Origin of the sequence: Actinoplanes sp. NPDC051343 (genome assembly GCF_044455125.1) — a bacterium.
Lineage (GTDB): Bacteria > Actinomycetota > Actinomycetes > Mycobacteriales > Micromonosporaceae > Actinoplanes.
Map to the genome: position 1 here is coordinate 688,096 of NZ_JBITEL010000001.1, position 56,325 is coordinate 744,420.

The 56,325-nt window shown below is 71.2% G+C and carries 52 protein-coding genes and 1 pseudogene (2 of these 53 cut by a window edge); 23 read left to right on the forward strand and 30 right to left on the reverse strand.

Annotated elements, in window-relative coordinates; translation table 11 throughout:
* Positions 1–176: the 3' portion of a hypothetical protein gene (locus ACIA5C_RS02940; protein WP_396050582.1), read on the forward strand. Its footprint begins 28 nt before the window's first position; 176 of the gene's 204 nt are visible here — the last part of the coding sequence; its start codon lies beyond the left edge, outside the window; the stop codon is at positions 174–176.
* Here the strand turns inward: ACIA5C_RS02940 and ACIA5C_RS02945 are convergent.
* Both ACIA5C_RS02945 and ACIA5C_RS02950 read right to left on the reverse strand, forming a co-directional pair.
* A complete protein-coding gene (locus ACIA5C_RS02945; RefSeq protein ID WP_396050583.1) occupies positions 163–1,221 on the reverse strand; it encodes a chitinase in 1,059 nt (352 codons plus the stop codon). The two genes, ACIA5C_RS02940 and ACIA5C_RS02945, sit on opposite strands and share 14 nt — an antisense overlap.
* A gap of 73 nt (positions 1,222–1,294) precedes the next feature.
* Positions 1,295–3,991, reverse strand: coding sequence for a hypothetical protein (locus ACIA5C_RS02950; RefSeq protein ID WP_396050585.1), 2,697 nt, complete (start codon positions 3,989–3,991; stop codon positions 1,295–1,297).
* 140 nt (positions 3,992–4,131) lie between these two features.
* Here ACIA5C_RS02950 and ACIA5C_RS02955 point away from each other — a divergent pair, with 140 nt between their 5' ends.
* From ACIA5C_RS02955 to ACIA5C_RS02980, 6 genes are all read left to right on the forward strand, one after another.
* Positions 4,132–5,388, forward strand: a complete 1,257-nt coding sequence (locus tag ACIA5C_RS02955; protein WP_396050587.1) for a glycoside hydrolase family 6 protein — start codon at positions 4,132–4,134, stop codon at positions 5,386–5,388.
* 47 nt (positions 5,389–5,435) lie between these two features.
* Entirely contained in the window at positions 5,436–6,581 is a 1,146-nt protein-coding gene (locus ACIA5C_RS02960) for a glutamate--cysteine ligase (protein WP_396050589.1), read from the forward strand.
* Between the two features lie 77 nt (positions 6,582–6,658).
* Positions 6,659–6,982 carry a trypco2 family protein gene (locus ACIA5C_RS02965; protein WP_396050591.1) on the forward strand — a complete coding sequence of 108 codons (324 nt, stop codon included), beginning with the start codon at positions 6,659–6,661 and terminating at the stop codon, positions 6,980–6,982.
* Positions 6,983–7,013: 31 nt separating this feature from the next.
* Entirely contained in the window at positions 7,014–10,646 is a 3,633-nt protein-coding gene (locus ACIA5C_RS02970; protein WP_396050593.1) for a hypothetical protein, read from the forward strand.
* 13 nt (positions 10,647–10,659) lie between these two features.
* Positions 10,660–12,045, forward strand: coding sequence for a hypothetical protein (locus ACIA5C_RS02975; protein ID WP_396050595.1), 1,386 nt, complete (start codon positions 10,660–10,662; stop codon positions 12,043–12,045).
* Between the two features lie 75 nt (positions 12,046–12,120).
* Positions 12,121–12,969: a DedA family protein gene (locus ACIA5C_RS02980; protein WP_396050597.1), complete on the forward strand. Its 849-nt coding sequence runs from the start codon at positions 12,121–12,123 to the stop codon at positions 12,967–12,969.
* A 344-nt stretch (positions 12,970–13,313) separates the two neighbouring features.
* Here ACIA5C_RS02980 and ACIA5C_RS02985 read toward each other — a convergent pair.
* From ACIA5C_RS02985 to ACIA5C_RS02995, 3 genes and pseudogenes are all read right to left on the reverse strand, one after another.
* Positions 13,314–13,925 (reverse strand): annotated as a pseudogene (locus ACIA5C_RS02985) (mannosyltransferase family protein); the annotation flags it as partial.
* Entirely contained in the window at positions 13,925–14,869 is a 945-nt protein-coding gene (locus tag ACIA5C_RS02990; RefSeq protein ID WP_396050599.1) for a glycosyltransferase family 2 protein, read from the reverse strand. The gene ACIA5C_RS02990 and the pseudogene ACIA5C_RS02985, both read right to left, overlap by 1 nt.
* 181 nt (positions 14,870–15,050) lie before the next feature.
* Positions 15,051–16,166, reverse strand: a complete 1,116-nt coding sequence (locus ACIA5C_RS02995) for an SGNH/GDSL hydrolase family protein (RefSeq protein WP_396050601.1) — start codon at positions 16,164–16,166, stop codon at positions 15,051–15,053.
* A 491-nt stretch (positions 16,167–16,657) separates the two neighbouring features.
* Here ACIA5C_RS02995 and fxsA point away from each other — a divergent pair, with 491 nt between their 5' ends.
* The 6 genes from fxsA (at position 16,658) to ACIA5C_RS03025 (ending at position 25,860) form a co-directional block, all read left to right on the forward strand.
* The gene (gene fxsA, locus ACIA5C_RS03000; RefSeq protein WP_396050603.1) at positions 16,658–16,831 is read left to right on the forward strand and encodes an FxSxx-COOH cyclophane-containing RiPP peptide; all 174 of its coding nucleotides are present in this window, start codon (positions 16,658–16,660) and stop codon (positions 16,829–16,831) included.
* Positions 16,831–19,131 (forward strand): FxsB family cyclophane-forming radical SAM/SPASM peptide maturase, encoded by a 2,301-nt coding sequence (locus ACIA5C_RS03005; RefSeq protein WP_396050606.1) that lies wholly within the window; start codon positions 16,831–16,833, stop codon positions 19,129–19,131. Before fxsA ends, ACIA5C_RS03005 begins: the two co-directional genes overlap by 1 nt.
* Entirely contained in the window at positions 19,119–19,916 is a 798-nt protein-coding gene (locus ACIA5C_RS03010; protein ID WP_396050608.1) for an aminoglycoside N(3)-acetyltransferase, read from the forward strand. Before ACIA5C_RS03005 ends, ACIA5C_RS03010 begins: the two co-directional genes overlap by 13 nt.
* Positions 19,917–20,097: 181 nt before the next feature.
* Positions 20,098–21,108, forward strand: a complete 1,011-nt coding sequence (locus tag ACIA5C_RS03015) for a hypothetical protein (RefSeq protein WP_396050609.1) — start codon at positions 20,098–20,100, stop codon at positions 21,106–21,108.
* A gap of 12 nt (positions 21,109–21,120) precedes the next feature.
* Positions 21,121–25,017, forward strand: coding sequence for an FxSxx-COOH system tetratricopeptide repeat protein (gene fxsT / locus ACIA5C_RS03020; protein ID WP_396050611.1), 3,897 nt, complete (start codon positions 21,121–21,123; stop codon positions 25,015–25,017).
* A 9-nt stretch (positions 25,018–25,026) separates the two neighbouring features.
* Positions 25,027–25,860, forward strand: a complete 834-nt coding sequence (locus ACIA5C_RS03025) for a hypothetical protein (RefSeq protein WP_396050614.1) — start codon at positions 25,027–25,029, stop codon at positions 25,858–25,860.
* Here ACIA5C_RS03025 and ACIA5C_RS03030 read toward each other — a convergent pair.
* Both ACIA5C_RS03030 and ACIA5C_RS03035 read right to left on the reverse strand, forming a co-directional pair.
* Complete coding sequence (locus tag ACIA5C_RS03030) at positions 25,850–26,716, reverse strand: alpha/beta fold hydrolase (protein WP_396050615.1); 867 nt, start codon at positions 26,714–26,716, stop codon at positions 25,850–25,852. The two genes, ACIA5C_RS03025 and ACIA5C_RS03030, sit on opposite strands and share 11 nt — an antisense overlap.
* Before the next feature lie 48 nt (positions 26,717–26,764).
* The gene (locus ACIA5C_RS03035) at positions 26,765–28,348 is read right to left on the reverse strand and encodes a protein kinase (RefSeq protein ID WP_396050616.1); all 1,584 of its coding nucleotides are present in this window, start codon (positions 28,346–28,348) and stop codon (positions 26,765–26,767) included.
* 554 nt (positions 28,349–28,902) lie between these two features.
* On the opposite strand from ACIA5C_RS03035, the gene ACIA5C_RS03040 reads away from it, so the two are divergent.
* A complete protein-coding gene (locus tag ACIA5C_RS03040; RefSeq protein WP_396050618.1) occupies positions 28,903–29,436 on the forward strand; it encodes a hypothetical protein in 534 nt (177 codons plus the stop codon).
* A gap of 8 nt (positions 29,437–29,444) precedes the next feature.
* On the opposite strand, the gene ACIA5C_RS03045 is transcribed toward ACIA5C_RS03040, so the two are convergent.
* Together ACIA5C_RS03045 and ACIA5C_RS03050 are read right to left on the reverse strand one after the other, a co-directional pair.
* Entirely contained in the window at positions 29,445–29,963 is a 519-nt protein-coding gene (locus ACIA5C_RS03045) for a gamma carbonic anhydrase family protein (RefSeq protein WP_396050620.1), read from the reverse strand.
* A gap of 5 nt (positions 29,964–29,968) precedes the next feature.
* Positions 29,969–31,039 (reverse strand): saccharopine dehydrogenase NADP-binding domain-containing protein, encoded by a 1,071-nt coding sequence (locus ACIA5C_RS03050; protein WP_396050622.1) that lies wholly within the window; start codon positions 31,037–31,039, stop codon positions 29,969–29,971.
* Between the two features lie 79 nt (positions 31,040–31,118).
* Here ACIA5C_RS03050 and ACIA5C_RS03055 point away from each other — a divergent pair, with 79 nt between their 5' ends.
* Entirely contained in the window at positions 31,119–31,682 is a 564-nt protein-coding gene (locus tag ACIA5C_RS03055; protein ID WP_396050624.1) for a TetR/AcrR family transcriptional regulator, read from the forward strand.
* A 19-nt stretch (positions 31,683–31,701) separates the two neighbouring features.
* Here ACIA5C_RS03055 and ACIA5C_RS03060 read toward each other — a convergent pair whose 3' ends face one another.
* A complete protein-coding gene (locus ACIA5C_RS03060) occupies positions 31,702–32,142 on the reverse strand; it encodes a nitroreductase family deazaflavin-dependent oxidoreductase (protein WP_396050626.1) in 441 nt (146 codons plus the stop codon).
* Positions 32,143–32,288: 146 nt separating this feature from the next.
* On the opposite strand from ACIA5C_RS03060, the gene ACIA5C_RS03065 reads away from it, so the two are divergent.
* Positions 32,289–33,617, forward strand: a complete 1,329-nt coding sequence (locus ACIA5C_RS03065; protein WP_396050628.1) for an MFS transporter — start codon at positions 32,289–32,291, stop codon at positions 33,615–33,617.
* A gap of 199 nt (positions 33,618–33,816) precedes the next feature.
* Here ACIA5C_RS03065 and ACIA5C_RS03070 read toward each other — a convergent pair whose 3' ends face one another.
* From ACIA5C_RS03070 to ACIA5C_RS03095, 6 genes are read right to left on the reverse strand one after another with little or no spacing between them, the layout of a single operon-like run.
* Positions 33,817–34,761 carry a class I mannose-6-phosphate isomerase gene (locus tag ACIA5C_RS03070; protein ID WP_396050630.1) on the reverse strand — a complete coding sequence of 315 codons (945 nt, stop codon included), beginning with the start codon at positions 34,759–34,761 and terminating at the stop codon, positions 33,817–33,819.
* A 12-nt stretch (positions 34,762–34,773) separates the two neighbouring features.
* A complete protein-coding gene (locus tag ACIA5C_RS03075) occupies positions 34,774–36,000 on the reverse strand; it encodes an ADP-dependent glucokinase/phosphofructokinase (RefSeq protein ID WP_396050633.1) in 1,227 nt (408 codons plus the stop codon).
* A gap of 1 nt (position 36,001) precedes the next feature.
* A complete protein-coding gene (locus ACIA5C_RS03080) occupies positions 36,002–36,865 on the reverse strand; it encodes a ketose-bisphosphate aldolase (protein WP_396050635.1) in 864 nt (287 codons plus the stop codon).
* A gap of 33 nt (positions 36,866–36,898) precedes the next feature.
* Positions 36,899–37,753, reverse strand: coding sequence for a carbohydrate ABC transporter permease (locus tag ACIA5C_RS03085; RefSeq protein ID WP_396050638.1), 855 nt, complete (start codon positions 37,751–37,753; stop codon positions 36,899–36,901).
* 5 nt (positions 37,754–37,758) lie between these two features.
* Positions 37,759–38,697 carry a carbohydrate ABC transporter permease gene (locus ACIA5C_RS03090; protein ID WP_396050640.1) on the reverse strand — a complete coding sequence of 313 codons (939 nt, stop codon included), beginning with the start codon at positions 38,695–38,697 and terminating at the stop codon, positions 37,759–37,761.
* A 53-nt stretch (positions 38,698–38,750) separates the two neighbouring features.
* Positions 38,751–40,019 carry an ABC transporter substrate-binding protein gene (locus ACIA5C_RS03095; RefSeq protein WP_396050641.1) on the reverse strand — a complete coding sequence of 423 codons (1,269 nt, stop codon included), beginning with the start codon at positions 40,017–40,019 and terminating at the stop codon, positions 38,751–38,753.
* Between the two features lie 262 nt (positions 40,020–40,281).
* Here ACIA5C_RS03095 and ACIA5C_RS03100 point away from each other — a divergent pair, with 262 nt between their 5' ends.
* Positions 40,282–41,106, forward strand: a complete 825-nt coding sequence (locus ACIA5C_RS03100) for a DeoR/GlpR family DNA-binding transcription regulator (RefSeq protein ID WP_396050643.1) — start codon at positions 40,282–40,284, stop codon at positions 41,104–41,106.
* 22 nt (positions 41,107–41,128) lie between these two features.
* Here ACIA5C_RS03100 and ACIA5C_RS03105 read toward each other — a convergent pair whose 3' ends face one another.
* Positions 41,129–41,998 carry an oxidoreductase gene (locus ACIA5C_RS03105; RefSeq protein ID WP_396050644.1) on the reverse strand — a complete coding sequence of 290 codons (870 nt, stop codon included), beginning with the start codon at positions 41,996–41,998 and terminating at the stop codon, positions 41,129–41,131.
* A gap of 101 nt (positions 41,999–42,099) precedes the next feature.
* Between ACIA5C_RS03105 and ACIA5C_RS03110 the strand changes: the two genes are divergently transcribed.
* Entirely contained in the window at positions 42,100–42,978 is an 879-nt protein-coding gene (locus tag ACIA5C_RS03110) for a helix-turn-helix transcriptional regulator (RefSeq protein WP_396050645.1), read from the forward strand.
* On the opposite strand, the gene ACIA5C_RS03115 is transcribed toward ACIA5C_RS03110, so the two are convergent.
* The gene (locus tag ACIA5C_RS03115; protein WP_396050647.1) at positions 42,885–43,250 is read right to left on the reverse strand and encodes a hypothetical protein; all 366 of its coding nucleotides are present in this window, start codon (positions 43,248–43,250) and stop codon (positions 42,885–42,887) included. The genes ACIA5C_RS03110 and ACIA5C_RS03115 overlap by 94 nt on opposite strands.
* A gap of 178 nt (positions 43,251–43,428) precedes the next feature.
* Between ACIA5C_RS03115 and ACIA5C_RS03120 the strand changes: the two genes are divergently transcribed.
* Positions 43,429–43,911, forward strand: a complete 483-nt coding sequence (locus ACIA5C_RS03120; RefSeq protein ID WP_396050648.1) for a molybdenum cofactor biosysynthesis protein — start codon at positions 43,429–43,431, stop codon at positions 43,909–43,911.
* A gap of 125 nt (positions 43,912–44,036) precedes the next feature.
* A complete protein-coding gene (locus ACIA5C_RS03125) occupies positions 44,037–44,474 on the forward strand; it encodes an acyl-CoA thioesterase (RefSeq protein ID WP_396050651.1) in 438 nt (145 codons plus the stop codon).
* A gap of 8 nt (positions 44,475–44,482) precedes the next feature.
* On the opposite strand, the gene ACIA5C_RS03130 is transcribed toward ACIA5C_RS03125, so the two are convergent.
* Positions 44,483–44,941 (reverse strand): hypothetical protein, encoded by a 459-nt coding sequence (locus ACIA5C_RS03130; RefSeq protein ID WP_396050653.1) that lies wholly within the window; start codon positions 44,939–44,941, stop codon positions 44,483–44,485.
* 178 nt (positions 44,942–45,119) lie between these two features.
* On the opposite strand from ACIA5C_RS03130, the gene ACIA5C_RS03135 reads away from it, so the two are divergent.
* On the forward strand, positions 45,120–45,458 hold the full coding sequence (locus ACIA5C_RS03135; protein ID WP_396050655.1) for an ArsR/SmtB family transcription factor: 339 nt from the start codon (positions 45,120–45,122) through the stop codon (positions 45,456–45,458).
* On the opposite strand, the gene ACIA5C_RS03140 is transcribed toward ACIA5C_RS03135, so the two are convergent.
* From ACIA5C_RS03140 to ACIA5C_RS03160, 5 genes are all read right to left on the reverse strand, one after another.
* Positions 45,446–46,066, reverse strand: a complete 621-nt coding sequence (locus ACIA5C_RS03140; RefSeq protein ID WP_396050658.1) for a TMEM175 family protein — start codon at positions 46,064–46,066, stop codon at positions 45,446–45,448. The two genes, ACIA5C_RS03135 and ACIA5C_RS03140, sit on opposite strands and share 13 nt — an antisense overlap.
* 104 nt (positions 46,067–46,170) lie before the next feature.
* Positions 46,171–47,205: a hypothetical protein gene (locus tag ACIA5C_RS03145; RefSeq protein ID WP_396050659.1), complete on the reverse strand. Its 1,035-nt coding sequence runs from the start codon at positions 47,203–47,205 to the stop codon at positions 46,171–46,173.
* A gap of 93 nt (positions 47,206–47,298) precedes the next feature.
* A complete protein-coding gene (locus tag ACIA5C_RS03150) occupies positions 47,299–47,889 on the reverse strand; it encodes a TetR/AcrR family transcriptional regulator (RefSeq protein WP_396050662.1) in 591 nt (196 codons plus the stop codon).
* A gap of 21 nt (positions 47,890–47,910) precedes the next feature.
* Positions 47,911–48,627, reverse strand: a complete 717-nt coding sequence (locus ACIA5C_RS03155) for a GNAT family N-acetyltransferase (protein WP_396050664.1) — start codon at positions 48,625–48,627, stop codon at positions 47,911–47,913.
* Positions 48,624–49,598, reverse strand: a complete 975-nt coding sequence (locus ACIA5C_RS03160) for a DMT family transporter (protein WP_396050666.1) — start codon at positions 49,596–49,598, stop codon at positions 48,624–48,626. Before ACIA5C_RS03160 ends, ACIA5C_RS03155 begins: the two co-directional genes overlap by 4 nt.
* Positions 49,599–49,682: 84 nt before the next feature.
* Here ACIA5C_RS03160 and ACIA5C_RS03165 point away from each other — a divergent pair, with 84 nt between their 5' ends.
* A complete protein-coding gene (locus ACIA5C_RS03165; RefSeq protein WP_396050668.1) occupies positions 49,683–50,198 on the forward strand; it encodes a CGNR zinc finger domain-containing protein in 516 nt (171 codons plus the stop codon).
* A gap of 9 nt (positions 50,199–50,207) precedes the next feature.
* Here ACIA5C_RS03165 and ACIA5C_RS03170 read toward each other — a convergent pair whose 3' ends face one another.
* The 6 genes from ACIA5C_RS03170 to ACIA5C_RS03195 all read right to left on the reverse strand — a co-directional run bounded on the left by ACIA5C_RS03170 (position 50,208) and on the right by ACIA5C_RS03195 (position 56,173).
* A complete protein-coding gene (locus tag ACIA5C_RS03170) occupies positions 50,208–52,019 on the reverse strand; it encodes a glycoside hydrolase family 15 protein (RefSeq protein WP_396050670.1) in 1,812 nt (603 codons plus the stop codon).
* Between the two features lie 11 nt (positions 52,020–52,030).
* Entirely contained in the window at positions 52,031–53,083 is a 1,053-nt protein-coding gene (locus ACIA5C_RS03175) for a glucose 1-dehydrogenase (RefSeq protein WP_396050671.1), read from the reverse strand.
* A 28-nt stretch (positions 53,084–53,111) separates the two neighbouring features.
* Positions 53,112–53,510 (reverse strand): rhodanese-like domain-containing protein, encoded by a 399-nt coding sequence (locus ACIA5C_RS03180; RefSeq protein WP_396050674.1) that lies wholly within the window; start codon positions 53,508–53,510, stop codon positions 53,112–53,114.
* A gap of 27 nt (positions 53,511–53,537) precedes the next feature.
* Entirely contained in the window at positions 53,538–55,181 is a 1,644-nt protein-coding gene (locus ACIA5C_RS03185; protein ID WP_396050677.1) for an MDR family MFS transporter, read from the reverse strand.
* Positions 55,178–55,633 (reverse strand): MarR family winged helix-turn-helix transcriptional regulator, encoded by a 456-nt coding sequence (locus ACIA5C_RS03190; protein WP_396050680.1) that lies wholly within the window; start codon positions 55,631–55,633, stop codon positions 55,178–55,180. Before ACIA5C_RS03190 ends, ACIA5C_RS03185 begins: the two co-directional genes overlap by 4 nt.
* A gap of 150 nt (positions 55,634–55,783) precedes the next feature.
* Positions 55,784–56,173 carry a cupin domain-containing protein gene (locus tag ACIA5C_RS03195; RefSeq protein WP_396050682.1) on the reverse strand — a complete coding sequence of 130 codons (390 nt, stop codon included), beginning with the start codon at positions 56,171–56,173 and terminating at the stop codon, positions 55,784–55,786.
* A gap of 62 nt (positions 56,174–56,235) precedes the next feature.
* Between ACIA5C_RS03195 and ACIA5C_RS03200 the strand changes: the two genes are divergently transcribed.
* On the forward strand, positions 56,236–56,325 hold the 5' end (the start) of the coding sequence (locus tag ACIA5C_RS03200; RefSeq protein WP_396050685.1) for an enoyl-CoA hydratase/isomerase family protein. Its footprint extends 678 nt past the window's final position; the window shows 90 of its 768 coding nt (coding positions 1–90); its start codon is at positions 56,236–56,238; the stop codon falls past the right edge of the window.

Sequence of the window (56,325 nt, forward strand, 5' to 3'; positions counted from 1 at the left end):
ACGCCCGCGCGCTCCGCGACGACGTCTCGGGCATGGACGTCATCCTCATGATGTGCGCGCCGCACTACGTCACCACGTACGTACCGGAAGCGGCGCCCGACCTCTGGCGCCGCTACCTCGGCATCATTCTCGACGGGCTGCGCCCGGAGGGCGCACGCCCCCTCAGCGCCGGGTGAACGGCGCCATGATGTGGGTGAACTGGTAGGGGCCCTGCGCGACGCCCGAGCAGTCGTCGGAGCCGGGCGTTCCCGGGCAGCCCCCGTTGTCACGGCCGACCGCCCAGAAGGACAGCTCGGCGATGTGGTGCCGGGTCGCCCAGTCGGTGACCGCGTGGGCGTCGGCGATCGTGAACACCTCGAGCGGGCCGGTCTCGCCGCCGGTGCCGTAGTCGTCGATGCCGACCATCTCGGTGATCCCGACCATGTTCCACAGCTGGGACTGCGACCGGTGCGGGTAGAGCGTGTGCAGCGTGCCGAGCAGGCCCGCCGCGGCGGTCTTCGTGGTGGCCGCCATCTCGTGCGCCTGGTCGTCGTAGTAGTCGAAGGTCATGATGTTGACGATGTCGACCCGGGCGCCGTACTTGATGGCGCTGGCCAGCACGTCGATCGCGTTCTGCTCGAGGCCGGTCGGCGCGGTCGGCAGGGTGTAGACGATCTGCAACGGCCGGTGCCGGCGCTCGGCCCACCGCTGGACGAGGTGGATGGCCTGGCTGCGCCGGTCGATCGCGGCCGTGTTGTCCAGCGAGATGTCCTCGATGTCCATGTCGAGCCGGGTCACGTCGTAGGTGGTGACGACCTTCTCGTACGCCGCGGCGATCTTGTCGACGTCGGTGCAGCTGTCGGCGATCTCGGTGGCCGTGCTGTCGGCGCCGTACCCGCCGAACGACGGCACCACGTCGCCGCCGGCCGCTCTGATCTTGGCGATCTGCGGCCCGTACCGGGAGTGCGCGACCGGCGTGGCCGGGTCCCCGTTCCAGAGGATGTCGCAGGAACCGGTCGTCTGGGTCTGCAGGAACGCCATGGTGAGGTAGTGCGCGCCGGAGGCGCGGCTCACCGCGGCCGGGTCGGTGCCGTTGTAGGACTGGAAATAGGGCGCGAAGACGTGATCGGGCAGAGTGGGCTGGTGCCTTCCGCCGGCCGAGGCCGGCGCGGCGCCGGCGACGGTCGCGGCGAATACGGTTGCGGCACCGAGCAGGCCGCGTACGAGGAGAGAACGGGTCATGGGCATGGCGGCCGACCTCAATAGTTAAGCTGTTTGACGATCCGACCGTAGGATCGACCGCCGCCCATGTCAATCAGTCAGTGACTGTTCCGTCGATCAGCGCGACCGGAATGACCTCACCGAAGTCGGCCGGATAGACCGCGGCCTGGAACCGCACGTGCTCGGCTCCCTCGGGCACGCCGTCGGCCACGGTCGGCACCGTGAACTCCGCCGACGTGGTGCCCGGCTCGATGTCGAGGAACGGCTCGAGGCCGGTCGTGGACAGCGGCCGGGACGGCACCGGATCCTCGAACGAATTCTCGATGAACCAGTCCGGGTCGACGTCGGTCGACGACAACTCCGGCCCGGTCGCCGGCGCCTGAGGCAGGAACACCATGTAGAGATCGGTGTCGGCCGCCTCCGAGAGGTGCACCGTGAAGGTGAGCGGCGAACCCTCGGCTGCGGTAGCGGTGGCCGGGCTGACCGTGATCTTGGGCATCGGGTCGTCCTCGCGGACCCGGACGCCGCCGTCGTAGGCACCGACGACCACGTTGCGCACCGCCTTGGCGGCCAGCGTGTACGACCGGTCGCCGCCGTACGTCGTGTTGCCGGCGACCGAGATCGGCACCTCGACCCGGGTCGCCCCCGGCGCGATGTCGGCCACCCACGACTTCGCGTCCTCCCCGCGGGGATCGCTCAGGAACAGGCGGACCTGGGCCGCGCGGTGGCCACGCACGTTCACCGGCACCGAATAGGTTTTGGTGCCCGAGTCGCCCTCGTCGACGGTCAGCCGGCCGACGTCGACCCGGTCGATCGCGGACGGCCGCGGCGCGGGAGTGCCCGGGCGCCAGCCCCAGGCGTCGAGCAGCCACGCCGGCCCGTCGCTGCCGGGCGTGATGTCGAGCCGCGCCACCGTACGCACGGTCCGCGGCAGCGGCACCCGCACCTCCTGGGCCCAATACGACATCGTCGAGTCGCTGCCCGGCACCCCGGTGACCGTGGCCGCGCCCAGTTCGGTGCGCCGCCCGTGGTCGTCGGTGACCGCGACGCGGAACGAGGTGGCCGGCGCGTTCGGCGGCACGATCAGACGCATCGCGAGCGCTCGAGCCCCGGCCACCGGCATCGCCGAGGCCGCACCGATCGTCGCCGTCGCGGTGCCGTTGAGGGCGACCGCGTAACGACCCGGTTCGGGATAGGCGAACGGAACGAAGTTCGGTGAGCCGGCGAACGTCTCGGGGTCCAGGCAGGCCTTGTCCGCGTCGCTCGAGGCCTGCTCGCAGATCTTGGCATTGTGAACGGCGGTCGCCGCGCCCGGAATGATCGCGGCGCTCCGGTTCGCGCCGAGCGCGCCGCTCAGCACCCGGGCCGGGTCGGCCGACGGTGCACGCACGCCGGAACCGTCCAGCAGCGGACGGGCGCGGTCGTCCCCACCGACGAACAGCCGGGCCGCGGTCGCGATGTACGTGGCTCCGACCGTCTGCTCCTGCTGCGGGGTGAGCCGCGTCGGGGCGACCCCGGGCGTGCAGATCGGATCGGGATTGTCGCTGTCGCTGAAGAAGTCGTCGGAAGCCGGCGCGACCGCCTGCCCCGGAGTCCACTCGGTGTTGAAGAAGTTGTGGTTGGCTCCGATCACGTAGAGCGCACTGTGCAGCGCCCGGCCCGAGCTGACGCCGCGGGTGGCGTCCACGTACATCTGCCCTTCGAGGTCGGAGACGTCGCCGTCGCACCCGGGCAGGATCGTCGCCGACGGCACGTCCGGCTGCGGGTCCTGGCCGAACGCGGTCGGCCCGATCAGCAGCAGCCCGCGGATGGTCCAGCGCACCGGCCCGCGGTAGTCGTCCTGGGCCGCCGGCGGCGGCGTGATGCTGTCCAGGGCGGCCCGGCTGACGCCCTCGCCGCCGCGCGAGTGTCCCATCAGGAACACCTTCGACAGGTCCGCGCGGGGTGCCGCCCGGACCACGGCCGGCGCCTTGCCGCGCCCCCGCCCCGACCAGTCGGCCCAGTCGGCGAGGTGCATGCGGACCAGCGACGACCGGGCCTGCGCGCCACCGTCGTCGTCGGCGTTGTCCTGCGCGTTGATGCCGTTGGCCGAGATCGACACGGTGACGTAGCCCTGCGAGGCCAGCAGTTGCTGCGCCTGCAGGTAGCCGCGGTAGCTGGGAATCGGCTGGGATCCGGCGGGGCACGGCCACTCGAGGCTGACGTCCTCGTCGCCGCTGCCGGAGAAGCAGGTCCCGTGGCGGCCGTGCAGGAACAGCGCCAGCGGTCGCTTGCCCGGCGCGCCCTTCGGTGCGACCACGACGGCCTGCATCTCGACCGGCGACGGGTAGGCGGACAGGTGAACCGGGGGCAGCGAGTATTCGCCGGTCGTCGTCGCGTACGGTCCCTTGACGCCGGGATCGGAAGCGTTCGCCGGCAATGCCGGCCCGGCGGCCGGTGTGTTCTTCGCCAGCCGCCGCTGAGGCTTCGGTGCCGCCGCGTCGACCCGCTTGCCGCCGACCCGCACCTGCAGGTCGGTCAGCGGGATCGGGCGGCTCTCCCGCAGCGTGAACGTGTGCAGGTCGGAAGTGCCGGCGGCCCGGCCGAGCAGCCGGTCACCGGACCAGAACTCGACCGCCGCGTCACCGGGCGGGAGCGCTCGATCGCTGGTCCAGGTCAGGGTCTGCTTGTCGAGGGACCAGCCGGATGGGAGTGCGCTCGCCGCGGGCCTCGGCGGATCGGCCGAGGCCGGCGCCGACACTCCCCACAGCACGGTGGTGGCCGCCACCGCGGCCACGATGATTCTTCGCATGTGGCCCGTTCTAGTCGATCAGTGCAAATACATCGATAACCCCGGCACCCGGTTGACAAGCTCCGATCGGACGCGCAGGTTCGACGGTGAATTGGGAACGCTCCCATTCCCTCTCATCGACTACGACGAGGAGCGACAGCGTGCCTCTGCTTCATGCCGGCCGCCGCGCCGCCACCGGCGCAACCGCGGTCGTGGCCGCCTGTGCCACGGCATTCGCGCTGGCCACACCGGCGCAGGCCCACATCGACGACCATGACCGCTTCTACACGCCGGCGCCCGACCCCGGCGCGGTCCAGCAGATCCAGCAGCTCACCGCGGCCGGGCAGACCCGGCTGGCCCACCAGATCCGCACGATGGTGAACACGCCGCAGGCCATCTGGCTGACCAGCGGATCCGGCCCGACCTTCACCCGGACGGTCGCCACCGACGTCCGCCGGGCGGCCGCCCGGCACACCGTGCCGATCCTGGTCGCCTACAACATCCCGTACCGGGACTGCGCCCAGTACTCGGCCGGCGGCGCCACCAGCATCGCCTCCTACGAGGCCTGGATCGACGCGCTCGCCGCCGGCATCGGCCGCCACGAGGCCGCCGTCATGCTGGAGCCGGACAGCCTGGGCATCATCCCGTGGTACACGAGCAACACCGGCGCCCAGGAGTGGTGCCAGCCGGCCGACGCGGACCCGGCGACCGCCGCCGCCGACCGGTTCACCATGCTCACGTACGCCGTGAAGCGCCTCAAGTCGCTGCCCCGCACCAGCGTCTACCTCGACGGCACGCACAGCGCCTGGCTGGGCGTCGGGGACATCGCCGACCGGCTGGTCCGCGCCGACGTCGCCCGGGCCGACGGGTTCTTCCTGAACGTGTCCAACTACGAGACCACCCAGCGCCAGCTGAAGTTCGGCGACTGGATCGCCAAATGCGTCTACTATGGCACCGCCGGACCGGCCCCGGCTCGCGGGCACTTCGAGCAGTGCGCCAGCCAGTACTACCCGGCCGACCCGAACGACTTCAGCACCTGGGTGAAGACGGACGCCTGGTACGACGCGAACGTGGGCGCCGTCTCGCCGCGCCGCCTGCCGCATTTCGTGGTCGACACCAGCCGCAACGGCCAGGGACCGTGGACGCCGCCGACCGGCAACACCTGGCCCGACCCGCAGACCTGGTGCAACCCGCCGGACCGCGGCCTCGGCCTGCGGCCCACCACCCACACCGGCGACCCGCTCGCCGACGCCTTCCTCTGGGTCAAGACGCCCGGACAGTCCGACGGCCAGTGCGACCGCGGCACCGGCACCGGCGTCGACCCGGCGCGGGGCGGCACCGCCGACCCGGCCGCCGGCGCCTGGTTCCCGCAGCAGGCGATCGAGCTGGTGCAGAAGGCTGACCCGCCGCTGCGCTGATTCACCCGGGATAGCATTGCCGCATGAATCGGGCGGAGTACTGATCGGTGACGATCGACTTCGCCCGATCCGAAAGGTCGCGGCTCGGCATCGAGTGGGAGATCGCGTGCGTCGACCGGCGCAGCGGCGAACTCTCCCCGGCCGCGCCCGAGCTGCTCGCGCGAACCGGTCCGGCCGACGGCTTCCCGCACGTCACGACCGAGCTGCTGACCAACACCGTCGAGGTGGTCAGCGCGCCGCACCACCGCGTGCGTGACGCCGTCGCCGACCTGACCCGCCTGGTCGAGCGGCTCAGCGGCTTCGCCGAGCCGATGGGCATCGACCTGATCTCGTCGGGCACGCACCCGTTCAGCCAGTGGTTCCAGCAGCAGGTCACGCCGGGCAAGCCCCGCTACGACACGCTGATCGACCGCACCCGGTGGTGGGGCCGCCAGATGATGATCTGGGGGGTCCACGTGCACGTCGCGGTCGAGGACCGGGCCAAGGTGTTCCCGATCATCGACGGGCTGCTGACCTACCTGCCGCACTTCCAGGCCCTCAGCGCGTCGAGCCCGTTCTGGGCGGGGGAGAACACCGGCTACGCCTCCAACCGCGCGCTGATGTTCCAGCAGCTGCCGACCGCCGGCCTGCCGCCGCAGTTCACCGACTGGCCGCAGTACGAGGCCCTGGTCGCCGATCTGCGGCACGTCGGCGTCATCGAGGACCTCAACGAGCTCCGCTGGGACATCCGTCCCTCTCCCCGGTGGGGCACGATCGAGGTACGCACGTTCGACGGCATCTCGACCGCTCAGGAGATCGGCGCGATCGCCGCCCTGACCCAGTGCCTGACCGAGCACTTCTCCTCCGAGCTCGACGCCGGCCGCGACGTGCCGAAGCTGCAGCCCTGGTTCGTGCGGGAGAACAAGTGGCGGGCGGCCCGCTACGGCATGGATGCCATTCTGATCCGCAACGCGGCCGGCGACGAACGTCTGGTCACCAAGGACCTCGAGCGGCTGCTGCCCACCCTGGCCCCGATTGCCGACGCCCTCGGTTGCTCGGCGCAGCTGGCGGGCGTGCACGACATCATCGACCGCGGCGCGAGCTACCAGCGTCAGCTCGCGGTCGCCGCGGCCAGCGAGGGCAGCCTCAAGGCCGTCGTGTCCTCCCTGGTCCGGGAGCTGCGGGACGGCCTGCCCGCTCCGGACGGGCGATAGGCGGCGGTCCGGCCGGGCCACCCATCGGTGTCCGCAAATGACATCATGGACTCCGAGCCGATCAGGGGAGTCGTCAGATGATCAACGACCACGGAGATGTGGCCGGCGGGCTGGCCGAGACGATCGAGGCGTTGCGGGCCGAGCTGACGGCGGCGATGACCCTGGGCCACGGCCAGCCGTTGCAGTTCGAGCTGGGCCAGGTCGACGTCGAGTTGTCGCTCGCGATCATCCGGGAGGCGTCGGCCGACGGTGGCCTGCGGTTCGGCGTCGTGTCGTTCGGCGCGACCGGCAAGGCGGGCGCCAACACGACCCACAAGTTGTCGCTCAAGCTCACCCCGGTGATGTCGGCCGGTGACCGTCCCGTGCGGGTGACCGACCGGGTCGACGGCGAGCCGGGCTGAGAGGCGGACGGTGCTACTGACCGCCCAACGCGTGGCGGAGGTGTTCAACCCCTCCGCCCGGGTGGCCGGTTCGGGGTGGTTCGTCACCCCCCATCTCGTGCTGACCGTCTGGCACGCCGCGGAGGGCAGCACGCCGCCCGGCGAGCCGGCACCCGGCCGGCCGCCGCCCCGGCGGCCGTTGTCGCCGGCCGCGCTCGACGAACTGGCGCGCGACCGGCCCCGCTGCCGGGTCCGGGCGCTCGACGACGCGGCGGCCGGGCGTTCGTTCCGCGACGCGGTCACCGTGTGGTGGCGGCCCGAGTCGGACGTCGCGTTGCTGCTGGTCACCGAGGGTGCGCACGACCCCCTCCGGCCGGCCGGCTGGTCGCCGGCGCACTGGACCGACCTCACCACCGCCGACCCGGTCGACGTCACCGCGGTCGGGTTCCCCCGCCACGACGTGGTCGGCACGGTCCGCGAGTCCCGGCAGTTCAGCGGTGTCGTGCACCCGCTGTCCGGGAGGCGGGCCGGGCTCTGGGTGATCAGCACCGGCGCGCTGGCCCGGGATCTACCGGGCAGCGGCTGGTCGGGCATGTCGGGAGCCGCGCTGTTCGCCGCCGACCGGCTGGCCGGCATCGTCGTCGCCGACGCGAGCGGCGGTTCCCGGTCGGTCGCCGAGCTGCGGGCCGTCCCGGCCCGGGCCTTCGCCGACGACCCGTCGCTGACCGCGTGGTTCCGCTGGGCCGGCGGGCCCGGCGTGTGGGCCCACCAGCCGATCGGGGCCGCGGCGCCGGCCCGGCCCGAACCGGCCGGCGTCCCGCCCCGGCGCCGCCGGCTCCCGGCGTGGAACTCGCCGCCGGCGCTGCTGGTGGGCACCGTGGCGGCCGCCGGTGCCGTCCTGCCGTTCAGCACCCCCGGCGCCGCCGCGGTGGCGACCGCCGGCTGTGCCGCCGGCGCCGCCCGCGCCTGGCACCTGCGGCGGCACTCCCCCGTGCTGCCGGCCGACTTGCTGGGCCGGCATCAGGGTGGCCTGACCTATCACGTGGCCGAGCCCGGCGAGCTCGCCCGCGTCTACACCCGGCAGCACCTCGACACCACCGCCGAACGCGACGGCTTGACCCCGTCACTGCCGCCGACCGCGCAGCCGGTCTCCGTCGAGCGTCTGCTCATCGATCCGGCCGTCGGACACATCGTCGTCACCGGCGAGCCCGGTGTGGGCAAGTCGAGCCTGCTCGAATACATCGAGACCACCGCCTGGCAGTGGTGGCAGGCCGCGACCCGCAGCACACCGCCGGAGAGCGCGCCGTTCGGGCCGCTGCTCCCGCTGCGCATCGCCGCCCGCGAGCTGGTCGGCCGCGACTCGATCGCCGCCGCCGCCGGCCCGTCGGGGCGCGCACTCCTCGAGGCTGAGCCACCGGTTCGCGGCGCCCGGCTGGTGATCCTGGTCGACGCGCTCGACGAGGTCACCCGGCCGGAAGACTGGCGCCAGGTGATGGAGGTCCTGCTCAGCACCGCGCGGGAGACGTTCGGCATGCCGTTCCGGCTGGTGCTCTCGGTGCGCAGCCTGCGCGACAGCACCTGGCGCAGCCTCACCGACGCCGGGGCGACCGAGTTCCGGCTCCAGCCGTTCACCGTCGAGCAGCTGCGCCGGTTCGTGATCGCCCACCAGACCGGGGGCGCCGACCGGCTGAGCGACCTCGCGGTCCGCGAGCGGGCGGAGGCCCGAGCCACCCAGTTCCTGACCTACGTGCAACGCAACGGCATGCTCGATCTGGTGCGCCTGCCGCTGCTGGCCCACCTCGCCGTCGGCCAGTACTTCGATCCGGCCGGCGAGCCCGGTGCCCAGTCCCGCCGGGTCGACCTGTACGCCCGCGCCGTCGCGGAGTTCCTCGGCCGTTTCCCGGCGCAGCAGAGCCCGTACGATCCCGAGCTGCGCGACCGCATCGAGGCCCTGCTCCACGAGCTGAAGGAACGCTACGCCCGGGAGGCACCCCGCCATGCCGCGCTCGGTGTCGCCCTGCGCGGTTTCCTCGGCGACCTGGCCGACTCCTATCTGCGCGACGGCATCCCGCCGGTCCCGGCCCCGATCGAGGACGACCCGTACCACCGGCGGACGGTGACCGCCCTGCTGGAGGCCACCGGCCTCGTCGTCGACGTGCACACGCCCGACCCCCGGTTCCTGCACCGCACCTTCGCCGAATACCTGGCCGCGCCGCACCTGCGCGACCGCCTCGGCACCGAAGCCGCCACCTGGGGCGACGCCCTCGCCGACGACGACACCCGGATCGCCGCCCTGTTCGCGTTCGACCGCCTGCCGGCCGACCGGCGGCATGAGATCGCCGGTCGGCTGGCCGACGATCCGGAGCGCGTGGAGCAGGCGTCCTGGCTGCTCGCCGAGGGCATGTGCGACGACGAGACGCGCGGCCGCATCCTTCAGCGGCTCTGGGGGCAGCCCGACGGCCCGGTGGTGTCGAACTGGCTGCGGACCCACGCCGCCCTCTCCCATCTGGACGCCCAGCGGGCCCGGCTGTACGACATGGCCGCCGACCCCGCCTCGGTGCCGATCGACCGGGTCAACGCCGCCGCCGCGTTGTCCGCAAACGACCCGCGTGGCGCCGGGTTGCTGGCCTCCTTCGCCCGCGACAGCTCGTTCCCCGAGCAGATGCGGATCACGGCCGCGGGTCACCTCGCGCACGCCGATCGGGAAGCGGGCGTCGAGCTGCTGCGGCGGTTCGCCGGCGACTCCGCGTCCCGCTCCTGCGCCCGGGCGGCCGCCCTGCTCGTCGAGCACGACACCCCGGCGGCGGTCGCCCGGCTGCGGGCCCTGGCCGCCGACCCGCTCGGCCCGGACCTGGCCCGGGTCGAGGCGGCGATCGTGCTGTCCGGCCACGACCGCGCGGCCGGCCTCGAGTGGCTGCGCCGGTTCGCCGCCGACCGGCGGTTCTTCGCCGACGGCCGGGTCTACGCGGCCGATTCCCTGGTCGCGTCGGCCAACGGCGACGAGCCGGCCCGCGCCGCCGGGCTGCAGCTGCTGGAACGGATGGCCCGCGACGACCGGGTCGACGCCGGTTACCGGGTCGAGGCGGCGCATCGGCTCGCCCGCTACGACACGCCCACCGGCGCTGCCCTGCTGGGCGCCTTTGCCGGCGGCGGGCTGCCGGGCCGCTACCGCTGCGACGCCGCGGTGCTGCTCGCGCAGCACGACCGGGAGGCCGGCACGCGGGCGCTCGACCAGGTCGCCCGCACGGACAGCGCCCGGCCGGAGGACCGGATGCGGGCCGCCGACGAACTCGCCCACTACGCGCCGGAACAGGGGAAGGCCCGTCTGACCGACCTCGCCACCGACCCCGGCGGCGAGGTCGCCCCGCGCCTCGAGGCAGCGCTGCGCCTCGAGGCAGCGCTGCGGCTGGCCCGCCGCGACCGTACGGCCGGCCTGACCCTGCTGCGGGAGCTCGTCGCCGGCCTCACCGGCCGGGCGCAGGTGACCGGCGCGACCGCCCTGGCCCGGGTCGACCGCGACGAGGGCCTGCGGCGGTTGCGGGAGCTGGCCGACTCCACGGACACCGACCGGGGCGTACGCGTGCACGCCGCCCACGCCATGGGCGACTTCGATCCCGAGATGCGCGACGCGACACTGCGCCGCATCGGGGTGGACATCAAACCGGGTGGATGGTTCCAGCTGTAGGAGGCGACACACCATGTTCCGAGGATTCGGACGGGCTTCCGAGCCGGCCGGCCTGGCCCGCAGACTGGGTCAGCAGGGCGACTGGCGTGCGCTGTGGGGAATGGTGCTGTCGCAGCCGCTGCCGCTCGCCGTGGCCTCGCTCGCCCACCTCAACCGCCGGAAATGGAGTCCGCCGTCCGAGTCCGACGCCGCGTTGGCGGACGTGCTCGCCGGCATCGACGCGAAGGAGGCAGCCCGGCTGGGCGGCCGGCTGTTCGACCGTACGGCCCAGGTGCTGCCGTTCCGCCTGGGCTTCGCCAACCCGGTCGGTTTCGCGGTCCGCCACCCGGTCGCGGCGCTGAGCGTGCAGGGCCGCGACTTCCACACCCAGCGGATCGTCACCGTCGACCGCACCGGCGTGCGGAACACCCTGTACGAGGGGGCGGCCCAGCACTGGTCGCTGTGCGCGATCGACAGCGAGACGGTGATCGCCCGCCGGGAGTTCGACAGCGGCGGTTACCGGGGCGACACCGAGGTCGTCGAGTACACGCCGGGCGGCGAGACCGTGCTCGCCAACGGCGGCGCCCTGCTCGACGCCATCGTGCAACCGACCGCCACCGGCTTCGTCGTCGGCACCAAACTGGCCGCTTTCGCCTTCGCCCTCGCCGACGGCGAGCAGGTGCAGCTCAACCTGGGCGAATTCGGCCTGCGCCGGGCCGACCTGTTCGCGGTCGACGCCACCGGCACCCGGATCGCCTTCGCCGACGACACCCGGATGGTGGTCACCGACAGCCGGCTGCAGCCGCTGTACGACATCGTGGCCGAGCATCTGCAGCACGGCGGCATCAACGCGATCACGTTCACCGAGGACTCGATCGTCACCGCCGGCTGGGACAAGGGCCTGTACCGCTGGCAGATCATCGGCGGCCGGATCCGCGGCCTGCACCCGGGCTGGGACTCCTCGCCGCGTAGGTTCTTCCGGCTCTCCCCGGTGGCGCCCTGGAACCTCCTGGTGGCCGACGGCGGCAACGTCAACTATCACTACGACGTCACCAGCCTCGACCCGGTCACGGCGCCCGGCTTCCTGGTCCCGTCCGGCTCCAGTGAGAAGGACGACGATCTGGCGGTGCCGCGGGCGATCGGCAAGTTCGTGTCGACCGCGTACGGCCGCCTGGCGGTGTACGAGGGCGGCCTCGCCGCCCGCACCCGCGACTCGGTCTCCGACTTCTATTCGACTGTCGTCCAGGACCTGGAGCACCCGCTGAACGTGCTGAACAAGCCGGTCGCCGCCCTCACCGGCGCCGACGCCGAGCGGCTGCTTCCCCAGGCCGGGGCCTATCCGCTCGACGCCGGCGAGCGGGCCCTGCTGGAGTCCCTGGTCCGGGCGTGCGAGTGGGCCCCGGGCGCCAACGGCCACTGATCGGGCGGCCGCGGCCGGTTGGTGGTGTTAGCCCCACCCCCGGTTGGCGTACTGGCCCCAATGTGCGGCAACCCCATGATCCGTACGGTCGGTTACATGCTCACCCACCTGATGCCGCTGGTCTCCTCGCCGTGGCTTTACCTGATCGTCTTCCTGGCGGTCGCGGTCGACGGGTTCGTCCCGGTCATACCCATCGAGGCCCTGGTGATCGGCCTGGGCGCGATGACCGCGACCGGCAAGCCGAACCTGCTCGCGCTGGCCGCGGCGGTCACGCTGGGTGGCATGGCCGGCGACCGGGTGACCTATCTGCTCGGCCGCAAGGCGGGCGGGCGGCTGCGCCACCGCCGGTTGGTGGCGGCCAAGGTGCGCGCGGAGCGAGCGCTTCTCCGGTACGGCGGGACGGCCGTCCTGATCGGCCGCTTCCTTCCCTGGGGGCGGGCCGCCACCGCGATGACGGCCGGGTCGGTATCGATGCCGCTGGGCCGGTACGGGCTGTTCACCGGGCTGGCGAGTGCGGCCTGGGCGGCGTACACGATCGGCCTCGGCCGCCTCGGCGGCGCGACGTTCGCCGGGTCACCCTTGCTCGGCGCCGCCTTCGGGATGGGGCTCGGCCTGGTGCTCGGCGCCGTTCATCTGGTCGTGGAGAAGCTGCGGAAGCGGCCGGACGTCCCGGTCCAGGTGGTGCCGCTCGGTCAGCCGACCAGGAACGTGCCCGCCATGAAGATGACCAGGAACACCGCCTGCAGCGCCACGCCGACCATCAGCACCGTGCGGTCGACGACCTGGTTGGCGCCCATCCGGGCCAGCACGAGCACGATCGCGACGGCTTCCAGGGCGTATCGGGCCGCCGACTGCATCGGCCGGCCGCCCACCTCGGTCGACATCAGCAGGACCAGGGTGAGGGCTCCGTGCACGACCAGATAGAGCTGGTCGCGCCGGAACCGGAACGGGCCGACGACGCACAGCACCAGCAGCAGCACCGCGACCAGGGTCGTCCCGGCGTCGAGGATCGCCGCCAGGGCCGGCGGATCCAGCAACCGGTGCCCGGCCGCCTGCCGGATCGCCTCGAACCACGCCCCGCCGGGCACGGTGTAGTGGCGGCCCCATCGGTCCTGGGCGACGCTGAACGCCAGCGGATCGCCCAGTTCCACCGCGCAGTAGATGCTGTAGCCGACGACGCCCAGCGGGATCAGCGCCAGACCGAGCACGTCGAGCCGGATGCGCCGCCCGCGCAGGTACTCGATGGCGAGCGGCACCACGAGCAGCACCCCGAACAGGCGCGTGGCCGACGACAGTCCGCCGAGCACGCCGGCGAGCCACCAGTGTCCGCGGCGCCCGGCGTACAGCGCGCCGATCGCCAGCAGCAGGAACAGCGACTCGTTGTAGCCGATGAACAGGAAGAACCCGGTCGGGAACGCGGCCAGGTACCAGGCCGCCCGCTGGGCCACGCGGGGGCCGAACTCGTGCTCGGCCAGCCGGTGCAGCACCGCGAGCGTCCCGAACGCGGCGGCGTTGGCGACGACCAGGGCGCTGATCAGCATCCCGCCCGGCAGCACGGCGTCGGCGATGCGCACCAGCAACGGATAGAGCGGGAAGAAGGCCGGGAAGCCCGGGCCCAGGTGGTAGCCGTCCTGGGCGATCCGCACGTAGAGGTCGGCGTCCCACCGGTTCCAGCCCAGCACGATCGCCCACACGTCCGGGTGCTGCCCGTCGCGCCGCGGCAGCCAGGCCAGCGCGCTGACCGCGACGTGGGTGACGGTGACCGCCGACCAGACGGCCAGGGCGGCCAGGAAGGCCGCTTTCCAGGGGCGCCGGCTCCGCGGGAGACCGGCTTCTTCCGGTACGGCGAGGGGCGGCGCAACCGCATCGAGGACTGCCATCACAGGCTCGCGTACGGCCGGACGGCGGCCGAGTCGGAGACCACGACGTACGCCGGCCGCCCCTGCACCGCCGTGAAGACGCGCGCCACGTATTCGCCGAGCAACCCGAGGCACAGCAACTGCAGCGCGCCCAGGAACACCATCGCCGTGAACATCGAGGTCCAGCCGGGCACGACGTGACCCCAGACGTGGTCGGCCAGGACGACGACGCCGAGCACCACGCACAGCGCGATCCCGGCGCAGCCGAGCCAGGTGGCGATCCGCAGCGGGACGGCCGAGAAGCCGGTGATGCTGTCGACGGCCAGCCGGACCATCTTGGTGAGCGGATATTTGGAGCGGCCCGCCGCGCGCCGCTCCCGGGTGTAGGCCACCTCGCCGCTGGGCAGGCCGAGCCAGGGCACCAGCAGGCGGTACACCGGCCGATGCTCGGGCAGGTCGATCAGCGCGTCCACCGCCGTACGGCTGAGGAGCCGGAAGTCTCCGGCGTGCCGGGGCACCGGGGTGCCGACGACGCGCCCGGCCATCCGGTAGTAGAGCCCGGCCGTCCATCGCTTGAACGGGCTGTCGGTGCTGCGGTCGGTCCGCACGCCGTGCACCACGTCCAGGCCGCCGTTCTCGGCCAGCCGCAGCATCTCGGCGATGACCTCGGGCGGGTCCTGCAGGTCGACGTCGATGCTGACGACGTACTCCCCGCGGGCCCGGTGCAGGCCGGCCGTCAGCGCGTTCTGGTGACCGCTGTTGCGCCGGAGCCGGATCACCCGCAGTTCCGGCCAATGCCGTCGCATCAGCTCGAGCACGACGGGGGTGGCGTCCGTACTGCCGTCGTCGACGGCGAGCACCTCGTAGGAGACATCGAGTCCCTCGAGCACCGGACGTATCCGCTCGGCAAAGAGCGGTAGCACGTCCTGTTCGTTGAAGACCGGCACGACCACCGACAACTTCATGCGGCACCTTCCCTTTCGAGACCTTCCGGATCTCTGGTGGGGAGAGGCTGGCTAACGTCCGGTGAACGCCGGGCGGCGCCGAGGGGGACGTGGCACGTTCATGGGAGTTGCACAGGAGACACAGATCTCGTTCTGTCCGACCGTGCAACCTGCGGCTTCCCGCCGGCGCTCATAGTTGCCTCTACCAGGCAAGGGGCAGCGCGACGAGGTGTTTCGTCAGCGCGGCGGCGAGCAGCCGGTGGTCGTGCCGGGACGGGTGCCGGTCGCAGCCGAGGTGGTCGAGTCCGAGCGCCGTGTCGTCGTAGTGGAGGCCGGAGATCCGGGCATCGCCGGCCGTGTTGCGGGCCTTGACGATCTGCTGGATCGAGGCGGCGAGCGCGGTCGTCCGGTACAGGTCGGGGTAGGCGAGCACGATGTAGGTGCCCGCGCCGTACCGGGTCCGCAGCTTGTCGAGGAACGCCAGATAGGCGGTGCGGTAGTCGGCGGCCAGCTGGCCGATGGTGGCCCACTTCTCACCGGCGTGCAGGGCGGCCGAGAAGTCGTTGTTGCCCAGGCCGACCACGACCACCTGCGGCCGCCAGGTGCGCGGCACCGGCCAGGCCCGGCTTCCGGGTACCGCCTGCAGGTCGGTGTCGTAGTAACTGAGCAGGTTGCCGCCGCCCTGCCCCTTGTAGTTGCGCACCAGGCCGAGCCCGGACCACGCGTCGATCTGGTAGTCCGCGTCGAGCGCCTTGGCCGTGAGCGCGCCGAAGGAGGCGCCGGTGTCGGTGTTGCGGCCGATGACGGCGTTGCCGCGGCAGTCGGGGCTGGTCGACAGGTCTCCGTAGCCGACCGTCCACGAGTCGCCGATGAACTCGATCTGCCGGCTGCGCGCCGCCGGCCGGGCCAGGATCGCGCCTCCGGCGGCGGGCACGAGGCCGTCGAACTCTCCGGCGTTCCACGGGCTTTCGGTACGCTTCGTCAGCCGCACCGTGTGATTGCCGGCGGCCAGGTTCCGGACCCAGTACGTGGTGTCCCCCGGCCGCATCAGCGTGCCGGCGGTCGCCCCGTCGACCTGTACGACGTAGTCGTTCACGGAATCCTTCAGCATGAGCCCGACGCCGGTGCCGCGGAAGCGCCCTTCGAAGTAGACGCCCGGCCACGTGTACCGCACGCCGCGACCGGCCGGCCGGACCCGGCCCACGGTGGTCACCTGGTCGAGGACAGTGGACTGCGGCGCGCTCGACGAGGCGGCGCAGGTGGTCCGGCATCCGCCGGCGGCGTGCGCGGAGATCGCGCCGACGGCGACGGCACCCACGGCCAGGCTCGCGCTCGCGACGACCGCGACCGCCCTCCGGCGCGGGAAACCCCGGGCACTTAACCGGTTAAGACGGGCACTCGTCCCGGCGCGGAAACGGCTCTCGAGTCGGCTCACAAGAACCGGCAATACCCCGATTCCATAACCCACAAGCCGGACGGTTGACCGTTCCTCGACCGTCAGCCGTACCATGGGCCAGCGTCTCGCCCAACTTGCCAACCCGAGCCACGGGACGCGGGATACGCGTGCGACAATGTGGCGTAGCACACACCGCAAAGCCATCACGATCGCTACAAAACAGGCGTTTCTTCCGGCGGTAACACCGCTGAGAGCACCGCCCAGATATCAAGACCACAGAAACAACTCAGCGCCGATGTGTCACGCGCACGCGTGACGCCCTCGGACTGTGCCAATTCTTGCCGGCGCGAGTGTCGTTACGCAGAGCGTGACGCCCGGCGCCACGCCGCATTACTGCCGACCCTGGAGATATCGTGAAGACCGTTCCGGCGACCATGGATTCCCTGGCCGAGCCGCTGGCCACCATCAAGGCGGCTTCCCTGCGGGAGATCCGGGCCGAACACGCAGCCCGTGTCGTGCGTCGCATCGTGGACAATGAGTCGCTGCTCCGGCGGCTGGACGTCGCGGCGTTCAACTCGGCCCCCTGATGACGGGTCCCGCGAGCGGTGCGGGGCCGCCCATCAGTCAGCCCATCAGTCAATACGTACTCAAGGTGCACGGCCGTTGTGACCTGTCGTGCGACCACTGCTATGTCTACGAGTCGGTGGACCAGTCGTGGCGCGACAAGCCCCGGGCGATGTCACCGCATGTCCTGCAGTCGGCGGCACGCCGCATCGCCGAACATGCTGCCGCCCGGGACCAGTCCCGGGTGCGGGTCGTTCTGCACGGAGGAGAACCGCTCCTCCTCGGTGCCGAGCGCATGCGGGAGGCCCTCGCCTGCCTGCGATCGACAATCGAACCGGTCGCCCGCCTCGACCTGATCATGCAGACGAACGCGGTCCGGCTCGACGCCGCGATGTGCGACGTGCTCAAGGAGTACGCCGTACGCGTCGGCGTCTCGCTCGACGGCGACCGGGAGGCCAACGATCGGCATCGCCGGTTCGCCACCGGCGCCGGCAGCTTCGACCAGGTGCGCGCGGCTCTCGCGCTGCTGCGCACCCCGGCCTACCGCGAGCTGTACGCCGGTCTGCTGTGCACGATCGACATCGCGAACGATCCGGAGCGGGTCTACGAGGCCCTCGTGGCCGAGCAACCCCCGCGGGTCGACTTCCTGCTGCCGCACGCCACCTGGGAGCACCCGCCGGCCCGGCCCGGCAACGACCCCACCCCGTACGCGACCTGGCTGTCGGCGATTCACCGCCGCTGGCTGGCCGACCACCGTCCGATGCGGGTCCGCATGTTCGAGGCGATCGAGTCGACGGCCCGGGGCGGCCCGAGCGGCAGCGAGCAACTCGGCGCCGACGCCGTGGGCCTGGTCGTCATCGAGACGAACGGCAACTACGAGCAGCTCGACATCATCAAGACCGCCTACGCCGGCGCACCGGAGACCGGCCTGAACGTGCTCAACCGTACGGTCGACGACGTGGCCCGCCTCGCCCCGGTCGCCGCGCGGCAGACCGGCCACGAGGGACTCAGCCCGATCTGCCACAGCTGCCCGGTCGTGCGGCAGTGCGGCGGCGGCCTCTACGCCCACCGCTACCGGCCGGGGACGGGCTTCGACAACCCGTCCGTCTTCTGCCCCGACCTGCGCGTGCTGATCGACCGGACGAACGAGGAGAACCGGATGCGGGCCGAGAACACCAAGCCCGACGACGCCGGCGTGAGCCCGGCGGCGCTGGTCGAGCAGATCGCCTCCGGCTTCGGCGACGCCGAGACCATCGGCTGGCTCGCCGAGCAGGAGCTGGAGATCACCCGTGCGCTGCTCTCCGTCGTCGACCAGCACCACCCCACCGAGGCGTGGAAGATCCTCGGCGACATCGAGCAGAAGGCACCCGACGCCGTCCGCGAGGTGCTCGCCCACCCGTACGTGCGTCCCTGGGCGGTCAACCGGCTCCGTGGTGCCGATCAGTCCTATGTGGAGGGGCTGGCCGCCGCGGCCGCCGTCCGCGCGCAACTGCCGATCGACATCGAGGTCGACGTCGTCGAGGGCGTCGTCCACCTGCCCACGGTCGGCACCGCCTATCTACCGGGCGCCCGGGCGCGCCTGCAGTTCAACGGGGACACGTTGCGCATCACCGGCTCCGGCGAGCCGATCGTCACCGAACTGTCCCGCACGGAGGCGACCGCATTCTGGCAGCCGGCCCGGCTGGTGGAGCTCGAGGAGGGCTGGACCGTTCGCCTCGAGGACGGCGACCCGGCTCGCGCCTGCCACAGCTGGCCGCCCGCCGACCGCCTCGGCGAGGACGACGACCGCCGGTGGCGGTCGGCGCTGCGCGAGGCGTGGCGGCTGATCCGGGCCGAGACCCCCGGGTACGCGCCGGCTCTGCGCGCCGCGCTGCGCACGGTGGTGCCGCTGCGGGCCGACGAGGGCGGACGGCAGCGGGCGTCGACCGCGCGGCACGCGTTCGGTTCCGTCGCCGCCGCCCCGGCCGATCCGGCCGATCTGGCCGTACTGCTCGTGCACGAGTTCCAGCACGGAAAACTCGGCGCCCTGCTGGATCTGTGCGACCTCGTCGACCTCAGCTCGGACGCCCACGTGAAGGTCGGGTGGCGTCCCGACCCGCGGCCGGTCGAGGGCGTCCTGCAGGGGGTCTACGCGCATGCCGCGGTCGCCGACGCCTACCGCGCCCGGCTCGGGCACGACGCCGGGGCGGAGCCGCTCTTCGCGAAATATCACCGGTGGACGGTCGACGCGATCGCCGGGCTGCGGATGACCGGCGCCCTGACCACGCTCGGCGAGGACTTCGTCGACCGGCTGGAGACCACCGTACGGGGATGGGGCCGTTGATCGACCGCACCGGCCTGGCCGACCAGCTGCGCGCCCTGGAACTCCCCCGGGCCGGCAGCGTGCTGGTGCACTGCAGCCTCCGGCACGTCGGCCCGGTCCACGGTGGACCGACGGCGCTGCTGCGAGCGGTCACCGACGTGCTCGGCGACCAGGGCACGGTCGTGGTACCGGCGCAGACGCCGGGCAACTCCCTGACCAGCCGGGTGTTCCGGGCCGCCACGCAGGGGATGACCGAGCCCGACCGCGACCGCTATCTGGCCGCCATGCCCGGCTTCGATCCTCCCACCACCCCGTCGCAGGGCATGGGCGTGTTCGCCGAGGCGGTACGCCGGCACCCCGCGGCCCGGCGCAGCACGCACCCGCAGACCTCGTTCGCGGCCGTCGGCGGCGCGGCCGGCGAGGTGACCGGCGTGCACGACCTCGACTGCCACCTGGGTGAGCGGTCCCCGCTCGGCGCGCTCTACCGGCTCGGCGCGACCATTTTGATGATCGGCGTCGGGATGGACAAATGCACGGCGTTGCACCTCGGCGAATACCGATTGTCGGAGCCGCCGCCGATCATGAATTTCTCCTGTTTCGTGATCGAGAATGGCCGGCGGCGTCTCCGGCAATTCGACGCGCCCGGCCTCGACGACCGTGACTTCGCGGCCGTCGGGAACGATCTTCTGGCGCAGCCGTGGGCGCGCCGCGGGCGCCTGGGCTCGGCTTCGGTCGACGTCCTGCCCATGATCGAGGCGGTCGACCACGCGACGACGTGGTTCGAAAAGAATCGCGGACGTCAATAGCCCATTGAATGATCCATTCGGCGTTCGACCGGTTCGAGTCGCCCGAAGGGTGAGGATGACAGGGTGGTACGCACCGTTTACGCTTGGTCTCACCTCGTAATCGTGTCGTAACCGAACGGAGTCGTCGTGCGCGCTGAGAGGATCTTCCCCGTCCTCCGGGCGCAATGATCGGCCTACGACAGTGAGCCGGCCGGATCTGTATTTCTCGCTCATTCACGCCCGCGCCTCGTTCCCCAACGAGTGGGTGGAGCGCTTCTACCGGCGCCTCGACGAGGAGGTGCGCAGCCGGGCCAACCCGCCGCCGGGCCTGCGCCCCGGATCCGTCCACTACGCCACCGAACGCGAGGCGCGCACCGCGCGCACCGACGCATCCCCCGGCGTACGCGTGCTCGTACCGCTCTACACCCGGGAGTTCCTGCACGATCCCCCGCCGGACTTCGCGCCCTACCTCAACCGGCCGTTCGACGTGGCCGACCTGCCGTTCGTGCATCCGGTGATGTGGGACGTCTACGTTCCGCCGCGGGCCGTGTGCGGCATCGCCCAGGCGCTGTCGCTCGGCACGGCCGTCCGCGAATACGAGGTGTGCGGCATGGCGACGATCTGCCGGCACAACGCGTACGCCGGTGAGCTGCGCCAGATAGTCGAACTGCTGGCCGACCGCATCGTCCGCGCCGCCGAGCACCCGGCCCACCGGCCGGAGTGGATGCCGGCGGAGGTCCCCGCGGTCAGCGGGCCGTCCCCCGAGGCGCGCTTCCTCATCGCCGTGGCCCGGGCCCCCCGCGTCTCCGGCGAGTGGACACCGTTCGAGCCCGAGCGCTTCGCGGTGGCCGACCGGGCCGTGCAGGCGGCCCGCCGGCTCCTGCTGCTGCCCGAGGTCGTCGACGCGCTCGACCCGTCGCCGGGCGCCGACGAGGCCCGCGACTCGGCCGGTGTGCTGCTGCTCGACCCGGCCGCGCTGCTCGACGCCCAGACCCGGCCGCTGGTGGAGGTGCTGCTCCGGAGCCTTCCCCGGTGGACCGCCGTGGTGGTCGTGGCAGGGCGGGATCCGAAACTGCGCGAGCCGTGCGCCGACGCCGTCCAGCTCAGCGGCGGCACGGCTCAAGTGGCGCGTACGGCCCCCGAATTCGTCCGGGTCGTCACCGATGCGATCCATCGGGCGCGACGCCACTTCCTACGCGGACATCCGAGCTGAGGGGAGTCGGCCATGACCAGCGGTCGGAACGGCCAGGTCGTCACGTTCTACTCGTACAAGGGTGGCACCGGGCGCACGATGGCACTCGCCAACGTGGCCTGGATCCTGGCCGCCAACGGCAAGCGGGTGCTGGCCGTCGACTGGGACCTGGAATCCCCCGGCCTGCACCGGTTCTTCAACCCGTTCATCGATCCGGGCGTGCTCGCCGGTACCCGCGGCGTGATCGACATGATCCGCGAATACGAGTGGTCGACCACCCGTCGCGACCGCACCCCCGGCTGGATCGAGCGGTACGCCTGCGTGCAGCGGCACTCGTTCTCCCTCGACTGGGACTTCCCGGGCGACGGCACCCTCGACTTCCTCTCCGCCGGCCAGCAGAACCGTGACTACGAGGGCGTCCTGCAGATGAACTGGGACGACTTCTACGGGGACCAGAACGGCGGCCAGTTCTTCGACGCCATGCGCGACGACATGCGCGAGCACTACGACTACACGCTGATCGACAGCCGGACCGGCAACAGCGACATCGCCGGCATCTGCACCAGCCACATGCCCGACGTGCTCGTCGACTGCTTCACCTTCAGCGAGCAGGGCATGGACGGCGCCGCCCAGATGGCCCGCCAGCTGCTGAGCCCGCGCCCGATCCGGGTGCTGCCGGTGCCGATGCGCGTCGACCCGGCCGAGAAGCGCAAGGCCGACATCGGACGGACCGTGGCGATGCGTCAGTTCGCCGACCTGCCGAGCGGGATGGACGAGGAGAACCGCCAGGCCTACTGGCTCGGCGTCCAGGTGCCCTATCAGGCCTATTACTCCTATGAGGAGACACTGGCGACGTTCGGCGATGTGTCGGGGGCGAGCGGGACGCTGCTCAACGCGTACGAGAACCTGGTCGGGCACATCACCGGGCACGAGATCATGGCGCTGCCGGCGATCCCGAGCGGCGTCCGCGCCCAGATCAACGCCCGGTTCGAGCGCAAGCCGTTCGCCGAGGCCGACGTCATGCTGCTGACCGGCACGACCGCCGACCAGGTCTGGATCGAGTGGATCGAGCACGTGCTGGTGGCGAGCGGATTCCGGGTCGTGCACCTCTCCGACGCGGACAAGGCGCCGGCCAGCGGGGCCCAGCGGGTGCGGATCGTCTCGCGGGGCGAGGGTCCGGCGCCCGTCGACGAACCCGACCTGTGCGTTGTCTACACGACCGAGACGGCGCCGCGGCGGCTCGTCGCCCCGGCCAACTCCGTCGTCATCGGGGCCCTCTCCGCGACCGCGGCCGCCGAGCGTGTCCTCGAACTGGTCGGCCGCCCGGTCGGCGACGTCGACGCCGTCCTCGCCGGCGCCCCGCGCTACCCCGGCGAGGAACCGCACCTGGTCGCCGACCTGCCCGCGCGCAACGCCCGCTTCACCGGTCGCGAGGCGGTGCTGCTGGAGCTGCGCGAGCAGCTGCGGTCCGGCGCGGCGGTGGTGCTCTTCGGCACCCAGGCGGTCGCGCTGCAGGGCATGGGCGGCGTCGGCAAGACCCAGCTGGCGCTGGAGTACGCGTACCGCTACCGGGCCGCGTACGACGTCGTGGCCTGGCTCAACGCCGACAGCGAGGAGAGCCTGGAGAGCTCACTGCACGACCTCGGGGAGATGCTCGGGCTGCAGTCCGAGCAGGTCGGCGCCGACTACGCGCGCGCCGTCGTGCAGGAGCTGAGCCGGGACAAGCGGCGATGGCTGCTGATCTTCGACAACGCCGACGAGCCCGAGGCGATCCGCATCTACCTGCCGCACGGCCCCGGGCACGTGCTCATCACCTCGCGCAACACGTCCTGGGGCGAGCAGACCCAGTCGGTACCGGTCGACGTGTTCACCCGCGAGGAGAGCATCGATCACCTGGTTCAGCGTGTCGAGCGGGTCGGCACGCTGAGCCGTGAGGACGCCGACCTGGTCGCCGAGCAGCTCGCCGACCTGCCGATCGTGATCGCCGCGGCGGCGGCCTGGCTCGCCGAGACGCTGACCCCGGTCGCCGAATACCTGGAGCTGATCCGCGAGGAAGGGCCGAGCGCCGCGCTCAGCGCCACCACCGACCGGTCGATCGCCCGCACCTGGGACCTGTCGCTCAACCGGCTCCGCGACCGTGACCAGGCCGCGTACCGGCTGTTCCAGCTGTGCAGCGTGCTCGCCCCGGAGATCCCGCTCGACCTCGTCTACAGCGACGAGATGGCCCGGCACCTCAGGCCGTTCAACCCGGCGCTCTCCGAACGGATGGCTCGCGGCTCGCTCGTCCAGCAGATCAACCGGCTCGCCCTGCTCCGCCTCGACCAGCGGCCCTCCGCCGCGGGCGACAACGACCGGCGCGGCCAGATCATCATCCACCGGGTGGTGCAGAACGTCGTCCGGGACCGCATGACCGACGAGGAGCTGGCCGAGGCTCGCCGGCAGGTTCATCAGGTGCTGGTGCGCGCGCGCCCGGACGGCGAGGTGGACGACCAGCAGAACTGGCCGCGGTTCCGGATGCTCTGGCCGCACCTCGACGCCTCCGAGGCGGTCCTCAGCACCGACGAGGCGGTCCGGCAGCTGCTGATCGACCGGGTCCGCCTCTACTACCTGCAGGGCGACTCGCTCGCCGGGCGACCGCGGGCCGAGCTGATCAGCCGGCTCTGGGCCGAGCAGCTGGCCGCCACCACCGCGCCCGAGGCGGCCGACGTGCTCCGCCGGCAGCTGCTCTACCTGCGCTTCAACCTCGCCAACCTGCTGCGCGAGCTGGGCGACTTCCAGCGGTCGTACGAGGTCGACGAGCAGGTGCTCGCCGCCCAGCAGGAGCTGCTGCCGGCCAACCACCCGCACGTGCTGATGACCCGGGGCGGCCTCGCCGCCGACCTGCGGGGGCTGGGCCGCTACCCGGAGGCGCTCGAGCTCGACCTCGACACCTACACCACCTGGCAGGAGCACTACGGCGAGGAGAACGAACGCACCCTGTCCGCCCGCAACAACCTCGCGGTCTCGTACCGCCTGATGGGCGACTTCCGGCGGGCCGCCGAGCACGACGAGCAGACGTTCGAGCTGCGCCGCGAGGTGCTCGGCGAGTTCAGCTTCATGACGCTCGCCTCGGCCGCCTGCCTGGCCCGCGACTGGCGCGACGCCGGCAACTTCGCCCGCTCGGCCGATCTGCTCGAGCAGACGGTCGCCGAGCTCCTCGAGACCCGCGGCCCCGACTCGCGGATGACCCTGACCACGCAGGCCAACTACGCGATCTCCCTGCGCAGCCTCGGCCACATCGACAAGTCGGTGCCGCTGCACCGGGCGACGTACGCCAAGCTGGACCAGCTGTTCGGCGCCGAATACCCGGAGACCGTCAGCTGCCGGCTCAGCCTGGCCCTGAGCCTGCTCAACTCCGGCGATGCCGAGCGGGCGATAGCCGAGATGCACGAGATCCGCGAGTTCTACGAGCAGCGGCTCGGCTCCCTGCACCCCTACACGCTGGTCTGCGCCAACGACCTCGCCATCGCCGAACGCGCCGCCGGACGGTACGCGAAGGCCCGCGAGTGGATCGAACCGACGGTGCACAGCCTCACCTCGGTGCTCGGTCCGCGGCACCCCTACACGCTCTCGGCCGAGATGAACTTCGCGATCTGCGAGACCGACCCGGTCGGCGCGGACGACGCCGGCGACCTCGCGAGCGCGCGCCACCGGCTGCTCGCCCTGGCCGACGTGAACGCCGAGGTGTTCGGGGTCAACCACCCCAACCACCTACGGTTCGAGGCGAATCTCGCGCTGATGGATCTGGCCGCCGGCGACCGTACGGCCGAGGAACGGGTCACCACGTTGCGCGAGCGCATGGTGAACCGCGTCGGCGAGAGCCACCCGATCGTCGACGGCCTCGACCACCGCCGCTACCTCTACCGGATCATCGATCCGCACCAGTTCTAGGGGGTAGCGATGGCTGACCGGAAGGCGACCGTACCCGCGCTGGTCGGCGTGGCCTGGCGGGCCGCGCCTCCCGTCCTGCGGCGGTTCGCGTGCTGGGTCTGGGGCATCGGGATCCCGGCCGCCGCGCTGTCGATCGTCGGCGACTTCGCCGGCTGGTGGGACGGCTACCAGTTCATCCCGAACATCGTCTCCGAGACGATCTGCGCCCTGGTCACGCTGCCGATCGCCCTGGTGATCATCGGGCAGCTGGCCGAATACCAGGTGAAGGAGCTCGACCGGGTACGCCTGAACTCCCGCTTCACCAACACCCGCCAGCAGTTCGTGGCCGCCGCCCGGAATACCCGTGAACAGATCCAGGAGCTGGCTCAGGACGTCGAGGCGAGCACCAACGAGTTCGTCCGGGCCACCAGGATCGAGGACAACGCCCTGGCCGATCCCGAGGCGGCGAACGAGATGGCGCGCACGCTGCACACCCAGATGGACGGCCGGCAGTGGCTGATGTACGAGCGGATCGTGACGCCGCTGCGCATCCTCGGCAACCACCTGCAGAGCCTGCTCGTCGAGCGGGACCGCGACGGCGACCTGACCGCCGAGACGACCGGCTTCGCGGAGCTGTGGCTCGACCTGGAGTCCGCGCTCGCCTCGCAACGGCAGATCATGGCCATCGGGCACGACCTCTTCGGCCGGTCGAAGACCCTCTCCGCCCGGGGCCAGTGGTCGGACCGGCTGCGCGAGGTGGCCTTCGAGCACGTCCGTTCGATCGACCGGCTGCTGGAGTTGTGCCAGGAACTGGAGCTGCACGCCGGCGGCGACCCCGGCTATCACCCGGCCGTCACGCCGTGAGCCAGGACAGGATCCTCGGGAGCACCTCGACCGCACCGAAGTGCGCCGCGCCGTACTGCACGTGCACCTCGGCGCGGGGGATGCGGGAGGCCAGCCACTTGCTGTGGCTGGCCGGCGAGAAGGTGTCGGCGGCGCCGTGCCAGAGGCGCACCGCCGGCCGGATGTGGTCGAGGGCGAAACCCCAGTCGCCGCGGAAGGCCACGATGTCGTCGAGCCAGCCGTACGGCCCGATGCGCAGCGCCTCGGTGTAGCTGGCGGTCAGCAGCCGCCGATACATGACGCTGTCCATGAACCGCAGATCCGGCTCCGAGGCCTGGGCCCGCAGTTCGTCGATGAAGCCTTCCGGGTCGGCCGCGGTCCGCACGGCCAGATCGATCATCTCGCGCATGAGGTCGGCGTCGCCGCGCTCGCCCGTGGCGTGGTTGCGGGCGTTCTCCTCCGACATCCCCTCGTACCAGTCGAGGCCGGCCGCGTTGGCCGGTGCCAGGCCGACCAGCACGGCGGCCCGGGTGACGCGACGGGGCAGCAGGGCCGCGCAGGCCAGCGCGTGCGGGCCGCCACCGGAGCGCCCGACGACGCAGAAGCGGTCGATGCCGAGGGCATCGGCCACGGTTTCGACGTCGTGGGCCGCGTCGGCGACGCGCCGGCCGGGCAGGCGCGTCGATCCGCCGTACCCGGGCCGGTTGTGGCAGATGAGCCGCACGCCCTGCTGGTAAAGAACGCTGCTGCGGGGTTTCGGCCCGGCGTAGGAGCCGGGCGTGCCGTGCAGGAGGAAAACGGGTATGCCCTCCGGATCTCCCGTCACCTCGGCCGTCAGCACTCTGTCGTCCACCGCGATCTCGAAACGACTACTCAAGGTGACCCCTCCCGCATCGATGGTAATCGGTGCGTGGGAGTCCCGGTCTCAGCCGGATTGCCCGAGGATCGACCGGGTGAACTTCTCGCTGTCCCCGATGGAGGACTTGTCGCAGATCAGTGGCTTGGCGGTGCCCGCGGGAACCGTGACGTACCGGCCGTTGCTCTTCGATCTGAACGACACGCTGCCGTCGCCGTTGAAGATCAGGCTGAAGGTCTCGGCCGTCCCGATGCGGTCACTGCGCGCGGTCAGCGTCTCGGTCGGGGCGGCGGTCACGTACTTGTTGTTGATCTCCGCACGCAGCGCGATGTCGCCGTTGCCGAGATCGATCTCGTCGAACGTCTCCCAGGGACCCGGGGCCTCCGGGTAGGCGATCAGCGGCGACGCCCCGCCGTCGTCGGCCGTCACGTAGAGGTTGTTGGCGTGGGCCAGGTAGTAGACCGTGTTGAATTTCGAAACGTCGGGGTTCTTGGTGCCGACCACACCGCCCGTGCTCGACGAGGTTTGCGGCTTGCTCGACGCGGACCTGCTCGCGGGGCGGCCGGCCGGCGTGGTCGTCGGGGCCTTGGCCGGCTTGGGCGGCGGGGTCGGCGTCCTCGTCACCGCGGGGGCCGACGAGGGCACCAGCGGCGCGGTCGAGGCGCCGGCCTGCGGGTCGTGCGCCTGCGCACCGGCCGGGGCGTCGAACGGATGGAAGACCGCGGCGGCGACCAGCAGGCCGGCCACCGCAAGCGCGGCGGCCGGCCACAGTACGCGGCCGACACGTCGCTTCTTCACGTCGGGCGGGACGGGCGTGGCCGCCGCGCCGGGAATCGTTTCGCCGGCCGCCACCCGCAGCAGCCGCTCCGCCGTGTCGGCGTCGATGCGTCGGCCCGGGTCCTTCTCCAGCAGCCCGTCGAGCACCGCCCGCAGCGCACCGGCCTGCTGCGGCGGCCGCGGCGGCTCGGTGGCCAGGGCGGTCAGCGTGCTCACCGGCGACTTCCCCAGATAGGGTGGCTTACCCTCGACCGCCAGGTAGAGCGTCGCGCCGAGCGACCACAGGTCGGACGGCGGCCCGATCGGCTCGTCGAGCGCCTGCTCGGGCGCCATGAAGGACGGCGAGCCCAGCACGATGCCGGTGGTGGTGATGCCGGACTCGCCGGCCAGTGCGACCAGCCCGAAGTCGGTCAGCACCACCCGGTCGGCTGCGACCAGCACGTTCGCCGGCTTCACGTCGCGGTGCAGCACACCCCCGGCGTGCGCGGCCCGCAGCGCGGCCACCAGGTCGATGCCGATCCGCGCCACCCGCTCGGGCGGCAGCGGCCCCTGTTCGCGCACCAGTTCGTGCAGCGACCTGGACGGCACCAGCTCCATCACGATCCACGGCAGACCGTCGTCGAGGACGACGTCGAAGAACCGCACGATGTTCGGATGGGCCAGCCGCGCGATGGCCCGGGCCTCGCGGAGCGCCCGCTCGCGCAGGGCCTCGGCCTCGTCGTCGGTCATGCCCTGCGGCAGCAGCAGTTCCTTGAGCGCGACCTCACGGCCGAGCAACTCGTCCCACGCCGCCCAGACCCGGCCCATCCCGCCCTGGCCGAGCTTCTTGACCAGCCGGTAACGACCGGCGACGATGCGGGGCGCGGAAACAGACACGGCGGAACGGTACCGGATCGGCCGCGGCGACCATTTGCGGCGCAACCTCCTCCGACCGGACACCGCGTCGCCGCCACCGCCCGGTTTCGCCGCCGTCGGCCCAGGTCAGAAACGTTTTGGCTGGCCAGCCGGTTACCCGCGAGTCCGGTTGCCACCGCAGCCGGTAGTAGACGCATCCGGCACACCGGAGTTCAGCTGCCGGAGATAGATCACAATCAACCCGGCGGCCGGGTATAGCGGCGCTTCACGCCCACCGGGAAGAACTCAGGGTCATCGGCCGGGCGCAGTTCGACAGCGCTCCGGCAGCGGGAACGCCTGGTGATAGTTCTGCTTGGTCATCAGCGGAATCGCCGCCGGGCCCGCGACCCCACCCGGCTCGACGCCGTTGCGCCGCAGGAACTCCGCATAGGCGGGACGGTCGCCGCCGCGTCCTGGAAAAGCGTCATCAGCGTCGTGCTCACGGCGCCACCCTGGTGGAGCAGCATGTTGCCGCGGTCGGACGGCAATGGGCTGATCCCGCCGAATCGGCAACCCCGCGAAGTTACGCTCGGGGCATGCACATGATCGTCGAGGTGGGTGCGCAGCTCGATCCGGATGTGAGCTGGCCCGAGGGTGCGGCGCTGAGCATGTTCGTCGGGGAGCCGGTCCAGCTGATGATCTTCCTGTCGCATCCGCACGCGCTCGAGGTGGAGGCGGTGTCCCAGGCGCCGACCCAGTTCGCATGGGTCGACAGCGAGCACGTGGGTGTACTCGCGTACCGCCTCGGGCCGATTCTCGGGTGGTCGGAGGCGAGCTTCACGCCGCACATGTTCGACGCGGAGGACGGGCTGCCCGGCGTCGACCTCGATCCGAGGGTGCGGATCGTGCTGGTCGACCGGGACACCAACATCGTCAAGGCGCTGCACACCGTCCGCTGGCCGGAGCCTTTCGCCTCCACCGTCCGCGAGTCGGTGGTCCGGATGCGGGAGACGCCCTACAGCGCTTTCGCGTACGAGCATGCCCTGGCCGCCCTGCACCGCCGCTATCCGACCGCCGAGGACCTGGTCGTCGACCGCGCCGACGCGCACTGCACCGCCAAACCGGCTTGAGGCCTGTCTCAGTCGAGACGGCGCAGCGATCCCCAGTGCCGGGCCGAGACCGACAGGTACTCGCTGACGCCCATCGCGATCAGTTCCTGGATCCGCACGGGGTCGGACGGGCGGGGCCGCGCCGGGACGCCCAGCGCCAGGTGCCCCGACGGCACCTCGGCGCCCTCCGGGACGAGGGCCGCCGCGCCGACCACCGAGCCGCCGCGGACCACCGCCCGGTTGAGCACCACCGCGCCCGAGCCGATCAGGCAGCCGTCCTCGACCACGCAGCCTTCCAGGTGGGCGTTGTGCCCGACGACGCAGTCGGCGCTCGTCGGACACTCCTCGGTGGTGTGCAGGACCGTGCCGTCCTGGATCGAGGTGCGGGCGCCGACCTCGATGCGGCCGAAGTCGGCGCGCAGCACGGCGGCCGGCCACACCGACGCCTCCGGTCCGAGGGTCACGGCGCCGATGACGACGGCGTCCGGATGGACGTACGCCGAGGGGTCGATGGCCGGCTCGTGGTCCTCGAACGCATACAGCGGCATGGAGTTCAGACTACGTACTCGGCTCCGCACGACTCGGCCAGGGACGGCCCGAACAGGGCGGCCGGGGTGAACGCGCCCGCCTTCCCCTCCCCCGCCAGCAGGCGCCGGACGATTTCGGCCGGCACCGCGCCGGTCCACTCCTGTGCCTCGCCGAGCCGCAGCCAGCCTTCGCGGGTCGTGCCGTCGGCCCACCGCACGACCGCGTGCCCCCACGAGTGCTCGCGCGGCTTCGGTTTGGCCGCGACCTGCACCGCGGCCAGCCGCCGGATCGCGAAGTCACGCACCGGACCGATCGCCAGCAGCGCCGCCGCGATCGGGAAGATCACGCGTACGACCGGCGAGGACGGCGCCTCGCTCGAAGCGGCGATGACGTTCGGCGCTCCGCTCGCGCGCTGGGCCGACAGGAGCTCGCCGAGGGGCATGCCCGCCGCGGTGACCACCTCGCCGTCGGGCAGCGTCAGCCGCATCACGTCGCCGCCGATCGGCGCCGGGGCCAGCCGGCCGTTCCGATAGCGGCGCCCCTGATATCGGCCGCCGCCCTCGACTCCGGGGATCCCTTCGAGGATGGTGGCGGCCAGGGCCTCGCCGAGCCGGCCCGCCTGGGTGTCGAGAGACGGCACCATGTCGACTCGCACCTGCTCGGGCGCGGTGCGCCCATCGCAGAGTTTCACGACCACGCTTTCGGTTGCGGTGACGCCGAATCCGGCGCCGGTCACGACCGTACGCCCGGAGCCCGCAACCGCATCGCCCAGCGCGAGTGTCGTGGCCACCGCCGCGAGGTCGTTGGCCAGGTCGAGGTAGTCGCTGCCCGCGTCGAGGCAGGCCCGGATGGTCGGTGGCGCGGTGCGCGTGAAGGGCCCGATCGTGTTGACGACCGCGGCCGGCCGCTGCCGGCGGATCTCGGCCGCCATCGCCTCGGCCGACCGGGCGACCACGGTGCGGTCCCCCTCGGCCACCGCGGCCAGCCGGGCCGCGTCCCGCCCGACCGGCACCGGTCGGATGCCTCGTTTGCGTAGCTGGGCGGCGATCGCGCGGCCGCTGCGGCCGGTCCCGCCCAGGATCCATACGTCTGCCATGTCCGCTCCTCATGTGACGACACGTGATGTCATCACAGTAGCCGACGACGACACGTCATGTCATCACTAGACTGGTGACATGAGCAGATGGCGGCCCGATGCGCGCGAGCGCCTGCGGCAGGCCGCGCTGGAACTCTTCGCCGAGCAGGGCTTCGCCGCCACGACCGTTCCGGAGATCACCGCCCGGGCCGGGCTGACCACGCGCACGTTCTTCCGGCACTTCGCCGACAAGCGCGAGGTGCTCTACGCCGACGACGCCGAGGTGCCGGCCATGGTCGCCAGGATGATGGCCGAGGCTCCCCCGGCGGCCGAACCGCTGGCGCTGATCGTCGAGGGCCTGCGCACGGTCGCCGAGACCCGCTTCGAGCCGCGCAAGGCGGCCCTGCAGGCCCGGCGCGAACTGGTCCGCACGGACGCCGGGCTGCAGGAACGCGACCTGCGCAAGCGAGCGGTGATGTCGGAGGCGATCCGGGAGGGCTTCCGCGCGCGCGGGCTGGAGACGGCCCGCGCGGCACTGCTCGCCGAGACCTGCGTGACCCTGATCAACGTGTCACTGATCGAGTGGCTCGACGGCGACGACGACCGCAGGCTCTCCGACATCATCGTCGAGACCCTCGCGACGCTGCGAGCCTCGCTGAGCTGAACCGGCCCGGGCCGCGGGGTCAGGCGATCGGCGTCAGCACGAAGATGGGCATGACGCGGCTGGTCCTGGTCTGATATTCGGCGTAGTCGGGCCAGACCTCGACCGCCCGGTCGAGCCACTGCCGGTATTCGTCGCCGTGCACCTCGCGGGCCTCGTAGTCCTTCTTGACCGGGCCGTCCTGAAGTTCGACGCGCGGGTTGGCGACCACGTTGTAGTACCAGACCGGGTTCTTCGGCGCGCCACCCATCGAGGCGACCACGGCGTACTCGCCCCGGTGCTCGACCCGCATCAGCGGGGTCTTGCGAAGCTTGCCGCTCTTCGCCCCGACCGAGGTCAGAATGATCACCGGACCGCCGCCCGGGTTGGTCAGGCCCTCGGTGCCGCCGGAGCTCTCGTACAGGTCGACCTGGTCGCGGCTCCAGTCGAACGTGCTCGGCTCGTACTCCCCGGTCAGCGGCATGCCTTCACCATCCTGCTCGACGTGACGATCTCAACAAGCGGACTATACCCCGCTTGTTCCCGATCGGCGATCTCAACTGTGGCCGCCCGGGTTGACCCTTGATCGATGGTGGACGATATTCGAGGGAATCCCGGTTGGAGGCCACTGTGGGCACTGCCGAAACCCTGACCGCCGGCGCGCAGCGCCGCCGGGCCGTCATCGCCAGCACGGTCGGGACCACCATCGAGTGGTACGACTTCTTCCTCTACAACACCGCGGCGTCGCTGATTTTCCCGGCGCTCTTCTTCCCCAAGCAGGCCGCGTTCACCGGCATCCTGCTGTCGTTCGGCACGCAGTTCGTCGGGTTCGCGGCCCGGCCGGTCGGTGCGGCCATTTTCGGGCACTACGGCGACCGGATCGGCCGCAAGGCCACGCTGATCGCCACACTTCTGCTCATGGGCATCGCCACCGCCCTCATCGGCGTGCTGCCCACCTACGGTTCGATCGGGTACGCCGCACCGATCCTGCTGACCCTGCTGCGGGTCGCCCAGGGCATCGGCGTGGGCGGCGAATGGGGCGGGTCGGTTCTGCTGTCGATGGAGTGGGGCAGCGTACGCCGGCGCGGCTTCTGGGCGAGCTGGCCGCAACTCGGTGTGCCGCTCGGCCTGATCCTGTCGACCGGGGTGTTCCGGTTGCTGACCGACTGGACCGGCGCCTCGTTCGACCACTGGGGCTGGCGGATCCCGTTCCTGCTCAGCGCGGTGCTGGTCGGCGTCGGCCTGTACGTGCGGCTGCGCGTGCTGGAGAGCCCCGAGTTCGCCGCGGTCGCCGAAGCGGGCACGGTCGTTCGCCGTCCGCTGGTCGACGTGATCCGCACCGAGTGGCAGAAGATCATCGGGTCGGCGTTCGTGCGGCTCAGCGAGCAGGCGCCCTTCTACCTGTTCACCAGCTTCGTGCTCACCTACGGCACCAAGCAGCTCGGCCTGGGCCGCGACGGCATCCTCGACGACATCCTGATCGCCGCCACCGCGGGCCTCATCTGCGTGCCGGTCTTCGGCCACCTCTCCGACCTGTTCGGGAGACGCCGGGTCTACGGCGCCGGCATCGTGCTGGTCGCCGTGTTCGCGTTCCCCTACTTCGGGCTGCTCAACAGCAAGGAATCCGGCCTCATCCTGCTCGCGATCGTGATTTCGCTGATCTTCCACGGCATCCAGTACGGCCCGCAGGCCGCGCTGATCGCCGAGGGTTTCGGCACCAACCTGCGCTACTCGGGCGCCGGCCTCGGCTATCAGCTGGCGTCGGTGATCGCCGGCGGCCCGGCCCCGCTGATCGCGACCAAGATTCTTCAGAAGACCGGGTCGAGCACCGGCATCAGCTGGTACATCGTCGGCTGTTGCGTGCTGGCCTTCGCCGCTCTGATACTGATGCCCCGCACCGTGCACGAGCCGATGAAGGCCGCAACGGTTGCCGGTAGCGCGCCGCCGGCAACCGGTTGACCTCCTGCGAGCGGACCGCCGCCAGCCGCCGGCCGAGGTCGGAAACCGCCCCGGACGAGCGCGCGGTCCGCTTCGGACACCTGGTGGACCGCGACCTGACCGGCGGTGTACGCGTCGCTGAACCTCCACAACGCATTGATGATCGCGATGAGGTCGGCCGGCGGCATGCCGGTCGCCTCGGCGGTCGCTGAGCCGCCCCTTACGCCGACAGCCGGATCGCCTCGACCTGGCCCTGGAGGCGGAGCGGGCCGGCGGCGTACGGAACGAGCAGGGTGTCGCCCCGCCGCACCGGCAGGTCGTCCTTCTCGCCGGCCAGCCGCCCCTCTCCGGCCACCACGACCAGGATGCCGAAGCCGGCGTCGACCCGGTCACCGCCGTACAGACGGCGGGCGCCGAAGAACTCGTCCGCCGCCTCGGGCAGCAGCCGCGTCGCCGAGCCGCGCAGGGTGTCCAGGCGCGCGGGGCTCCAGGCGGCGCGGTCGACGCACTGCAGGGCCAGGTCGTAGCCGAGGCCGAGGTGGCCGTCGGCGAGCCCGAAGTCCCGGTATTCCAGCAGGACCGAGAAGTCGGTCGGCTCCTGCACCTCGACCAGCAGGATGCCGTCGCCGATCGCGTGCGGCAGCCCGGCCGGGCAGAGGATCGCGTCGCCCGCCGCGACCGGGATCCGGTTGGTGGCGGCCAGCATCTCGCCGGTCTTCTGCTTGTCGACCCAGCCGGCCAGCTCGGCCGCCTCGACATCGCGGGCGAAACCCAGATGTACGAACGCGTTGGGTTGCGCTGAGACGATCACCCACGCTTCGGTTTTCCCGTACGGCGAAGCCAGGTGAGCGTTGGCGAAGGTGCGGTCCGGGTGCACGTGGAGGGGCAGACGTTGGCCGGCGTCGAGCAGTTTCACGAGCACGCCGGTGCCGGTGCGGCCGGGACCGAGCCACCACGCCGGGTCGGCCGCGACCGCCTCGGCCAGCACGCGGCCGTCGGCCAGCGTCGACAGCCCGGACGGGGCGAGCCCGAACCGCGTGGTCACCGAGCCGACCCAGTCTTCCGGGCGGTCGGGCAGCGCGGGCACGTTGCGGAACTCGGCGATGCGCCCGGCCCCGCGGTAGAACGTCTCGGGCTGGTTTGCCGGTAAGACCTCGACGGTCACGTGATATCGCCTTTAGTCGTTTCTGGGTGGTGGGTGGGGCGGTTGGATGGCCCTCAACGCCAGCTCGGCCAAAAAGCCGCCGACGAACGTGTCGCCGAGCCCGACAGTAGTGGGGTTCTCCACGTCGAGGGCGTAACCGGGGACACAATCCACGAGGTCGCCTATCCGGGAGCGCAGTTCCGCCGCGAAGGCCACCGATTCGGGCCGCCGCGGCCGGCCCCGCAGGTTCGCCACGTCCGCATCGGTGAAGTCGTCGCCGTGGACGTAGCGGGTGGCCGCCATGACGGTGCCGGTGTCGAGCGCGCCGGTGTAGTCGACGGCCCCGACCGCGAGCGCCCAGTACTTCGTGTGCAGCACCAGCGTCGGCACCGGGATGTGCTGCCGGACTTCCGCGAGCGCCCGCGCAACGTCCGGCGCCGACAGCAGGTCGACCGATCGACCGAGATATGACTGCAGCTCGTCCTCGTTGAGCCCGTAGATGTCGATCCGGTCGAGCAGCGCCTCCCGGACCCGGCGGCTGAACGCGGGCTGGTGATAGGCCGCGTCCTCGAAGTAGGTCACCGCGGTGGGCGGCAGCTGCCGCATGTGCTCTCTCAACCGGTGGAGACGGTCCCGAAGCTGCGCCTCGTCGCGCATCGCGTTGAAACCGGAGATGAGGAACAGCGAGGCCTTCGCGAGACGGTCGCCCAGATCGTTGGTCAGCCGCATGGCCTCGTTGGCCGCGTCGTTGACGTAGATCAGCCGATTGGGGAAGGGCGCGGTGACGTCGAGGTCGCCGGCCCGGACGCGCAGCCCCTGGTCGTACTGGACGATCAGGTGCGGATAGCAGGTGTCGTCGGTGCCGCTGGAGAAGTAGTCGCCGTCCGGTGGCAGCAGCCGGCGGAAGGTGTCGTTGACGCTGACCAGGTGCATGGCCGACGGGACGCCGAGCCGGCTCATCAGGATCCCGGCCCGCACCGAGGTGCCGCCCAGGGTCTGCCGGTGCTCGAACCGGTCCGCGAAGGCGGCGAGCGCCGGGGCGGAGGCGACGTAGTGCTCGCCGCCCGTGCCCCGGGCCACGTAACCGAGGATCGACACCACGAGGTCCCGCTCGCCGTCCACCGGGCCGGGCCCGTTCAGCAGTTCAGCGGCGACGATGCCGTAGTCGGCGATCAGCTGTTCCAGGACCCCGGCGGTCAGCTTCAACTCGTAGTCGACGCAGCCGCCGAGGCCGAGAACGACGCGGGAGGGATCGGCCATCTCAGTAGAGTGCGCCCTTGCCGGCGGCCCCGAACAGCTCGATCTTCTGGGCCGCGACCGCCTTCATGGCGTCGAGGCAGGCGGGCTGGATGGCGTTGGGCTCGCGCACCTTCGAGTCGCTGCCCAGCACCTCCCGCATCTTGTCGTGGTAGGCGACCTTGATGTCGGTCGAGATGTTGATCTTGTTGATGCCGGTGCGTGCGGCCTCGCGGATCTCGTCGTCCGGGTTGCCGGAGCCGCCGTGCAGCACCAGCGGGATCTGCAGCCGGCCCTTGATCTCCTTGAGCAGGTCGAGCTTCAGCTCCGGCTTGAGGTGCTTCGGGTAGAAACCGTGGAACGTGCCGATCGCGATCGCGAGGCTGTCGACGCCGGTCTGCTCGACGAACGTCACCGCGTCATCGGGATCGGTGTAGATGATCTCGGCGGCGCCGGCCTCGGCGTAGCTGTCGTTCCCGCCGATAGTGCCGAGCTCGCCCTCGACCGAGAGGCCGACCGCATGCGCCGAGTCGGTGACCCGCTTGGTGACCGCGATGTTGTCCTCGAACGGCTTCAGCGAGCCGTCGATCATCACCGAGGTGAAGCCGTACTGGATCGCGGTCAGGATCTCGTCGTAGTCGCCGCCGTGGTCCCAATGGATCGCGATCGGCACGCTCGCCTTGTGGGAGCGCGCGATGATCCCGGTGATCATGTCGGGGCCGACGTGGCGGACCTCGTCCGGGTGGATCGCGACGATAAGCGGGGCGTTGGTCTCCTCGCTGATCTCCACGATTCCCTGGAACATCGCCCAGTCGCTGATGTTGAAGGCGGGCACGGCGAAGCTGTGCTCGTTGGCGACATCCAGGATCGCCTTGCCGGTCGTCAGCATTGCGGTGTTTCTCCTTTGAAGCGAGGGGGTTAGTCAGGCCTTGACGGCGCCGGCGGTCAGGCCGCCGATGAAACGCCGCTGGAAGAGCAGGAAGAGAACGAGGACCGGGATGGACCCGAGGATGCTCATCGCCATCATCTGGTTCCACTCGTACGAGTGCTGGCCCATGAGCAGCTGGATGCCGATGGGCACCGTGCGCATGTCGTCGGTGCGGGTCAGCGTGAGCGCGAACAGGTACTCGTTCCACGAGATCATGAACGTGTAGACCCCGACCGCGATCAGGCCGGGCACCGAGATCGGCACCAGGATCCGCCACAGCGCGGTCCAGCTGGTGCCGCCGTCGACCTTGACGGACTCGTCCAGTTCCTTCGGCAGGGTGTTCAGGTACGCGGTGCTCATGATGATGGCGTACGGCAGGGTGAACACCATGTGCGTGAGAATCAGGCCGGGGTAGGTGTTGTACAGCCCGAGCGCGACAACGAGCCCGAAGTACGGAATGACGAGCGTGATCGGCGGCACCGCCTGGACGCTGACGATCACCGCGTTGATGGAGCGCTGGAGCGGGAACGTGAAGCGGCTGAACGCGTACCCCGCGAGCACGGCGACGAGCAAAGTCAAAGCGGTCACCGAGATCGCGACAAGGTAGCTGTTGGCGAAGAAGCGCAGCTGCTCGCCGTTGGTGAAGATCTCCTGGTACGCATCGAGCGAGAACGTCTGGGTGATCAACTTGGGTGGGTTCTGGAAGACGTCGCCGTTGGCCTTGAACGAGGTCGACAGCATCCAGAGCACCGGCAGGCCGGCGAACAGGCCGCCGAGCACCAGGCCGATGATGAGGCCGGTCTTGGCGAGCCGGCGCCGGGTCTTGACGGTCGTGGTCATCGTCGCCATGGCTTTCAGCGCTCCTTCTGCTGTCGGACGTAGAAGAAGGCCAGGATCATCGTCAGCAGCAGGACGATCACGGCGGCGGCGGACGCGGTCGAGAACTCGTACTCGCTGAACGCCTGCTTGTAGGTGTAGGTGCTGAGCATCTCGGTGGCGTGCAGCGGTCCGCCGCCGGTCATCATCCAGATCAGCGCGAACTGCTGGGATGTCCAGATCAGGTCGAGCACGGCCATGCTGACGATCACCGGCCGCAGCTGGGGCAGCGTCACGTTGCGGAACCGCTGCCACGGGTTGGCGCCGTCGACCGAGGCCGCCTCGTACAGCTCGCCGGGGATGCCCTGCAGCCCGGCCAGCAGGCTGATCATGAAGAACGGGTAGCCCGACCAGATGTTGACGAAGGTGACCACCCACAGCGCCTTGCCGGGGTCGCCGAGCCAGTCGACGCCCTGCTGGATCAGGCCCAGCGAGTGCAGCACGTAGTTGACGACGCCGGCCGGGTCGAGCAGCAGCCGCCAGATCACCGCGATCACCGCGATGGTGAACAGCCACGGCAGGATGTACACGATCCGGAAGATGGCCTTGGTGACCCCGCCGAGCAGCCGGCTGTTGAGCATCATGGCGAAGCCGAGTCCGAGCAGCAGGTGCGCCACCATGCTGACGACGATGAAGATGGCCGTGTTCTTCAGCGCGGTCAGGAAGTCCGGGTCGGTCAGTACCTGGGTGTAGTTGGCGAACCCGGCGAACACCGAGTTCTCCTGGACGATCACGTTGTCCCGGAACGAGTAGCTGATCACCATGACGATGGGGACCACCATCAGGACCACGACCAGCACGATCGTGGGGGACAGATACCCGTACGGGACAAGGCGCCGGACCCACCCGGACCGTGACCGTCCGGCGGTGGTCTTTTCAACAGGCGCCGCGGTTTTCGGTGCCGTCATGGATGTCATGGCTGTCTCCTAGATCGGGCGCCGCCGTCCTTCGAAAGCGGCGCCCGGGCGGCCTATTCGATGACCTGTGACCAGGCGTCCTGCGCCTTGGCCAGGGCGTCGTCGACGCTCGACTTGCCGGTCAGCACGAGCTGGAGCTGCTCGTCGAAGCTGCGCATCAGGTCCTCGGACTTGGGCAGGCCGGTGAACTCGTTGGCCGGGACGCCCTGCTGGTAGATGTCGAACGCGGTCTTGAACATTGGGTCGCTCTTGCTGAAGTCGGGCGTCGCGGTCTTGTTGCCCGGGAAGCCGTTGGCGATGGTGCTGAGCTGCGCGTTGACCTGCTGGCTCATGAGGTACTGCACGAACTTGAACGCCTCGGCCTTGTGCTTGGTCGAGTTCGAGATGCCGATGCCCCACGACGCGTACGGGATGCCGCGCTTGCCGGTGAAGCCGTCCTCGGCCGGCAGGGCCGCCACCGTGAAGTTCAGCTTCGGGTTGTTCTTCTTGATCAGGTTGATGTGCGCCAGGGAGTCGATCACCATGCCGACCTGGCCGTTGGTGAACTTCTCGACCTTGTCCTGCTCCTTCATGGTGAGCGCGCCGGGAGCGATGACGCCGGCGTCGTTCAAGCTCTTCACGAAGTCGACCGCACTCTTGACCTGGGGCGTGGTGAGCGCCGGCTTGCCGTCGGCGAGCATGCTGCCGCCGGAGGCCCAGAGCCAGGACATGACGTCGTTCTGGATGCCGTTGGGTACGGCCGTGTCGAGCGGGAGCGCCCAGCCCTTGACGTTGCCGCCGGTCGCGCTGATCTTCTTGGCCGCGTCGAGGAACTGGGTGCGGGTGGTCGGCACGTCCTTGACGCCGGCCTTGGCCAGCAGGTCCTTGTTGACGAACAGCGGGTAGACGAAGTTGACCACCGGGATCATGTACGTCTTGCCCTTGAGCTGCACCTGACTGGCGAGCTGGCTGCTGTCGTAGTCGGCGTCGGTCATGAGCTTGGACAGGTCGGTGATCGCGCCCTGCTTGGCGAAGTCGCTCACCCAGGCGCCGTCCAGGCCCACCACGTCGGGCAGGGTCTTCGACGCGGCGCCGGTGACCAGCTGCTGTTTGGTCGAGGCGTACGGCGCGCTAAGCAGCTTGATCTTGATGTTCGGGTTCTGCGCCGTGAAATCGTTGACGATCTTGTCGAAGTCGCCGGCCGGAAGCTCGGCGCCCCACCACTGGGCGAACTCCAGCGTCACCGGTCCGCCGGCGGCGGCGTCGTCGCTGCCCCCCGAGCCGCAGGCCGCCACTAACCCGACCAACGCGGCCGCGGTCACCGCCGCTAAGACTCGCTTCATCGCGCGCTCCCTTATATCGAAATCTTTCTGTTCTCTGCTGTGTTGGCGCCACGTTAGCAGCGTGTTACAGATGGAGACAAGAGAAGAACAGCAGAAAACTGCGGAGTACGGCATACTGCTGCGGCATACCTTTAGATGAGATTCGGTTATGCCAGCTGAAGCCGGGTCTGCCCATCTTTGCGGCTCCTCGCGGCTTTGCGCAGCGGAGTGCTCAGACAGCACGCATTTGTGGCATACTGCCGCACTGACCAAGGGGGAATCAGTGAGCGTCGACAGGGACGAACGGCAGCGCCATCTGCCGGCCGGCCGCAAAGCTCAGCTCGCGGCGTACGTCGCGGAGACCGGTCAGGTCACGGTCGGTGAGCTGGCCGAACGCTTCGGTGTCTCGATTGACACGGTCCGGCGCGACCTCGATCAACTCGCCGCCGAGGGCAGCCTCGTGCGCACGTACGGCGGTGCCGTCAGCCTGTCCACGGTGTCCCGCACCGACCGCGCGGTCGACCAGCGGCTCACCGTTCAGGAGCAGGAGAAGGAGAAGATCGCGGCGCTCGCCGCGTCCCTGGTGCAGGACGGCTCGACCATCATGATCAACGGCGGCACGACCACGCTCGCGCTCGCCCGCACCCTCGGCCAGCACCGCGACCTCACGGTGGCGACCAACAACCTGCTGGTGCCGGGCGCCCTACCGGCCAGCGCGGTCCGCGACATCTACGTGTTCGGCGGGGCCGTCCGCGCGCTCACCCTCGCCACGATCGGCCCGGTCAGCTTCCGCGCCAACACCGGCGCCGACCTCGACATCAGCTGCGACCTCGCGCTCATCGGCGTCGGCGCGGTCTCCGCCGAGGCCGGCTACACGACCAGCAACCTGTCCGAGGCCGCGATGATGCAGGAGATGATCTCCCGCGCGGCCCGGGTGGCGATCCTGGCCGACTCGTCGAAGTTCGGCCGCCGCCTCTTCGCCCAGGTGTCCGAACTGGGCGCCGCCGACTACCTGATCACCGACGCCGCTCCCTCGCCCGACCTGAGCGACGCCCTCGAGGCCAACGGCGTCGAGCTGCTGATCCCGTCGGGCAAGGACCACAAGTAGCCGGCACCGGCCGGCGCGGCGATCATGGATAGCCGACACCGGTCAGCGACTCGGCCGCGGCCCACAGAGCGCGCCCGACGGCCGGGTCGGCGGCCTCGGCGCTCGGCCGCACCTCGGTCACGTCGCCCCGGATCTCGCGGAAGCCGGACGGCCCGAAGAACTGCCCGCCCCGCACCCCGGGCGCGGTCGCGGCGTACAGCTGGGGCTGAGCCCCACGCTCGGCGGACTGGGTGACCACCGTGCCGGCCGCGGCGATCGCCCGTCCGAGGCGCCCGTTGCCCCACGCCCGCGCCGTGAGGTTGCTGCGGGACAAGCCGGGGTGCGCGAGCACGCTGAGGACCGGCGACCCGGCGGCCCGCAGCCGGCGGTCGAGCTCGATGCCGAACACCGTGGTAGCCAGCTTGGAGCGGCCGTACGCCCGTGACCCGTCGAAGTCCTTCTCGAACTGAAGGTCGTCGAGGTCGAGATGGGCGCCCTTGTGGACGATCGAGCTGAGGCTCACGACGCGACCGGCCTCGAAACGCCCGAGCAGCAGGCCGGTGAGGGCGAAATGGCCGAGCATGTTGGTGCCCAGGTGCATCTCGAAGCCGTCGGCCGTGGTGCGGCGGCGGCCCAGCAGCACCAGCCCGGCGTTGTTGACGAGCAGGTCGACCGGCTCGGTCAGCTTCGCGGCGAACGCGCGGACCGACGCCAGATCGGCCAGATCGAGCTCCCGCACCTCGAGTTCGGCCGCCGGGACCTCCCGCCGGATCTCCGCCGCCGCGGTCGAGCCGGCCGCGGTGTTACGCACGGCCAGGACGACCCGGTGCCCGCGCCGGGCCAGTTCCTTGGCGGTGACCAGGCCGAGGCCCGAGTTGGCTCCGGTCACGACGGCCACGTTCCGTTCAGTCATTTCGCCGACGCTAGGCGTCGATCACCGGGGTCCGATGGTCCGCGTTTCCCTAGGATCAACGGACCTACCTTCCGACCCGCCACCACGAGCAGACTGTGAACATGGTGCCTGATCGCCCGTACGCGAAAGAGCTCGGAGAGTTCCTCCGAGCCCGCCGTGGCCGTCTACGTCCGCAGGACGTCGGTCTCGAACCGGGTGGCCGGCGCAAGGTGAGCGGGCTGCGCCGGGAGGAACTGGCGCTGCTGGCCGGGCTGAGCACCGACTACTACCAGCGCATGGAACAGGGTCGCGAGGTGCGGCCGTCCGACGACATCCTGGACGCCCTCGCCGCCGCGCTCGGCCTGGACGACACCGGCCGCCGGCACCTGTTCGCGCTGGCCCGCGCGGCCCGCCGGCCGGCGTCACCCTCCCGGGAGCCCGAGATCGTGCCGGAAAGCACCCGCCGCCTGCTGCGCACGATGGGCACACCGGCCCTGGTGCTGGGCCGCCATCTCGACGTGCTCGACTACAACGAGATGGCCGAGACGCTGTTCGGCAGCCCCGGCGAGCAGCGCAACATGCTGATATTGCTGTTCCAGGATCCGGCGATCAAGGACCACTGCCCGGACTGGGAAGCCATGGCGCTCGACTACATCGGCATGCTGCGGGCCGCCGTCGCCGCCGACCCGACACATCCGCGCGCGATCGAGGTGGTCGGCGAGCTGAGCATCCGCAGCGCCGAGTTCCGCCGGATGTGGGCGCAGCACGACGTGCGCGAGGCGGTGCGGGGCACCAAGACGTTCCGGCACCGCCTGGCGGGGGACATCGCGTTCGACTGGGACACCTACCCCCTGCCGGGCAACCCCGGCCCGGTGATGATCGTCTACACCGCCGAGCCGCAGATCCTTCAGAGATTGAGGTCGACGGCGGCCGCGATCGCCTCGGCGCCCTTGTCGTTGGGGTGCATGCCGTCGCCGCTGTCGAGGTCGGGGCGGATGTAATCGGGCGCCTGCGGGTTCTCGACCGCCCGGGCCACGTCGAAAACGCCGTCGAAAACGCCGGCCCGGCGGATCCAGTCGTTGACGGCGCGCCGGGTCGCCAGCGCCGCCGCGGTCACCATCCGCGGGCCCGCCCGCTCGGCCGGCGGCAGAACCGGCGACATGGCGTGGTTGCCGGGTGCGATCCGGGCAAGCTCGGCCGCCTGCGAGGAGTAGGTCGCGAGCCCCGACTTCCCGTCGACGTAGAGGTTGAGGACGAGGTCGGTGGCGGCCACGACGTCCAGTTCGACCGGGTCGGCGACGGCTTCGCCGCCGGCCTCGAGAACGCATGGTCCGGAGCCACCGAAGGTCAGGGCAAGCGCCGATGGCCGACGGCCACGCCGGCTTCGGCGATGGTCACCGGGGTGCGTCCGAACGGTTGGTGAGCGCTGAGCCTCTCGTAGACTTCGGCGAGTGCCGCAGATCGTGCAGTTGCTGTCCTCGCCCGTGCATCGGTTCGAGGGCCGCCCGAGCGACGGCCCGGCACCCGCCCCGCCGGGCGAGCTCGTCGACCACATCCAGATCCGGGCCGGTCTCGGCGTCGTCGGCGACCGCTACTTCGCCCGGCCCGCACACCGCGACGCGAGCGTCACCCTCATCGCCCGCGAGTCGCTGCCGCCCGGCACCGGACTCACACAGGTGCGCCGCAACATCCTGGTCGCCGGGATCGCGGTCGACGACCTGATCGGTTCCGAACTCTGCCTCGACTCGGGCGACGGGCCGGTGTGCCTGCGGGTCAACCGCCGGGCCAACCCGTGCGCGTGGATGGACGTGACGATCGGGCCGGGTGCGTGGAAAGCGTTGCGGGGCAAGGGCGGCATCCGGTGCACCCCGTTCAGCGACGGCATCCTGCGCGTCGGCCCGGTCGAGGTGACGGTCAGCGCCGCCGCAGCGTGACGCCGCTCATGCCGCCAAGCTAGTCACTATAATTGACTATCCCAAAGTGATGACGATCACGTCCGGAAGCGCCAAAAAGTTCAAGGTCAAAGTGAATTCCGGGTCGACCCCTGCGTTTACCGCACGTGAGCGACGACATCATCATGGGGGCCGGCGTAGTCGTGCCCGTCGACATCTACCTCGACGAGCTGGACCTGTTCGGCATGTTGCACTACACGCGTTATCTGGGCCTGGTCGACCGCGCCTGGATCCGCCACTTCAGCGAGCGCGGCTACCACTTCGACACCAGCGGCCGGTCGCCGGACACGTTCGCGCTGCCCCGGCAGGCCAGCATCACCTACGAGCGGCCGATCGAGGGGCACGGCACGGTCGCGGTCCGCTTCTGGGCCGAGAGCGTGGGCCGCAGCAGCCTGGTGACCGGCTTCCGCATCACGCCGACCCACGAAAGCTGGGCGTACGCGACGGGCCGCCGCACCTCGATAAAGATCGACCCGGGGACGCGCCGCCCGGCACCGTGGACCGACGGCGCCCGAGCCGACCTCGAGTCGCTCCTGCAGCCCTAGCTTTTGCCCTAGGAAGCGGCCGCCGCGTTCTGCTGCGCCTGCCAGTGTGCGATCTGGACGCCGACCAGGAAGATCCGGGTGGGCAGCGGCACGCCCGGCAGGTCGGCCTCGACCGCACCCGTCCAGCCGCTGGTGCGGCGGATGTAGCCGGCCCGGACGCCGCCCACGATCAGCTCCTGCTCCTTGCCCCAGAACGAGGCCCGGCGGAACTCGTACACCCGGCCGTCGGCCTCGGCCGACCAATGCTTGCGGCCCACGCGCTCGACCAGCGCGAGCACGTCGCCCGCCTGGTCGAGCATCCGGAACTTGGTGCCCCAGCCGTTGGACCGCACCTCGAAGCGGTACCCGTCGATCTCGAAGCTGCCACCGGTGCGCCACCACGACGGATCCCAATTCGCGACCTCGCGCCCGTCGGCGACCATGCGGTATCGGCCGCGGAACATGCTTGTCCGCTCGGCGATCAACATACTTCCGAGGCTAGGCGCCCCGCGCCAGGCCCGTCGACCCGTCCCGCGCGACCGCGGTCGGAGCCGGTTTACAGTTAGCCATGCAGTTCGGATCTCCCGAGGTCGTCTTCGACGTGGTCAGCCGGCCCGGGCAGGTGGCCGCGGGGCGGCCCGGATCCGCACTCGCCGGAGCACGCCGATGATCCCCGACGACCAGCTCTGGTCGGCGATCGGTGACCCGACGCGCCGTCGCATGCTCGACCTCCTGCTCGCCGACGGCGTGCACACCGCGACCACGCTGAGCCAGCAGCTGCCGGTCACCCGCCAGGCCGTCGCCAAGCACCTCGGCGTCCTCGACCGCGTCGGCCTGGTCCGGGCGGTCCCGGCCGGCCGTGAGAAGCGCTACCAGATCGACGACGTTCAGCTCGCCCGCGCGGTCGCCCAGCTCAACTCGGTCGGCTCGGCCTGGGACGCCCGCCTCAGCCGCATCAAGCGCCTCGCCGAGGCGATCCAGCGCGGCGCGGGTCAGGAAGCCTGAGCCCGGGCCGGGCGGATCTGCTGGAAGCAGTAGTACAACGCGATGAGGAAGTGGGCGACCAGGCACGCCGGCGCGCTGAACAGCGCCACGACCATCGTGGCGAGATAGAGCAGCAGGCCGGCGGCGCTGAAGCGGACGATCGACCGCCGCACCGCGGCCGGCTCGACGCCCGCGGCCAGCAGGGCCGGGTGGCGGGCCACATAGGTGTACAGCGAGGCGAAAGCCACCGACATCGCGAGCATGACGGCGGAATAGACCAGCGCGGCGGACCGGGCGTCGTGGCTGCCCTCGCGGAGATATGCCGACATCAGCGCGGTGGTGAACGGGATGGCCACCACCGTCATGAGCAGCATCATGTTGAGGAACAGCGTGACCCGGTCGACCTTGTCGACCAGCTCGAACACGCCGTGGTGGTTCACCCAGATGATGCCGATGACGAGGAAGCTGGTGAGGTACGCGGCGTAGGCCGGCCACTCGCCGGCGAGGGCGTCGGCCAGCGAACCGCTGAGCGCCTCCCGCACGGGCACATGCAGGTCGAGAACGAGCAGTGTGATCGCGATGGCGATGACGCCGTCGCTGAACGCCTCGGTCCGGTTGGTCTCGCTCATGCACCCATTGTCGAGGTAGACACTCGCGCATGTCGGCCCCGCCCGCGGCGGTTCGCGCTTGTCCGCGGCCGCGGCGGTTCACGCTTGTCCGCGGCCGCGGCGGTTCACGACTCCAGAAGGTGGGAGTCGCGGATCAGGGCGTCGCGGAGCGGGCTCTCGATGAGCTCGACGCGATGCCGGGCCGCATGCCTCAGCGCCGCCCGGCGGTGGCCCTCCACGATCGCGAGGATGCCGAAGACGCTCCACGCGGCCAGCACCACCACGTGAATGGCGGCGCCGTGGCCGCCGAAGTAGGCCGTGCTCCGCAACAGGTTGCTGCCGGCGCCCGGCGGCAGCAGCTGACCGAGCCGGGCCACCGCCTTGGGCAGCAACTCGGGCGCCGACGTGATGGCGGCGAACGGGTTGCCGACGAAGACCATCAGCGCCGCCCCGACCGCCACACCGCCCGGACCGATGAGCGAGGCCAGGCCCGCCGTCGTCGCGCTCAGCGCGAAGAGGGTCAGCGCCAGCGCGCCCCAGTCGCCGAGCCGGTCGCCGGGCAGCGCACCCAGGTAGCCCTGGACGAGAAGGTAGACGCCGCCGGCGGTGACCGCGGAGACGACGGCGAGCGCCAGAAGTTGCCGCAGGGCGGGCCGGAATCCGATCAGCACCGCCACGACGACGGCCAGGATCTCTGCGCCCAGGACCAGCGGCGACATCATCGAGCCGAAGACCGAGGCACGCGAGTCGCTCCGGGAGGCGGGAACGACGTCGACGGTCGCCACCCGCACCGACGGCCCGGCTGCCTGCTGCACGACCGTGGTGAGCAGCTGGGCCACCGCCGGGCTCGCGGCGGTCGCGGTGAGCACGGTGACGCGCCCCGGCGCCGCCTCGAACGCCCCGTAGACGTCGCGGTCGTCGATCGCCCGGCGCGCGGCCGCGTCGTCCGCATAGAGGTGCAGGTCGAAGGCGCCGGGCCGGCTGCGTCCGAGGCCCAGGTCGGAGTCGCCGACCACGCCCACCGGCAGGTCGCGGGGCACGGTGCGCGCGGCCGGCCAGGTGAACGCCATCACGGCCAGCGTGACGACCACCGGCACGACCAGGGACACGATCAGGAGCTGCCGCCAGGGCGGGTGCTTGACCAGCGGATTGCTCGACATGGGGGGTCCTATCGATCAGCACAGAAAACGACAACGAACGTTCGTTTTCGATTATAGCCACGGGTGCTGCCGTGCGGAGAAGTCGAGCCGCGGTCAGGCCGGCCAGAGAGCGCGTAGCGCGTCGGGAAGACCGGCCGACTCGTCCGGCCCGAACATGGCCAGTTGCAGGATGACGCCCGGCAGGACGGCCACCAGCACGCCGGCCAGATCTTCCGGCGGCACCCCGGCCGGCAGGCGGCCGGCAGCCTGGTCGCGCCGGACCACCTCGGCGATCTCCGTCTTGATGCCCCGCAGCATCGCCGCGAACGACTCCCGCAGCTCGGGATTGCGCAGCGCCTCGCCCCACACCTGGATGCCCAGGCCGGCCAGCCCGTCCTGCTCGTCCTTCTCGCGCACCAGCTCGGTGGCGGCCGCGAGCGCCTCACCGATCGAGCGGCCGTCGCGGTCGCGCGCCACCGACGCCATCAGCTCGATCACGCCGCGGATGCCGTCCTCGGCGATCGCCAGCACCATCTCGTCCTTGCCGTGGAAGTAGCGGTAGACGGCGCCGGACGACAGCTGGGCCTCGGCGAACAGGTCCTGCATGGAGGTCGCGTGGAAGCCGTTGCGCCGGAAGACCCGCCGCGCCGCGCCCAGGATCTGCTCGCGCCGGGCATCGCGGTATTCGTCCGACACCTTGGGCATGCCGCCATGCTACTCAAGTCGTCACCCGACGAGCGTGAGCACGGCGCGGGTGTAGAGCAGGTCAAAGCCACGGCGCTGCGCGTTCTCCTGCGATCGGGAACCGGGCTGGACGGTGATGACCGCGACGTCGCAGCCGGCCGCGGTGGCGTCGGCGAGCCGCGCGGCGAGCAGGGCACTCTGAATGCCGCGGCGCCGGCAGGCGGGCGCCGTGGCCGCCCCGGTGAGCTGCGCGATGCCGTCGGCGAGGCGCATGCTGCCGCCGCCGGCCGGCTCGCCGTCGAGCCGGGCCAGATATCGCCGGACGAGGGCCGCCGCGTCGCGCTCGGCGTTCTCGAGGACCTCGCGGGGAAACTCCTCGAGCCAGGGCACCCCCTGCGTGTCGGGGGTCAGCGACGCCTCGACGACGACGTCGAGCCAGGTCTCGAACGCGGCGTCATCGCTGGGCTCCACGGTGACGCCCGGCGGTGTCACCCGTTCGACCGGGCCGCCGAGAGCCCGGCCGAGGACGTTCTCGAACGAGACGAGCCGATAGCCGCGGCCGGCCAGCATCTCGAGGAATTCGGGGTCGGCGAGGCTGGCGACCTCGGGCTGGACGGGCTGGCCCCGATCGGCGAAGGCGCTCTCGACGGCGTCGAGGGCGGCCGGATCGGGTCGACCGCCGAACCCGAGGCCGGCCACCTTGTTCAGCGGCGAGTCCGGTTCGGCGTAGCTGGCGACACCGCCCGCGATCGGTGTCACGAAGCCCGTCCGGTCGCCGAGGCGTTGGGCGGCGGCGGCGCTGCAGGCGGCGATGAACTGTGCTTCGGCGCGCTCGATGCGGCCGGCGAGCTGGACGTCGCAGAACATGGTTTCTCCTCGGTGTGCAGAAGCAGGACGAGTCCGGTGAGGATGGCGGCGCCCCCGGCCCATTGGATCAGCGAGGGACGGTCGCCGAGAAAGACGACGGCGGTCAGGGTGCCGACGATCGGGGTCAGGTTTCCCAGCTGGCCGGCGCGGGTCGCGGGCACCCGGGCGATTCCGCGGTTGAACAGGACGCCGCCGACCGCGCCGCAGATGACCACGGCGAGGCAGACCGACCACCCGGTGGCGCCGACCGTGTCGAGGCGCGTGCCCCCGGTCGACCAGGACGCGGCCACGAAGGGGGCCACGCTCAGCGCCCCGCCGGTGCTCTGCCAGGCGCTCTCGTTGAGCCCGTCGCCCTCGTTGAAGCGGCGGGTGGCGATCAGGAACAGCGCGGACGCCACCACCGCCAGCAGAACCAGCACGTTGCCGAGCGTCGTGCCGGCGCCCGGTGACCGGCCCGGTCGGAGCGCGACCAGCGCTCCCCCTCCGAGGCCCAGCACCAGCGCGGCCGCGGCCCGGCCGGACAGGCGCTCCCGGAGCACGGCCAGCGCCAGCAGCACCGAGAGAAGCGGCTCGGCGGCCAGCAGCAGGCTGCCGCTCGACGCGCTGGTGCGCGCCAGGCCCAGGTCGCCGAGCAGGAACGCCAGGCCGGGCACCAGCACGCCGACGAGCATCTGCCGGAGCGCGCCCCGGCGGTGCAGTCGCCCGCGCACCGCGGCGGCGACCAGTAACGCCACGGCCGCCCCGGAGATCTCGACCGCCAGAAGGTCGACCGGGCGCACGGCTCGCAGCGCGACCACGGACATCGTCGTGCTCACCCCGTAGACCGCCGCCGCCAGCAGCAGTGCCGGCTCACCCGTACGCATTTTCAGCCCCTCTCGCGGTAACCACCGTTACGGTCTCATCGGTTACCAACGAGAGGCAACCGATTAAACCTGTACGGTGGTTACATGACCGAGGAGGAGCTGCTGATCGCCGTGGCCAACACGGCACACGGCGAGCACGACGAATTCGCCGACGCCGCCTCGGTGCGCGCCTGGTGGCGCGGCCTGGGCCAACCGACGACCTCGGAAGCGGCGGCCGACGTCGCGGCGCTGCGCGGTCTGCGCGTCCTGATCCGGGGCCTGGCCCTGCGCAACAACGGCATCGAACCCGACCTCAGCCCGGCCGCCGGCCTCGACGCGCTGGCCCTGCGCCTCGACCTGGGAGGCACGTTGTCACTGCGCCCCGAGGTCCCCGGCGACCTCGCCCGCGACATCGCCGCCGCAACCGTGGCCGCGCTGCTGCGGGCCACCGCCCGGCCCGGCTGGCCCCGGGTCAAGGCGTGCCGCGGCAACGACTGCCGCTGGGTCTTCGTCGACGGCTCGCGCAACAGCTCCCGCCGGTGGTGCGCCATGGCCGACTGCGGCAACCGCGCCAAGGTGGCCGCCTTCCGCAGCCGTCACCGCTCCCCGGCCGCACGCTGACGCTTGCAATCAGCCGCGACGGGTCCGCTGGGCTCCGGCGTCGGCCGACGTACGCGTCGCGGTGCCGCTGAGGAGCCGGGCCGAGTTGACCAGCCCGACCAGGCTGAACGCCTGCGGCGTGTTGCCGAGCTGACGCCCGGCGGCCGGGTCGTACTCCTCGGACAGCAGACCGACGTCGTTGCGCAGGCCCAGCAGCCGCTCGAAGAGCTGTTCGGCCTCGTCCTCGCGGCCGATCGCGTGCAGCGCGTCCACCAGCCAGAAGGTGCAGGCGAGGAAGACGCCCTCGCCGCCCGGCAGGCCGTCCACGTTGTCGTGCTCGGGCCGATAGCGGAGCAGGAAACCGTCCTGGCTCAGCTCCCGCTGCACCGCCTCGACCGTGCCCACCACCCGCGGGTCGGTCCCGGGCAGGAATCCCACCCGGGGGATGAGCAGCGTGGCGGCGTCCAGCGCGGCCGAGCCGTACGACTGGGTGAAGGTGTTTCGGCCGTCGTCGAATCCCTTTGCGCACACCTCGGCATGGATCTCGTCGCGGACGGCCCGCCAGCGCTCCACCGGCCCGTCGAGCCCGTGCCGTTCGACAGCGGTGACGGCCCGGTCGAAACCGGCCCACGCCATGACTTTCGAGTGCACGAACTGGCGCCGGTCGCCGCGTACCTCCCAGAGGCTGTTGTCCGGCTGCTGCCAGTTCCCCTCGAGGAAGTCGAGCAGTGCGCGCTGCAGGTCCCAGGCCGCGTCGGTGGTCGCGATGCCGGCCTCGCGGGCCAGGTGCAGGCCGTCGAGCACCTCGCCCCACACGTCGAGCTGCAACTGGCCGGCGGCGGCGTTACCGGCCCGGACCGGGGCCGACCCGTGGTAGCCGCCGAGCCAGTCCAGCGTGTACTCCGGCAGGCGGCGGGTGCCGTCGAGCCCGTACATGATCTGCAGGTCGGCCGGGTCGCCGGCGACCGCGCGCAGCAGCCATTCCCGCCACGCCTTCGCCTCGGCTACGTAACCGGTGCCCAGCAGCGCCTGCAGGGTGAAGGTGGCGTCCCGCAGCCAGCAGAACCGGTAGTCCCAGTTGCGCGGGCCGCCCAGCTGCTCGGGCAGGGAGGTGGTTGCGGCGGCGAGGATGCCGCCGGTCGGGGCGTACGTCAGTGCCTTGAGCAGAAGCAGCGAGCGCCGCACCTCGTGCGGCCACCGCCCGTCGTAGTCGCTGCGCCCGATCCAGTCCCGCCAGAACCGCTGGGTGCCGGCGAGCGCCTCGAACGGGTCGGTCGGACGGGGCCGGGGCAGGTGCGACAGCTGATGGGTGAGGACGAACGGCACCTTCTCCCCCGCCCGTACGGTGAAGTCGCCGACGGTCTTCCGGTCGCTGCCGTGCAGCCGCACGTCGGTGCGTAACCAGACCGCGTCCGGGCCGGCGATCGCGGCCAGATCCGGGCCCTGCCGGCGGACCCACGGCACGACCCGGCCGTAGTCGAGGCGCAGCACCAGGTCGGTGCGCATGGCGACCTCGCCCTCGATGCCCTCGACGATGCGCACGACGTCGGCCGCCTCGCCCCGCGGCGGCATGAAGTCGGCGACCCGCACGACGCCGTCCGGGGTGCGCCACTCGGTCTCCAGCACCAGCGTGTCGTCGCGGTAGCGCCGGCTCGTCGCCGTCTGCGCACCGGCCGGGGCGATCCGCCAGTGGCCCGCCGATTCGTCGCCGAGCAGGGCCGCGAAGCAGGCGGTCGAGTCGAAACGGGGCAGGCACAGCCAGTCGATGGAGCCGTCGCGGCCGACCAGTGCGGCCGACTGCAGGTCACCGATGAGCGCATAGTCCTCGATTTTTCCCGGCATGGCGCGCCGCCTCAGGCCGTCAGGTCGAGGACGACCTTGATGTCGTCCGCCCCGGCCGTCAGGGCGTCGGCGAACTTTTCCAGCGGCAACCGCCGGGTGATGAGACGCGACAACCATTCGACGTCGGCCCGGGCGAGCGCTCCGGCCGCCGCGGCGTAGTGGCTCAGGTTGGCGTTGACCGAGCCGATGACGACGACGTTGTCGAGCACCATGTCGCGGTTGGCCGCGCCGACGTCGACCGAGATCTTGCGGCCGACCGAGGACACCCCGGTGAGACAGACGATCCCGTACGCGGCCGTGTTCGCCATCGCCTCGAACACGACTCCGGGCACCCCGGTCGCCTCGATGATCACGTCCGGTTCGATCCGCGCGGTCACGCTGTCGATGCCGTCGCTGTGGTACTCCGCGCCGAGCGCCCGCACCACATCGGGCTTGGGCCCGTCGGTGGCCAGGTCGAGCACGTGCACCTCGAGGCCGCGCTGCACGCCGAGGAGCGCGGCGAGCAGCCCGATCGGCCCGGCGCCGGTGACCAGCACCCGCTTCGGCTCGAACCACGACCGGGCCCCGACCTTCTCGACCTGCTCCCAGGCCTTGGCCACCACGGTCGTCGGCTCCATCAGCACGCCGACGTGCTCCAGCCGCGGATCCAGCTTTACCGCGTAGTCGGTCTCGACCGTCCACAACTGGCTGCCGTACCCGTCGATCTCCTTGATGCCGCGCTCGGTGTACCTGCCGTTGCGGCACATGTCGAACTCGTGGTGCGCGCACGCCCCGCACGGCACCGGGTCGGGCCGCCGTACGACACCGACCACCAGGTCTCCAGGCTGGAACGAGCTGCCGTCCGGCGCCGTGCGGACCCGGCCGAGCGACTCGTGGCCGAGCACGAGACGGTCGCGACCGGGCGGCGCCCAGCCGTACTGACCGGCGACGATTTCCCGATCGGTGCCGCAGATGCCCAGCGCCAGTCCCTCGACGAGCATCTCGCCCGGCCCCGGCGAGGGGTCGGGCACGTCGCGGACTTCGGCGGAGCCGGCAGCCGGCGGGTGGACGGCGAGTGCGCGCATGTGCGGTACCTGCCCGTTCCGCCGCGATCTATTCCCGTACGTCGGCCGGTTCCGTCGAGGTGGGCAGCCCGGCCGCGAGCCACGCCTCGACGCCGCCGACCATGTCGGTGGCTCGGTGCAGGCCGATCGCCTGCAGGCTCGCCGCGGCCAGGCTGGAGCTGTAGCCCTGGCGGCAGACGACCACGATGTGGAGGTCGGGCCCGGTCGCCTCGGGGACGCGGTGCGGCGAGCCCGGGTCCAGCCGCCACTCCAGCACCGTGCGGTCGATGACGAGCGCGCCGGGCAGGTCTCCCTGCCCGGCGCGTTGCCGGTCGGTCCGGGTGTCGATCAGCAGGGCCCCGGCGGCGATCGCCGCCTGCGTCTCGTACGGGTCGAGCCGTTTCAGCCCGGCCCGCGCCTGTTCGAGAACCGCATCCACCGTTGTCATCCGACGATCATGCCGGACCGGAAGGGCTTACGCTTGGCGGTCCTTTTCCGTACGCGCGGAGCTCACCTGATCGAACGCAGGCGCCCCGTCCACGGCGTCGGCGGCGAGCGCGGCCGCCGTCACCTCGTCCGGAAGGTCGAGGCTGGTGCGCAGCATGACCGGCCGCAGGGCGACCGCGGCGACCACGCCGACCACCGCGATCACGGCCGAGATCAAGAAAATGTGCCCGGTGGCGTCGCCGTACGCGGCCCGGATGATGTGCACGATCGGCGCCGGAAGGCCGTCGAGGTTGAGGGTGCCGCCGCCGGACGCGCTGCCCGAGGCCGGCACCCCGGACGCCGCCAGGTCGTGGGTGATCTGCGCGGTGACCCGGTGGGCGAGCACGGCGCCGAGGACCGACACTCCGATGGTGCCGCCGAGCGACCGGAAGAACGCGACCGTGGAACTGGCCGCGCCGATGTCCTTGAGCGCAACGCTGTTCTGCACCGCGAGCACCAGGTTCTGCATGGTCATGCCGACGCCCACGCCGATCAGGAACATGCCGATGCCCAGGTACCAGAGCGCCGTTGCGTGGTCGACGACGGAGAGCATCCCGAACCCGGCGACCAGCACGACCGCGCCGGTGATGATGTACGGCTTGATCCGCCCGCTGGCGCTGACCATGCGCCCGGCGATGATCGAGGCGAGCAGGACGCCGGCCATCAGCGGGATCGTCAGCAGGCCGGCCTCGGTCGGGCTGTAGCCGCGGCCGATCTGGAAGTACTGGCCCAGGAAGACCGCGCCGCCGAACATGGCCATGCCGACCGCGAGGCTGGCGAGGATGGCGAGGGCGGTGTTGCGCTCGCGCAGGATGGGCAGCGGCACCGTCGGCTCGGCCGCCCTCGACTCCACGAGCAGGGCCAGTCCGAGCAGGATCAGCGAGCCGACGACCATGACGGCGGTCTGCCAGGAGAGCCAGGCGAACGAGCTGTCGACGAACGACACCCAGATCAGCAGCAGGCTGACGCCGGCCGCGATGAGCGCCGAGCCGAGGTAGTCGATCTTGACGTTGCCCCGCCGGAACACGGGCAGGTTGAGGGTGATCTGCAGCAGGATCAGCGCGGCGACCGCGAACGGCACGCCGATGTAGAAGCACCAGCGCCAGCCGAGCCAGGAGCTGTCGACGATCAGGCCGCCGAGCAGCGGGCCGCCGACCGTGGCGAGCGCCATGACGCCGCCGAGGTAACCGTTGTAGCGGCCCCGCTCGCGCGGCGGGATCATCGCCGCGATCGCCACCTGCACCAGGGCCTGCAGGCCGCCGACGCCGATGCCCTGGACCGTGCGAGCGGCGATCAGCTGTCCCGCGCTCTGCGAGAGGCCCGCCACCATCGAGCCGACCACGTAAATGATGATCGAGACCTGGATCAGCAGCTTCTTGCTGAACAGGTCGGCCAGCTTGCCCCAGATCGGGGTGGTGGCGGTCGCCGCGAGCAGGGTGGCCGTGACCACCCAGGTGTACTGGGTCTGCGAGCCGTTCAGCGCTCCGATGATCTTCGGCAGCGCGGTGGACACCACGGTGCTGCTGAGCATGGCGACGAACAGCGCCAGCAGCAGTCCGCTGAGCGCCTCCAGCGTGCGCCGGTGGTTCATCGGCTCGGCCGGGGCCGGAGCCGTCAGGGTGGGTGCGCTCATCGAGCGGCCTCCATGCTTTCTTGAGAGATGAGTGAGCCGGCGAACCGCTTCAGCGCACGGCTGAAGGAAGCGATCTCCTCCGGGGTCCATCCGTCGAGCGCCCGGTCGAAGATCTCGCCGTACCAGCCGACGGTCTCGTCGAGGGCGGCGCGGCCGGCCGGGGTCACGACCAGGACGCTCGCGCGCCCGTCCTGCTGGTCCGGCTCGCGCGCCACCAGACCGCTCGCGACCAGCGCGGCGACCGCGCGGCTGACGGTGGACGGGTCGAGGGCCGCGCGGGCGGCCAGTTCGCGGGCGTGACACCCGGCGGAGAGCCGGTCGACCTCGGCGAGCATGCCCAGGAGCCCGACCGGCACGCCCGGGCGGCCGAGGGGCCGGCGTTGTTTGACCAGGCGGATGGCCTTGAGCAGCTCGTGCAGTCGCCCGCCCAGCTCAGCAGTGGCGGCGTCCATGACCGCGCCTCCGATTGTTTCGATGGTTGCCGAATACAAGCTTCCACAAAACATGCCCAGTGTGCAAGTTTTCTCATCAGGAAAAGTCCGAGCAAACAACAGGGGCGGGTGGACGACAACGTCGTCCACCCGCCCCGGCCGGCGGTCGGCTCAGCCCTGCGGCGGCTCGTCCTTGCCCTGCTCCTCGAGGCGGTCCGCCTCTTCCTTGGTCTTGTGCACCGCGCCCTCGGCGTGCTCGGGCGGCCCGTAGACCGTGTAGAGGACGAGCGGGTTGGGCCCCTCGTTGGTGAAGTTGTGCTTGTGCCCGGCCGGCACCACGACGAGGTCACCCTGGGCGACCTTGCGGGTCTGGCCGGAGACGACGGCCTGGCCGACGCCGCTGACGAAGGTCAGGATCTGGTCCACCTCGTGGACCTCTTCACCGATCTCCCCACCCGGCGGGATGGTCATGATGACCAGCTGGGTGTGCTTGCCGGTCCACAGGACGCGACGGAAATCGGGATTCTTCTCCGCAACGGTGGCGATCGTGAAGTGCTCCATAGCCAACCGTTTACCCGCCTCTGCCCCGCTCCATGCGCGAGCGCTGTGGCAGGGTTCGGAAAATGAGCACGGATCTGTCGGTCACCGTCGCCGAAGGCGTGGCCCTCCTCGAGATGCGCCGCCCGCCGGCCAACCACATCGACGAGGGGCTG

Excerpts from the sequence above, each read along its gene's own strand:
- ACIA5C_RS03055 (WP_396050624.1), top strand. The coding sequence starts at position 31,119 with ATGAGCAGATGGCGGCCCGATGCGCGCGAGCGCCTGCGGCAGGCCGCG.
- ACIA5C_RS02990 (WP_396050599.1), bottom strand. The coding sequence starts at position 14,869 with ATGAAGTTGTCGGTGGTCGTGCCGGTCTTCAACGAACAGGACGTGCTA.
- ACIA5C_RS02945 (WP_396050583.1), bottom strand. The coding sequence starts at position 1,221 with ATGACCCGTTCTCTCCTCGTACGCGGCCTGCTCGGTGCCGCAACCGTA.
- ACIA5C_RS02965 (WP_396050591.1), top strand. The coding sequence starts at position 6,659 with ATGATCAACGACCACGGAGATGTGGCCGGCGGGCTGGCCGAGACGATC.
- ACIA5C_RS03075 (WP_396050633.1), bottom strand. The coding sequence starts at position 36,000 with ATGGCCGATCCCTCCCGCGTCGTTCTCGGCCTCGGCGGCTGCGTCGAC.
- ACIA5C_RS03185 (WP_396050677.1), bottom strand. The coding sequence starts at position 55,181 with ATGAGCGCACCCACCCTGACGGCTCCGGCCCCGGCCGAGCCGATGAAC.
- ACIA5C_RS03190 (WP_396050680.1), bottom strand. The coding sequence starts at position 55,633 with ATGGACGCCGCCACTGCTGAGCTGGGCGGGCGACTGCACGAGCTGCTC.
- ACIA5C_RS03010 (WP_396050608.1), top strand. The coding sequence starts at position 19,119 with ATGGGGCCGTTGATCGACCGCACCGGCCTGGCCGACCAGCTGCGCGCC.
- fxsT (WP_396050611.1), top strand. The coding sequence starts at position 21,121 with ATGACCAGCGGTCGGAACGGCCAGGTCGTCACGTTCTACTCGTACAAG.
- ACIA5C_RS03040 (WP_396050618.1), top strand. The coding sequence starts at position 28,903 with ATGCACATGATCGTCGAGGTGGGTGCGCAGCTCGATCCGGATGTGAGC.
- ACIA5C_RS03140 (WP_396050658.1), bottom strand. The coding sequence starts at position 46,066 with ATGAGCGAGACCAACCGGACCGAGGCGTTCAGCGACGGCGTCATCGCC.
- ACIA5C_RS03050 (WP_396050622.1), bottom strand. The coding sequence starts at position 31,039 with ATGGCAGACGTATGGATCCTGGGCGGGACCGGCCGCAGCGGCCGCGCG.
- ACIA5C_RS03005 (WP_396050606.1), top strand. The coding sequence starts at position 16,831 with ATGACGGGTCCCGCGAGCGGTGCGGGGCCGCCCATCAGTCAGCCCATC.
- ACIA5C_RS03045 (WP_396050620.1), bottom strand. The coding sequence starts at position 29,963 with ATGCCGCTGTATGCGTTCGAGGACCACGAGCCGGCCATCGACCCCTCG.
- ACIA5C_RS03150 (WP_396050662.1), bottom strand. The coding sequence starts at position 47,889 with ATGCCCAAGGTGTCGGACGAATACCGCGATGCCCGGCGCGAGCAGATC.
- ACIA5C_RS03170 (WP_396050670.1), bottom strand. The coding sequence starts at position 52,019 with ATGCCGGGAAAAATCGAGGACTATGCGCTCATCGGTGACCTGCAGTCG.
- ACIA5C_RS03130 (WP_396050653.1), bottom strand. The coding sequence starts at position 44,941 with ATGTTGATCGCCGAGCGGACAAGCATGTTCCGCGGCCGATACCGCATG.
- ACIA5C_RS03080 (WP_396050635.1), bottom strand. The coding sequence starts at position 36,865 with ATGCTGACGACCGGCAAGGCGATCCTGGATGTCGCCAACGAGCACAGC.
- ACIA5C_RS03175 (WP_396050671.1), bottom strand. The coding sequence starts at position 53,083 with ATGCGCGCACTCGCCGTCCACCCGCCGGCTGCCGGCTCCGCCGAAGTC.
- ACIA5C_RS03145 (WP_396050659.1), bottom strand. The coding sequence starts at position 47,205 with ATGTCGAGCAATCCGCTGGTCAAGCACCCGCCCTGGCGGCAGCTCCTG.
- ACIA5C_RS03060 (WP_396050626.1), bottom strand. The coding sequence starts at position 32,142 with ATGCCGCTGACCGGGGAGTACGAGCCGAGCACGTTCGACTGGAGCCGC.
- ACIA5C_RS03180 (WP_396050674.1), bottom strand. The coding sequence starts at position 53,510 with ATGACAACGGTGGATGCGGTTCTCGAACAGGCGCGGGCCGGGCTGAAA.
- ACIA5C_RS03160 (WP_396050666.1), bottom strand. The coding sequence starts at position 49,598 with ATGCGTACGGGTGAGCCGGCACTGCTGCTGGCGGCGGCGGTCTACGGG.
- ACIA5C_RS03110 (WP_396050645.1), top strand. The coding sequence starts at position 42,100 with ATGGTGCCTGATCGCCCGTACGCGAAAGAGCTCGGAGAGTTCCTCCGA.
- ACIA5C_RS02950 (WP_396050585.1), bottom strand. The coding sequence starts at position 3,991 with ATGCGAAGAATCATCGTGGCCGCGGTGGCGGCCACCACCGTGCTGTGG.
- ACIA5C_RS03135 (WP_396050655.1), top strand. The coding sequence starts at position 45,120 with ATGATCCCCGACGACCAGCTCTGGTCGGCGATCGGTGACCCGACGCGC.
- ACIA5C_RS02980 (WP_396050597.1), top strand. The coding sequence starts at position 12,121 with ATGATCCGTACGGTCGGTTACATGCTCACCCACCTGATGCCGCTGGTC.
- ACIA5C_RS02975 (WP_396050595.1), top strand. The coding sequence starts at position 10,660 with ATGTTCCGAGGATTCGGACGGGCTTCCGAGCCGGCCGGCCTGGCCCGC.
- ACIA5C_RS03095 (WP_396050641.1), bottom strand. The coding sequence starts at position 40,019 with ATGAAGCGAGTCTTAGCGGCGGTGACCGCGGCCGCGTTGGTCGGGTTA.
- ACIA5C_RS03090 (WP_396050640.1), bottom strand. The coding sequence starts at position 38,697 with ATGACATCCATGACGGCACCGAAAACCGCGGCGCCTGTTGAAAAGACC.
- ACIA5C_RS03195 (WP_396050682.1), bottom strand. The coding sequence starts at position 56,173 with ATGGAGCACTTCACGATCGCCACCGTTGCGGAGAAGAATCCCGATTTC.
- ACIA5C_RS03105 (WP_396050644.1), bottom strand. The coding sequence starts at position 41,998 with ATGACTGAACGGAACGTGGCCGTCGTGACCGGAGCCAACTCGGGCCTC.
- ACIA5C_RS03165 (WP_396050668.1), top strand. The coding sequence starts at position 49,683 with ATGACCGAGGAGGAGCTGCTGATCGCCGTGGCCAACACGGCACACGGC.
- ACIA5C_RS03025 (WP_396050614.1), top strand. The coding sequence starts at position 25,027 with ATGGCTGACCGGAAGGCGACCGTACCCGCGCTGGTCGGCGTGGCCTGG.
- ACIA5C_RS03085 (WP_396050638.1), bottom strand. The coding sequence starts at position 37,753 with ATGGCGACGATGACCACGACCGTCAAGACCCGGCGCCGGCTCGCCAAG.